The 42,283-nt window shown below is 74.2% G+C and carries 35 protein-coding genes; 21 read left to right on the forward strand and 14 right to left on the reverse strand.

Features of this window, described 5'->3' with window-relative positions:
- Nucleotides 1–171: 171 nt before the first annotated feature.
- Together AB0Q99_RS32890 and AB0Q99_RS32895 are read right to left on the reverse strand one after the other, a co-directional pair.
- Nucleotides 172–768, reverse strand: a complete 597-nt coding sequence (locus tag AB0Q99_RS32890; protein ID WP_363577677.1) for an NAD(P)H-dependent oxidoreductase — start codon at nucleotides 766–768, stop codon at nucleotides 172–174.
- Nucleotides 769–954: 186 nt separating this feature from the next.
- Nucleotides 955–1,392: a MerR family transcriptional regulator gene (locus tag AB0Q99_RS32895; RefSeq protein WP_363577733.1), complete on the reverse strand. Its 438-nt coding sequence runs from the start codon at nucleotides 1,390–1,392 to the stop codon at nucleotides 955–957.
- Between the two features lie 223 nt (nucleotides 1,393–1,615).
- Between AB0Q99_RS32895 and AB0Q99_RS32900 the strand changes: the two genes are divergently transcribed.
- The 3 genes from AB0Q99_RS32900 (at nucleotide 1,616) to AB0Q99_RS32910 (ending at nucleotide 3,904) form a co-directional block, all read left to right on the forward strand.
- Nucleotides 1,616–2,110 carry a peptidylprolyl isomerase gene (locus tag AB0Q99_RS32900; protein WP_363577679.1) on the forward strand — a complete coding sequence of 165 codons (495 nt, stop codon included), beginning with the start codon at nucleotides 1,616–1,618 and terminating at the stop codon, nucleotides 2,108–2,110.
- 175 nt (nucleotides 2,111–2,285) lie between these two features.
- Nucleotides 2,286–3,077, forward strand: coding sequence for an arylamine N-acetyltransferase (locus AB0Q99_RS32905; RefSeq protein ID WP_363577681.1), 792 nt, complete (start codon nucleotides 2,286–2,288; stop codon nucleotides 3,075–3,077).
- 176 nt (nucleotides 3,078–3,253) lie between these two features.
- Nucleotides 3,254–3,904 (forward strand): hypothetical protein, encoded by a 651-nt coding sequence (locus AB0Q99_RS32910; RefSeq protein WP_363577683.1) that lies wholly within the window; start codon nucleotides 3,254–3,256, stop codon nucleotides 3,902–3,904.
- Between the two features lie 156 nt (nucleotides 3,905–4,060).
- On the opposite strand, the gene AB0Q99_RS32915 is transcribed toward AB0Q99_RS32910, so the two are convergent.
- A complete protein-coding gene (locus tag AB0Q99_RS32915; RefSeq protein ID WP_363577685.1) occupies nucleotides 4,061–5,386 on the reverse strand; it encodes an LCP family protein in 1,326 nt (441 codons plus the stop codon).
- Nucleotides 5,387–5,858: 472 nt separating this feature from the next.
- Here AB0Q99_RS32915 and ssuE point away from each other — a divergent pair, with 472 nt between their 5' ends.
- The 5 genes from ssuE (at nucleotide 5,859) to AB0Q99_RS32940 (ending at nucleotide 13,637) form a co-directional block, all read left to right on the forward strand.
- Entirely contained in the window at nucleotides 5,859–6,416 is a 558-nt protein-coding gene (gene ssuE / locus AB0Q99_RS32920; RefSeq protein WP_363577687.1) for an NADPH-dependent FMN reductase, read from the forward strand.
- A gap of 373 nt (nucleotides 6,417–6,789) precedes the next feature.
- Complete coding sequence (locus tag AB0Q99_RS32925) at nucleotides 6,790–7,557, forward strand: ABC transporter ATP-binding protein (protein WP_363577735.1); 768 nt, start codon at nucleotides 6,790–6,792, stop codon at nucleotides 7,555–7,557.
- A gap of 17 nt (nucleotides 7,558–7,574) precedes the next feature.
- Complete coding sequence (locus AB0Q99_RS32930; protein WP_363577689.1) at nucleotides 7,575–10,145, forward strand: FtsX-like permease family protein; 2,571 nt, start codon at nucleotides 7,575–7,577, stop codon at nucleotides 10,143–10,145.
- 209 nt (nucleotides 10,146–10,354) lie between these two features.
- Complete coding sequence (locus AB0Q99_RS32935) at nucleotides 10,355–12,403, forward strand: hypothetical protein (RefSeq protein ID WP_363577691.1); 2,049 nt, start codon at nucleotides 10,355–10,357, stop codon at nucleotides 12,401–12,403.
- Between the two features lie 193 nt (nucleotides 12,404–12,596).
- Nucleotides 12,597–13,637 carry a glycosyltransferase family 2 protein gene (locus tag AB0Q99_RS32940; RefSeq protein ID WP_363577693.1) on the forward strand — a complete coding sequence of 347 codons (1,041 nt, stop codon included), beginning with the start codon at nucleotides 12,597–12,599 and terminating at the stop codon, nucleotides 13,635–13,637.
- Between the two features lie 99 nt (nucleotides 13,638–13,736).
- On the opposite strand, the gene AB0Q99_RS32945 is transcribed toward AB0Q99_RS32940, so the two are convergent.
- From AB0Q99_RS32945 to AB0Q99_RS32955, 3 genes are all read right to left on the reverse strand, one after another.
- On the reverse strand, nucleotides 13,737–15,335 hold the full coding sequence (locus tag AB0Q99_RS32945) for an LCP family protein (RefSeq protein ID WP_363577695.1): 1,599 nt from the start codon (nucleotides 15,333–15,335) through the stop codon (nucleotides 13,737–13,739).
- 214 nt (nucleotides 15,336–15,549) lie between these two features.
- A complete protein-coding gene (locus AB0Q99_RS32950) occupies nucleotides 15,550–16,737 on the reverse strand; it encodes an LCP family protein (RefSeq protein ID WP_363577697.1) in 1,188 nt (395 codons plus the stop codon).
- A gap of 172 nt (nucleotides 16,738–16,909) precedes the next feature.
- A complete protein-coding gene (locus AB0Q99_RS32955; protein WP_363577699.1) occupies nucleotides 16,910–17,701 on the reverse strand; it encodes a TIGR03089 family protein in 792 nt (263 codons plus the stop codon).
- A gap of 104 nt (nucleotides 17,702–17,805) precedes the next feature.
- Here AB0Q99_RS32955 and AB0Q99_RS32960 point away from each other — a divergent pair, with 104 nt between their 5' ends.
- Together AB0Q99_RS32960 and AB0Q99_RS32965 are read left to right on the forward strand one after the other, a co-directional pair.
- The gene (locus tag AB0Q99_RS32960; RefSeq protein ID WP_363577701.1) at nucleotides 17,806–18,930 is read left to right on the forward strand and encodes a peptidoglycan recognition protein; all 1,125 of its coding nucleotides are present in this window, start codon (nucleotides 17,806–17,808) and stop codon (nucleotides 18,928–18,930) included.
- Between the two features lie 149 nt (nucleotides 18,931–19,079).
- On the forward strand, nucleotides 19,080–19,982 hold the full coding sequence (locus AB0Q99_RS32965) for a DNA-3-methyladenine glycosylase 2 family protein (protein ID WP_363577737.1): 903 nt from the start codon (nucleotides 19,080–19,082) through the stop codon (nucleotides 19,980–19,982).
- Between the two features lie 48 nt (nucleotides 19,983–20,030).
- Here the strand turns inward: AB0Q99_RS32965 and AB0Q99_RS32970 are convergent, their stop codons facing one another.
- The 3 genes from AB0Q99_RS32970 to AB0Q99_RS32980 are packed head-to-tail and all read right to left on the reverse strand — an operon-like array spanning nucleotide 20,031 to nucleotide 22,950.
- Entirely contained in the window at nucleotides 20,031–21,326 is a 1,296-nt protein-coding gene (locus tag AB0Q99_RS32970; RefSeq protein ID WP_363577702.1) for a coenzyme F420-0:L-glutamate ligase, read from the reverse strand.
- Nucleotides 21,323–22,282: a 2-phospho-L-lactate transferase gene (gene cofD, locus AB0Q99_RS32975; protein WP_363577704.1), complete on the reverse strand. Its 960-nt coding sequence runs from the start codon at nucleotides 22,280–22,282 to the stop codon at nucleotides 21,323–21,325. Before cofD ends, AB0Q99_RS32970 begins: the two co-directional genes overlap by 4 nt.
- Before the next feature lie 41 nt (nucleotides 22,283–22,323).
- Nucleotides 22,324–22,950: a cysteine dioxygenase family protein gene (locus AB0Q99_RS32980; protein ID WP_363577739.1), complete on the reverse strand. Its 627-nt coding sequence runs from the start codon at nucleotides 22,948–22,950 to the stop codon at nucleotides 22,324–22,326.
- 710 nt (nucleotides 22,951–23,660) lie between these two features.
- Between AB0Q99_RS32980 and AB0Q99_RS32985 the strand changes: the two genes are divergently transcribed.
- The 3 genes from AB0Q99_RS32985 (at nucleotide 23,661) to AB0Q99_RS32995 (ending at nucleotide 29,893) form a co-directional block, all read left to right on the forward strand.
- A complete protein-coding gene (locus AB0Q99_RS32985) occupies nucleotides 23,661–23,933 on the forward strand; it encodes a WhiB family transcriptional regulator (protein ID WP_030062195.1) in 273 nt (90 codons plus the stop codon).
- Between the two features lie 332 nt (nucleotides 23,934–24,265).
- Entirely contained in the window at nucleotides 24,266–28,126 is a 3,861-nt protein-coding gene (locus AB0Q99_RS32990) for a glycosyltransferase (RefSeq protein WP_363577706.1), read from the forward strand.
- A gap of 6 nt (nucleotides 28,127–28,132) precedes the next feature.
- Nucleotides 28,133–29,893, forward strand: a complete 1,761-nt coding sequence (locus AB0Q99_RS32995) for a DUF5719 family protein (protein WP_363577708.1) — start codon at nucleotides 28,133–28,135, stop codon at nucleotides 29,891–29,893.
- Between the two features lie 116 nt (nucleotides 29,894–30,009).
- Here AB0Q99_RS32995 and AB0Q99_RS33000 read toward each other — a convergent pair whose 3' ends face one another.
- Nucleotides 30,010–30,462, reverse strand: coding sequence for a metallopeptidase family protein (locus AB0Q99_RS33000; RefSeq protein ID WP_363577710.1), 453 nt, complete (start codon nucleotides 30,460–30,462; stop codon nucleotides 30,010–30,012).
- A gap of 163 nt (nucleotides 30,463–30,625) precedes the next feature.
- On the opposite strand from AB0Q99_RS33000, the gene AB0Q99_RS33005 reads away from it, so the two are divergent.
- The 6 genes from AB0Q99_RS33005 (at nucleotide 30,626) to ahcY (ending at nucleotide 37,049) form a co-directional block, all read left to right on the forward strand.
- Nucleotides 30,626–30,991: a DUF3499 domain-containing protein gene (locus AB0Q99_RS33005; RefSeq protein ID WP_363577712.1), complete on the forward strand. Its 366-nt coding sequence runs from the start codon at nucleotides 30,626–30,628 to the stop codon at nucleotides 30,989–30,991.
- 132 nt (nucleotides 30,992–31,123) lie between these two features.
- Nucleotides 31,124–32,509 (forward strand): phosphomannomutase/phosphoglucomutase, encoded by a 1,386-nt coding sequence (locus AB0Q99_RS33010; RefSeq protein ID WP_363577714.1) that lies wholly within the window; start codon nucleotides 31,124–31,126, stop codon nucleotides 32,507–32,509.
- Nucleotides 32,510–32,727: 218 nt separating this feature from the next.
- Nucleotides 32,728–32,910 (forward strand): Trm112 family protein, encoded by a 183-nt coding sequence (locus AB0Q99_RS33015; protein ID WP_097237660.1) that lies wholly within the window; start codon nucleotides 32,728–32,730, stop codon nucleotides 32,908–32,910.
- Between the two features lie 59 nt (nucleotides 32,911–32,969).
- Nucleotides 32,970–34,220: an SIS domain-containing protein gene (locus AB0Q99_RS33020; protein ID WP_363577716.1), complete on the forward strand. Its 1,251-nt coding sequence runs from the start codon at nucleotides 32,970–32,972 to the stop codon at nucleotides 34,218–34,220.
- A gap of 80 nt (nucleotides 34,221–34,300) precedes the next feature.
- Nucleotides 34,301–35,278 (forward strand): cation diffusion facilitator family transporter, encoded by a 978-nt coding sequence (locus AB0Q99_RS33025; protein WP_363577718.1) that lies wholly within the window; start codon nucleotides 34,301–34,303, stop codon nucleotides 35,276–35,278.
- 322 nt (nucleotides 35,279–35,600) lie between these two features.
- On the forward strand, nucleotides 35,601–37,049 hold the full coding sequence (ahcY, locus tag AB0Q99_RS33030; RefSeq protein ID WP_363577720.1) for an adenosylhomocysteinase: 1,449 nt from the start codon (nucleotides 35,601–35,603) through the stop codon (nucleotides 37,047–37,049).
- 72 nt (nucleotides 37,050–37,121) lie between these two features.
- Here ahcY and AB0Q99_RS33035 read toward each other — a convergent pair whose 3' ends face one another.
- On the reverse strand, nucleotides 37,122–38,207 hold the full coding sequence (locus AB0Q99_RS33035; protein ID WP_363577722.1) for a hypothetical protein: 1,086 nt from the start codon (nucleotides 38,205–38,207) through the stop codon (nucleotides 37,122–37,124).
- Entirely contained in the window at nucleotides 38,204–38,716 is a 513-nt protein-coding gene (locus tag AB0Q99_RS33040) for a SigE family RNA polymerase sigma factor (protein ID WP_363577724.1), read from the reverse strand. The genes AB0Q99_RS33035 and AB0Q99_RS33040 overlap by 4 nt, the downstream gene beginning before the upstream one ends.
- 110 nt (nucleotides 38,717–38,826) lie before the next feature.
- Between AB0Q99_RS33040 and AB0Q99_RS33045 the strand changes: the two genes are divergently transcribed.
- Nucleotides 38,827–39,477 carry a hypothetical protein gene (locus AB0Q99_RS33045; protein ID WP_363577726.1) on the forward strand — a complete coding sequence of 217 codons (651 nt, stop codon included), beginning with the start codon at nucleotides 38,827–38,829 and terminating at the stop codon, nucleotides 39,475–39,477.
- Nucleotides 39,478–39,574: 97 nt separating this feature from the next.
- On the opposite strand, the gene AB0Q99_RS33050 is transcribed toward AB0Q99_RS33045, so the two are convergent.
- Nucleotides 39,575–40,561 carry an RDD family protein gene (locus AB0Q99_RS33050; RefSeq protein ID WP_363577728.1) on the reverse strand — a complete coding sequence of 329 codons (987 nt, stop codon included), beginning with the start codon at nucleotides 40,559–40,561 and terminating at the stop codon, nucleotides 39,575–39,577.
- A gap of 304 nt (nucleotides 40,562–40,865) precedes the next feature.
- Here AB0Q99_RS33050 and AB0Q99_RS33055 point away from each other — a divergent pair, with 304 nt between their 5' ends.
- Entirely contained in the window at nucleotides 40,866–41,870 is a 1,005-nt protein-coding gene (locus tag AB0Q99_RS33055) for a stage II sporulation protein M (RefSeq protein ID WP_363577730.1), read from the forward strand.
- Between the two features lie 167 nt (nucleotides 41,871–42,037).
- Here the strand turns inward: AB0Q99_RS33055 and AB0Q99_RS33060 are convergent.
- Nucleotides 42,038–42,283, reverse strand: a 246-nt coding sequence (locus tag AB0Q99_RS33060) for a hypothetical protein (protein ID WP_363577732.1), incomplete at its 5' end; no start/stop codon positions are given.

A 42,283-nucleotide genomic window follows, 5' to 3' on the forward strand; every position in this document is an offset into this window, starting at 1 on the left:
GGGACGCGAAGATCACGCAGATCTACGAGGGGACCAACCAGGTCCAGCGGATCGTGATGGCCCGCAACCTCCCGTAACCCCGCCCGACCTGTACGACCCGGCCTGACCCGCACCGGCCCGCACCGGCCCGCACCGGCCCGCACCGGCCCGTACCGGCCCGTACCGGCCTCGTCAGCCGAGCAACGCCGCCGCCTGCTCCCGCGCCTGCCGCAGCCAGTCGGTGCGCAGGGCGGCGGGCGAGTCGGTGACGGTGCGGAACACCGTGCGCCGTACGTCGGTGACGCCGACGTACGGCAGCACGCAGGCCGCCCAGATCCGTTCCAGCGGATCGCCGAACTCGTCGTGTTCGCGGGCCTCGGGCGTGTCCGAGGTATTCAGCACCAGGGCCCGCCCGGCCCGCAGCAGCCCGGTCGGTTCGCCGTCGGCGCTACCGAGCTTGTACGCGACGCCGGGGGCCAGCACCCGCTGCACCCAGCCGACCAGGACGGCGGGCGGCATGCCCCACCAGTTGGGGTGGATCAGCACGAGCGCGTCCAGAGTGGCCAACTCAGCTTGGTGGCGGGCGAGTTGGTGGTCGGTGGGGCACTCCGCCGGGTCCACCGTGCCGGTCTCCTCGGCGCTCAGCAGCGGCGGGAAGCCCTCCGCGTAGAGGTCGTGGGTCCGTACCTCGCAGCCGCGTTCCCGGAGTTCGTCCACCACGGCCCGGTACAGCGCGTGGTTGAAGCTGCCCGGCCGCGGATGTGCCAGGTAGACCCCGATCGTGATCATCGTCCGTTCCCCTCACACTGGTTGGCGATGGTGATGCTGCGGCCCGTGGCGGCGGTGGGGCCCCGGACCGTGACCGACGACGCGGTCGCCCGCGAGCACGCCGACGAGGTCCGGGGCGCGATGGACACCGTGCCGACGGGACGGGCCGGCCGCTCTTCCTCGGCCCGGCCCGTGTCGAGCGCCCGGCTAGGCGACCTCGGCGGACGGCTTTCTGGAGGACGGGTTCCCGGCGGACTGCTCGCTGGTGGACTGCTCTCCGGAGGACGGTTCTCCGGAGGCGGTCGCGATCACCTCGTCCAGCACCTCGCGCGAGCGCAGCAGGTCGTTGATCGTCCGGTCGATCCGCGCCCGCTCGGCGGTGAGCTCCTCGACCAGCAGCGGGGTGGCTGTCTCGCTCGGACCGCCGTCGGAGTCCCGCATGCAGGGGAGGATCTTGTAGATGGTGCGGCTGTGCAGCCCGGCCGCGAACAGCTCCTGGATGTGCACCACCCGGTCGACGGCGGCCTCCGAGTACTCCCGGTGGCCGCCGTCGGTGCGGCGGGCGGCCAGGAGGCCCTGCTGCTCGTAGTAGCGCAGCGAGCGTTCGCTCACGCCCGTCCGCCGGGCGAGTTCGCCGATCCGCATGCCGTCCACCCCGTCATCCGATCCGAGCCTCGAAGAGCCTTGCCGTGAAAGGGCCGTGCCTCGAAGGGCCGCGCCGCGATGGGACGTGAACCTGACACCGATGTTAGCTTCTCCGGTTCGGGCCTGGCTACGGACACGGACAACCCGGATAACACGGCGGTCCCGGCCCGTTCCTTGCCGGGGGTACCGCGCGGGAGACGGCCGCTCGTGCCATGATCCCTGCATGAGTTCCAACGTTTTCTTCGACATCACCATCAACGACGAGCCGGCCGGCCGCATCGTCTTCAAGCTGTTCGACGAGGTCGTCCCGAAGACGGCCCAGAACTTCCGCGAGCTGGCCACCGGCCAGAACGGCTACGGCTACGAGGGCTCCGGCTTCCACCGCGTGATCCCGTCCTTCATGCTGCAGGGCGGTGACTTCACCAACCACAACGGCACCGGCGGCAAGAGCATCTACGGCGCGAAGTTCGCGGACGAGAACTTCGAGCTGAAGCACGACCGCCCGGGCCTGCTGTCGATGGCCAACGCCGGCCGCAACACCAACGGCTCGCAGTTCTTCATCACCACCATCGTGACCGACTGGCTGGACGGCAAGCACGTCGTCTTCGGCGAGGTCGTCGAGGGCATGGACCTGGTGAAGAAGATCGAGTCGCTCGGCTCGCCGAGCGGTCGCACCTCGGCCTCGATCAAGATCGCCAAGTCCGGCGAGGTCAAGTAGTCGCCGCTGCCCCTGGCACGCGTGCCGCCCCGGAGTGGGACGTCGGATCCGCCGACCTCCCACTCCGGGGCGGTGGCGTTCGCGGCCCGCACCCGGGCGGCGCCCGGCCCCGGACGCCGGTCCTAAGCCGAAGGACCGATTGGCCGGGCGCCCCCGGCCCGGCTGGAATGGGCGAATGGATCACGACAAGGCGTACGAGGAGCTGGCACCCACCACACGGACGGCGTACCTGACGCGGATCGGCGTGCCGGACCCGGGGGAGCCGTCGGCGCGGGAGCTGGCCCGGCTGCAGGAGGCCCACCTCCGAGCCGTCCCCTTCGAGAACCTGAGCATCCACCTCGGCGAGCCGGTCGTCCTGGACGCGGCGGCCCTGGTGGCCAAGCTGGTGGACCGGCGGCGCGGCGGGTTCTGCTACGAACTGAACGGCGCCTTCGCCGAGTTGCTGCGCTCCCTGGGCTACCGGGTGAGCCTGCTGGCCGGCCGGGTCTTCAGCGGGGAGCACCCCGGCACGCCGTTCGACCACATGGCGATCCGGGTCGACCTGGACGAACCCTGGCTGGCCGACGTCGGCTTCGGCTGGTTCAGCCGGCTCCCGCTGCGCCTCGACGAGCGCGGTCCGCAGTCCGACCCGCACGGCACCTTCACCGTCGTCCCGCACGGCGCCCACGGCGAGCTGGACGTCCGGATGAACGGAGCCCCGCAGTACCGCCTGGACCCGCAGCCGTACGCGCTCGCGGACTTCGTCCCGACCTGCTGGTGGCGGAGCACCTCGCCGGACTCGCACTTCACCCGTACGACCGCCTGCTCCGGGCTCGCCGAGGACGGCGGCCGGACGACGATCAGCGGCACCCGGCTCATCCGCACCGCGCCCGACGGCACCCGCTCCGAGCGGCAGCTCACCGAGGCCGAGACGCTGACGGCCTACCGCGAGCACTTCGGCATCGTGCTCGACCGGCTGCCCGGCTGAGACCGGACGGGCGTGCGGTCGGGGCGGGGGAGGGCAGGGTATCCGGGTGCGCGACCGCCCGGGGGCTGAACCGCGCAATCGGGCCGGCCGTCGCCGCCGTCGACCTACGCTCTCCTCCTCCTCGGAAGCGGGCCGAGCCGCGACCGAACTCGACTTTCCGGCAAGGTGGTTCACCGATGATCGAGCAGATCGCCGATGACGGCGAGGTGACGTACGAGCAGGTGACGGTGGTCTCCCTGACCTCCTGCGAACCGGCCTCCGGCCAACCGGACTCCCGAGAACAGGCCTTCGGTGAACCGGCCTTCGGCGAACCGGCCGCCTCCCTCACGCCGGTCGGCCCGGCGCGGTTCGCGGTCCGGGTCGTCCGCGAGGGCATGACCGTCAAGCGGGTGGCGGGCTACTGGGTGCGCTGGGACGAGCGCCCGGACGAGGAGGAGATCCGCCACCACTCGCGCTGGATCGCCGACGAGGAGTACGTCCGGCCGGGCACCGGCAGCCTGGACGGCACGCTCGCCGTGACGGTCGCCGCGTACTGGTCGGACGGGGCGCGCGGCTTCTCCCGCCGCCCGAGCACGGAGACCGCGGTGATCTTCCGGCCCGGCGAGACCGAGCACCGACTGGTGCTGGAGCAGGCCGCGCCGCACCGCCCGGCGGCCCTGTCGGTGCAGCTGGCGAACGCCCGCTGGCTGGGCGGCGACGGGCAGCCGATCCACTACGGCTACGCGGGCGCGACCGAGGACGCGGGCGGCGAGGGGGAGTGGCTGGTCCGCTTCCCGGAGTGCGGCACGGGCCTGCTGCCGTACGCCGGTCAGACCGAGGCGGGATAGCCCGGACCCGGTGGAACGCGACCGCCTCCCGGACCGGGTGGCCCAGGAGGCGGTGGCGACGGCGGTGCCGGCGGTGGTGGACCGGGGCGGCGGCGGGCGGCGTCCGCTCACTCCGCAGCCGCAGCCGCAATCGCAGCCGTCACCCGACAGCCGCCGCTACTTGATGTCCGGCACCGCGGTGTCGTTCTTGAAGGCGTCGAAGACCTGCTTGGACTTGTTGGCGTCCCACAGCACGGCGGACTCGCCGGTCTTGGTCCGGTAGTCCGGGTTGCCGATCGGCACGGTCAGGCTCTTGCCGCTGCCGCCGTTGACGTCCTTCATGGCGAGGAAGAGCGAGCCGAGGTCGGTCAGCCCGCAGTCGTCGTCGACGATCAGGGTGCCGAGCGCCGAGTCGACCAGCGGGTAGAAGGTGAACGGGTCGAGCAGGTTGCCCGGGGAGGCGGCCTGGTGGGCGAGGGCGCCGAGGAACTTCTGCTGGTTGCGCATCCGGCCGAGGTCCTGGTCGGCCATCTGGTGGCGCTGGCGGACGAAGGCCAGGGCCTGCTTGCCGGTGAGGGTCTGGTCGCCGGCCTGGAGGTCGAGGCCGGAGTCCTTGTCCTTGACCGGCTGGTCGATCTTCATCTCCACGCCGCCGATCGAGTCGACGATGCCCACGAAGCCGGCGAAGCCGATCTCGGCGTAGTGGTCGATCCGGATGCCGGTGTTCTGCTCGACGGTCTGGACGAGCAGGCGTCCGCCGCCGGAGCCGAAGGCCGAGTTGATCTTCGCGGTGGTGCCCTTGACCGACTTGCCGTTGCTGCCGGCGTGCTCGGGGATCGGCACCCAGGAGTCGCGCGGGATGCTCATCAGGGTGTTCCCGTTCTCCCCGATGTGCAGGATCATCATCGAGTCGCTGCGCTTGCCCTCGGTGTCGTGCCCGGTGTGCAGGTCGTCCTGTTCGGAGTCGGTGAGGCCCTGGCGGCTGTCGGAGCCGACGATCAGCCAGTTGGTGCCCTTGCCCGCGGCCGGGCGGCCCGGGTAGTCGGCGAGCACGTTCTCGTGGTTGAGCTTGGAGTCCGCCCAGAACCAGGTCGAGACGGCGGTCAGCATGACGGCGATCAGCAGGCCGAACACCGACCACTTGACGATCCGCCGCCGCGGCCAGCGTCCGGCGGCCTGCGCACCGGCCGGCCGGGCACTGCCGGGGCCGCCGGGCCCGCCCGGACCACCGGAGCCGCCGGGGCCGCCGGGCCCACCCGGTCCACCCGGACGCCCGAGACCGGCCGGGCCGCCGGGCCGGACGCCCGGCGTGCCGGCCCCCTGCTGCGGGACGCCGCCGAGCCGCGACGGCTCCGGCTGCCCGGGCTGTGCCGGTGCGGACTGCCCCGGGCCGCGTGGGTTCAACGAGGCCGGCAGCGGCGGCTCGGCCGCCGCGCCGCCGCCTCCGTTGCCGCCGTACGGGTTCCCGCCGCCCCCCGGGCGGCCCTCCTGCCAGGTGTTCATGCCGTCGAGGATGCCCGACCCCGGTGGGGCTGACTCCCCCCGGGGGGCCTGCCAGGCCTCTTGTAGCCGTTTTGATGCACGTACCGGATCGTTCCGCCGAAAGGTCCGCGGCAAGGCCTGCGGCAAGGTCCGCGGCGGCCCCCGCGGCGACGTCCGCCGCGACCCCTGCCGCCCGGGCCCGCCGCAACGCCCGGACACCCGGCGTTCCAGAGGCTGAAACGTTTCTTGACCGGCCCGAACACGGCGTGTTTGCATTCCGGACATGGATCAGCGTTGGGCACTCACGCGTCGGCGGTACGTCGACCTGCGGCGCGGTGTGGCCTGTTCGCTCTGTCGCGGCTGACGCGCGCCCGTCGAATCCCGCACGTCCACCGACGTAGCGCCCCCGGTACCGGACCCCACTCCGGTGACCCCACCGCAGCGCCTCCCCCCGCTGCGCAGCGCCGCCCCGCTTCCAGCCAGAGGTGAACCCATGGCCGTCGTCCTGTCCGTTTCCGGCTCCCCGTCCGCCACCTCCCGCACCACCCGCCTGCTGCGCCACGTCGACGCGCGCCTGGCGGACCGCGGCCACCACGTCGTCCCCTTCGAGGCCCGCAGCCTGCCCGCGCACGCGCTGCTGTCGGGCGACTTCGACCACCCCGAGATCGTCGCCGTCACCGAGCTGTTCGCCCGCGCCGACGGCGTCGTCATCGGCACCCCCGTCTACAAGGCCGCCTACTCGGGCCTGCTGAAGGCCCTGCTCGACGTGCTCCCGCAGTACGCGCTCGCGGGCAAGACCGTCCTGCCGCTGGCCACCGGCGGCTCGCCCGCGCACGTCCTCGCGGTGGACTACGCGCTGCGCCCGGTGCTCAGCTCGATGGGCGCCGGCCACATCACCCAGGGCTGGTTCGTCCTCGACCGCCACGTCACCGCCCGCGAGGACGGGACGACCCTGCTGGAGCGCGAGACCGAGGGCCTGCTCGCCCCGGTCGTCGAGGGCTTCGCCACGGCCCTGGAGCGGCAGCCCGCTCCGGCGCTGTCCGGCTGCTGACCGGCGTTCACCGGCCGCTGACCGGCCCGGGCGACCAGCACCGCGGCCCGTACGGGGCGTCCCCGAGACGGGCCGCGGCGACCCCTAGGGGGAGGTGCCCCGCACCCCGCAGAACCTTGGTTGAGCCGCTTCATTCCGTCGGATGACGAGCCGTCCGCCGTCCGCTCCTAACGTGGTTCACACATCCCCACCACGCAGGAAACGGCCCGATCCGGCCGGGTCCGGCAGCCCGGTCCACCGGGAGGGTGGGGGTGACTCCCGGTCGAGGACTACCGCCAGCACCATGTCGCCAGGCGGGCGGACCCGTGAGGCTGGGGCAAACGGGTGAGCGCATCTTCCATAGGAGACTCCAGTGACGACGGCAGCAGCAGCCGTGTACGACCCCCAGCTTCCCGGCGGAGCCTCCGCCGTCGCCGCTTCGGCCCGTCAGGTCACCAAGGCGTACGGCTCGGGCGAGACCAAGGTCACCGCGCTCGACGCGGTCGACGTCGACATCCAGCGCGGCCGGTTCACCGCGATCATGGGCCCCTCGGGCTCCGGCAAGTCCACCCTGATGCACTGCCTGGCCGGGCTCGACACGGTCAGCAGCGGACGGATCTGGATCGGCGACACCGAGATCACCGGCCTGAAGGACAAACAGCTGACCAGACTGCGCCGGGACAAGATCGGCTTCATCTTCCAGGCGTTCAACCTGCTGCCGACCCTGAACGCGCTGGAGAACATCACGCTGCCGATGGACATCGCCGGCCGCAAGCCCGACCAGGCCTGGCTGGACCAGGTGGTGGAGACCGTCGGCCTGGCCGGCCGGCTCAAGCACCGCCCGACCCAGCTCTCCGGCGGCCAGCAGCAGCGCGTCGCGGTGGCCCGGGCGCTGGCCGCCCGCCCCGAGATCATCTTCGGCGACGAGCCCACCGGGAACCTGGACTCCCGGGCCGGCGCCGAGGTGCTGACCTTCCTGCGCCGCTCGGTGGACGAACTGGGCCAGACCATGGTGATGGTCACCCACGACCCGGTCGCCGCCGGCTACGCGGACCGCGTGCTCTTCCTCGCCGACGGCGTGCTCGTCGACGAGATGCACGCGCCCACCGCCGACTCCGTCCTCGAACGCATGCGCCGTTTCGACGGCAAGCGCACCAGCTGAGCGGCGGGACGACGACCATGCTGCTCAAGACCTCACTGCGGAGCTTCTTCGCCCACAAGGGCCGGATGGCGCTCTCGCTCATCGCCGTCGTGCTGTCGGTGGCCTTCGTCTCCGGCACCCTGGTGTTCTCCGACACCGCCACCAGCACCTTCGACAAACTGTTCGCCGCGACCGCCTCCGACGTCTCCGTCCAGCCGCCCAAGCCGGCCGAGGACGACGAGCAGCAGGCCGCCGTCAAGCCGCCGACCGTCCCGGTCGCGCTGGCCGAGCAGATCGCCGCGGTGCCCGGCGTGAAGAAGGCCGTCGGCCAGGTCATGGTCGGGAACGCGATCCTGATCGACCCGGCCACCAACAAGCTGGTCGGCCCGACCAGCGGCGCGCCCACCCTGGTCGGCAACTGGACCGACACCCCGCGCAACCCGCTCACCGTCACCTCCGGCCACGTACCGCAGAACTCCGGCGAGCTGGTGCTGGACGCGGACACCGCGAAGAAGGCCAAGCTCGGCCTCGGCGCCAGGATCCGGGTCGAGAACGCCGGCGGCAAGCACGACTTCACCATCGCCGGCATCGCCACCTTCACCGCCACCAACCCGGGCGCGGCGCTCGCCTTCCTGGACACCCCGACCGCCCAGCAGCTGCTGCTCGGCGAGCCGGCCTACACCTCCGTCGAGGCCTTCGGCGACGGCACCCGCAGCAACGACCGGCTCAAGGCCGACGCGGTGGCCAAGGTCGGCGGCGGCTACCAGGTCAAGACCGCGGCCGAGCAGAAGGAGGAGAGCACCAAGCAGATCGGCAGCGGGCTCGACTTCATGAAGTACGCGATGCTCGGCTTCGCCTTCGTCTCGGCGATCGTCGGCGGGTTCCTGATCATCAACACCTTCTCGATGCTGGTCGCCCAGCGCACCCGGGAGATCGGTCTGCTGCGCGCCGTCGGCGGCAGCCGCCGGCAGGTCAACCGCTCGGTGCTGGTCGAGGCGCTGATCCTGGGCGTGCTCGGCTCGACCCTCGGTGTCGCGGCCGGCTTGGGGGTCGCGCTCGGCCTGATCAAGCTGATGAACGCGATCGGCATGGACCTCAAGGCGGCCGACCTGCAGATCGGGCCGGACGTGTTCATCGCCGGCTACGCGCTCGGCATCGTGGTCACCCTGGTCGCGGCCTGGTTCCCGGCCCGCCGGGCGAGCCGGATCTCGCCGATGGCCGCCCTGCGCGACCACGGCACCCCGGCCGAGGGCCGCGCCAACCTGGTCCGTTCGGTCGTCGGCCTGCTGATGACGGCGGTCGGCGGCGGCGCGCTGGTGCTCGGCGCGCGGTCGGAGAAGGCGGCCACCGGCGGCCAGTACCTGGGCCTGGGCGTGGTGCTCACCCTGGTCGGCTTCGTGGTGCTCGGCCCGCTGCTGGCCTCGGCCATCGTCCGGGTGCTCGGCGCGGTGCTGCCGGCCCTGTTCGGCCCGTCCGGCAAGCTCGCCCAGCGCAACGCGATGCGCAACCCGCGCCGGACCGGCGCCACCGCCGCCGCGCTGATGATCGGCCTGGCACTGGTGATCGCCTCCTCGGTGTTCAGCTCCTCGGCGGTCACCTCGGCGAGCGCGCAGATCGACAAGTCGGTGGGCGTCGACTACATCATCTCGGGCGGCCGCGCCGAGGTCACCCAGGAGATGCTGGACATCGTGCGCCGGACCCCGGGGATCGACCACGTCACCACCCAGAAGGGCTTCCAGGCCGCCAAGGTCCAGCTGCCCGACGGGCAGAAGGCGAAGACCGGCCTGGACGCGGTGCCGCCCGCCTTCTTCGGCACCGACTTCCGGCCGACCGTCAAGTCCGGTGCGGTGGAGTCGATCGGGCGCGGCTCGCTGGGCATCGGCGAGGCCTTCGCCAAGGACCACGGCCTCAAGGTCGGCGACCAGGTGACCGTCGACTACGGCCGGGGCCGCACCCAGGTGCTGCCGGTCGGCGTGGTCTTCGCCAAGGGCGAGCTGTTCGGCAACGGCTCCTTCGTGGACATGGACACCATGGCCAAGGTGGTGCCGGCCGCCGAACAGCCGCCGGTGGACACGTTCTTCGCCAAGGCCGCCTCCGGCACCGACGTCGCCAAGACGCTGACCGCCCTGCAGGACGGGCTCAAGGAGTACCCGCAGCTGACCGTCAAGGACCAGGCCGGGTACAAGGAACTGGTGCAGTCCCAGATCAACACCCTGCTCTACCTGATCTACGGGCTGGTCGCCCTGTCGATCACGGTCGCGGTGCTCGGCGTGGTCAACACCCTGGCGCTGTCGGTGGTCGAGCGGACCCGGGAGATCGGCCTGCTGCGGGCGATCGGGCTCTCCCGCCGTCAGCTGCGCCGGATGATCCGGTTGGAGTCGGTGGTGATCGCGGTGTTCGGTGCCGTCCTCGGCACCGGGCTGGGCCTCGCCTGGGGCGTCACCGTGCAGGGCGTCCTGCGGGACCAGGGCCTCGCGACGCTCTCCATCCCCACCACCACGATCGCGATCACCCTGGTCTCCTCGGTGGTGATCGGCCTGGTCGCCGCCCTCGTCCCGGCCTTCCGGGCCGGACGGATGAACGTCCTCGCCGCCATCGCGACGGACTGATCCGGCGCCGGGGGGCGTCGGACCGGGGCCTGCGAACAGAGGCCGGGGAAGCAGGGGCCGGGTGCACACCGCACCCGGCCCCGCCGCGTGCGGCTCCGCCCCCGCGCCGCGTGCGGTCCGTCGGCGGCTGCCGGGCCCCTGCCGCGGGCGCTGTCCCGCCGCCGCCCCTGACGCGCGTTCAGCCTCCGAACGGCTGAGATGATCGTCCGATGTTCCCCTCGGACGCCCCGCCGCTGCCCAGCGCCGCGCCCCTCACCGTCGCGGCCGCCGTCCGCTGGCGCACCGCCCGGACGGCCTGGCGGCTGGACGGGCGCTGGCTCGCGCTGCTGCCGGTCGCGTTCGCGGTGCTGGCCACCGCCGTGGAACCCAGCGCCGCCCGGTGCAACGCCCAGGGCATCTGCCGGGACACCTGGGGCTCGGCGCTGGCCGGCTGGTCGGTACTGGCCGAGGTGGTCCTGCTGGCCACCAGGATCCGGATCCGGGTGCTGGTCCCGCCCGTCGTCCTGGCCCTGCTCTGGTACCTCCCCGACGGCCTGCTCACCCCGCTCGCCCGCTGGTCGGCGGTGCTGCTCCACGTGCTGCTCACCGCCGTCCTGCTGGGCGCCGAGGCCGGCCGCCGCCGCGCCCGCCGGCAGCTGGACGAGCTGATGGCCCCGCCCGTCCCCTTCCCGTGGACGGCCGCCGGCGCGCCCACGCCCGTCCACCCCGGCGGCTCGCCGGTCCGGCGCGACGGCCCGCCCGCGCTGAGCCGTGTCCTCGGCATCCTGCTGCTCGTCGTCGCCGCGGCCTTCCCGCTGTACGGGCTCTGGGCGCAGGCCCGGACGGAGGCCGCCGCCGAGCAGGCCGTCCGGGTGACCGGCACCGCGGGCACGACCGACCGGGACGGCGTGCTGACCGTCCGCTTCCCGCCGCCCGGCGGCGGCCCCGACCGCACCGCCGCCCTGGACGTCTGGTGGCGGCGGCGGCCGCAGCCCGGCGAGCCCGTCCCGCTGCTGGTGGACGGCGACTCCGTCCGCGCCCTCGGCGACGACTACGACCTCTCCGGCCAGCTGAGCGCCGGCGGCCTGATCGCCCTGCCCGGCCTGGTGCTGCTCGGCTCGGCCGCCGTCGCCACCGCGCGCCGCGCCCGCCCGGCCTTCGCCGGCTCGGCCCCCGCGCTCGCCGTCCGGGTCCGCGCCGACGCCCGCGGCGACCTGCTGGTCCTGCCGCTGGACGGCCCGCCGGACGGTCCCGGGCTCTGGCGCCTGGTCGAGCGCGACCGGTACCGCTGGGCCCACCGAGGCGCCCCGGACGGGGAGGGCCCGGCCTGGGTGTCCGAGTTCGAGTCGACTGACGACGAGGACGCCGACTACCCCGACCCGCCGGTCGGCCCCGACCCGGACTACGGGGACGACGGGGACGAGGACGTCGACGAGGACGACGAGTTCGACGAGGACCCGGTCGACCGCGCCACCCCCGCCGAGGCCGCCGCCTGGCTGGCCCGCGCCGGCCGCAGCGTGCCCGCCGTGCTGTACCGCGGCCCCGACGGCCCCGACCACCAACTCCTCGTCCGCCCCGGCCTGTTGGACCACGACCCGAACTGGGTGGCGGCGGTGGTCGCCCCCGCCGCACGGGCCCCGCGGTTCAGCCGCCGCACCGAGCGCTACCGCGAGCGCGAACTCGCCGTCGCCGCGTTGACCGCCGAGACGGTGGCCGCCGCCCCCGCGGCCGGGCCGGACAGCGAGCCGGTGCCCGCCCGCCGCTGGGAGATGCCGGCACCGCTGCGGGCGGCGGCCGGGCCGGTGGCGGCGCTGCTGGTCGCCACCGCCGTGGTGCTGCTCGACGACGACGGCTGGTGGGAGAACCTGGTGCGGCCGCTCTGGATCGGCTCGACGGCGATCCTCGCCTGCGCCCAGACGCTGTCCTGGCAGATGGTGGCCGACCGCGACGGCCTGCGGGTGGCCACCGCGCTGCGCACCCGCAGCTTCCGGTGGGCGGAGATCAGCGCGGCGGCGGTGCACCGCGACCTGCTCACCATCCGGCTGCGCGGCGGCCGGGAGTTCTCCTTCGCCAGCCGCCCGGCGGTCTGGCTGGCCGGCCACTTCGGCGACCGGTACGACCCGGTGGCGCTGGCCCGGACGGTGGCCACCGCCGCGCACCGGCCCGACCTGCGGCCCGACCGCGCCCTGCCGGACCGGCTGGGCGGTCCGCAGCACCTGGTGAACCGGCTCTCGCTGGCCGGCTACGCGATGTTCACGGTGGTCCACTACCTGCTCTGAATCCGCACCGGCCCCCCACCGGACCGGCACCGGATCCCCACCGGCCCCGCACCGGACCCGTCCGGTCCGGGCCCGCGTCGACGGCGGAGCACGGTGTTCTTGATCACAGTGCCGGTGCCGGGCCGCGAGGTGCGCGCGGCGGCCCCGACCGGGACGAGACGAGGACGCGTCCGCACCGGTACGGTGGGCCCCGATGAACACCAAGGCTGCTGAGGAGCTGCCGGCTGTCTCCGTGATCATGCCGGTGCTCAACGAGGAACGTCACCTGCGCACGGCCGTCCGGCGCATCCTGGACCAGGAGTACCCGGGGCCGATGGAGGTGGTGATCGCCCTCGGTCCCTCCCGTGACCGCACCGACGAGATCGCCGCCGAGCTGGTCGCCGAGGACCCGCGGGTGCGGACGGTGGCGAACCCCACCGGCCGGACGCCCGCCGGGCTGAACGCCGCGATCCGGGGCTCCCGCCACCCGATAGTGGTGCGCGTGGACGGCCACGGCCTGCTCACCCCCGGCTACATCGCGACCGCGGTCCGGCTGCTGGGCGAGATGGAGGCCGCGAACGTCGGCGGCATCATGCACGCCGAGGGCGAGACCGAGTGGGAGAACGCGGTCGCCGCCGCGATGACCTCCAAGCTCGGCGTCGGCAACGCCGCCTTCCACACCGGAGGCCTGGCCGGCCCGGCGGACACCGTCTACCTCGGGGTGTTCCGGCGCGAGGTGCTGGAGAAGCTCGGCGGGTACAACGAGGAGTTCATCCGCGCCCAGGACTGGGAGCTGAACTACCGGATCCGCCAGGACGGCGGCCTGGTCTGGTTCACCCCGCAGCTCAAGGTGACGTACCGGCCGCGGCCCTCGGTGCGGGCACTGGCCAAGCAGTACAAGGACTACGGCCGCTGGCGCCGGGTCGTCACCCGCTACCACCGCGGCTCGGTCAACCTGCGCTACCTCGCCCCGCCGGCCGCGCTGCTGGCGGTCACCCTCGGGGTGGTGCTCGGCGCCGCCGTCCACCCGGCCTTCCTCGCGGTGCCCGGCGCCTACCTGCTGGGCATCGTCGGCGGTGCCGTGACCGAGGGCCGCGGGCTGTCCGCCAAGGCCAGGGCGATGCTGCCGGTGGCGTTCGCGACCATGCACCTCAGCTGGGGCTTCGGCTTCCTCACCTCGCCGCGGTCGCTGGCCCGCCGGGTGATCGCCAGCGTCGGCCCGTCCGCGGAGGACGTGCTCTCCAAGACCGGCTGACGCCCCGTCGCGCCCGCCGTCGTCGGTGCGCACGGGGCCCTCGGGCCGTTCCCGTTCCCGCTCCCGTTCCCGCTCCAGGAACCGGGCTCGGGAGCGGACCTATTTGGCGCAGAGGTCGGTGTCGTCCGCCTGCACCCGCTGGAGGTCCTCGGGCGCCTCGGTCGGCACCCCCGCCGCCGTGCCGGGCGCGGTCAGGGCGTCCTTGCCGAGCACCAGCTGCAGCCCGGCCTTCGGGTCCGTCCTCGGGTCCGCCTTCGCGGCCGGCCGGACGGCGTCGGCGGGCAGTCCGAGGGCGGCGGCCAGGGCACCGGCCGCGGCCTCCTGGCCGGGCTGGTAGGTCACCGTGCTGCTCGCGGCGACCGGGGCGTCGCTGCCGACGGCGGCCTTGGCGAAGCCCTTCGTCCGGAGCTTGTCGACGGTCGGACCGGACTGCCCGCGCTTGCCGCTGCCGTTGCGGACCGTCACCTGGACGTCCGTGGTGTCCACCGCCGGGGCGGTGGCGGCCGGCGTCGTCGGTGCGCCCGGGGTGGCGCCGTCGGGGGCGGGCGGGGTGGCGGTCCCGGTCAGCGAGCGGTCGCCGGCGATCATCGCGAACACCTGCTGGGCGTCCGGCTGCTTGAGGATCACCCGGTCCTTGTCCTTGGGGTCGTCCAGGACGGGCACGGTGGCGAAGGTGATGTTCTTGGTGTCCACCTTGCTGATGTCCAGCGCGAGGTTCTTGAGCTTGTCGACGCTGCCGATGCCGTCGTCCACGGTGAGTGCCTTGGTGGCGGCGTCCGCGAGCTTGTACAGCTTGGTCGGGCTGGTCAGGGTGTCGTCGCCCTTGATCTTGCGGATCATCGAGCTGATGAACTGCTGCTGCAACGGGATCCGGCTGAGGTCGCCGCCCATGCCGACGGCGTGCCGGGTGCGGACGAAGGCCAGCGCCTCCTCGCCCTGGACGACGTGCCGCCCCTTGGTCATCTTGAGGTGGGAGCCGGAGTCGTTGATGTCCTTGGCCGCGCAGACCTCGACCCCGCCGACGGCGGTGGAGAGCGTCTTCACCGCCTCGAAGTTGACCTGCACGAAGTGGTCGACCCGGATCCCGGTGTTCTTCTCGACGGTCTTCCAGGTGCAGCCGGCGTCGCGCCCGCCCTGGCCGAGGCTGTTGTTGAACATGTCCCGTGCCGTGCCCGGGATCGTCTTCCCCCGGGCGCTCCGGCACTCCGGGATCGGCACCATCAGGTCGCGCGGGAGGCTGACCACCGTCGCGTTGGAGCGGTCCTTGGAGAGGTGGAACAGCAGGGTGGTGTCGGCGTGCCCGGTGCTGCCCGCGTCGCCGTACTCCCGCCCGAGGCCCTCCCGGCTGTCGGTGCCGATCACCAGGATGTTCAGCGCCTCGCCGGCGGCCTTGGGGCGTTCGGCCTCGTCGCCCAGCTGGACCTTGACCGAGGTCAGGTTGCTGTTGAAGTGCTGGTACAGGTAGTACGCCCCGCCGCAGCCCGCGGCCATCACCAGGGCGCCGGTCCCGGCCGTCCACTTGAGGGCCCGTCGGCGCCGCTGCCGCTTGGCGATCGCGGCGGCCCGCCGGCGGCTGTCCCGGCGGCCCTCCCCGGCCGGCGCCTCGGGCGGTTCGGCGGCCCGGCGACGGCGCTGCCGGGGGACACCGGGCGCCGGGTCCACGCGGTACCGGCCGGTTTCCGGTTGCTCCTCGTGCACGGGGGTTCCCTACCTTCGACCGGTCACGGCTACGGCCCGCCCGTCCTGGTGGGCCGATCCGGACACAGTAGACGAGCCGGGTGAAGGAAACGTTCCGGGTGTGATCCTCATCATGGTTGAACAAAGCGGAGGTAAATTCCGTTCGCCGTCTTACCTGTTCCGGACGCACCCGCGCCGACCTGCGGCTTCGTGCGGCCCGGTTCCGCGGGCCCGCTCAGTGCTGCGAGCAGGCGTCCAGGTCGGCGGTGCGCCCCTCGAAGGTGGGCGAGGCACCCGCCGAGGGCGAAGCCGTCGCCGAAGCCGTCGCCGAAGCCGAAGCCGAAGCCGAAGCCGTGGCAGTCGCGATCGCGGCCTCGGTGGAGCCCGCGCTCGGACCCGCCCCCGCGCTCACGCCCGCGCCCGGCGCCGCCGCCGACCCGGGCGGCCGGACGGAGACCGGCCGGTCGTCCCGCAGCGCCGCGAACAGTTGGCCGGTCTGCGGCTGCACGAACTCGTCCCGGTCCGAGTCGTAGCGGTACGGGCGGCGCGGAGCGGTCAGGAACACCACGTTCGGGGTGGGGATGCCGCGCAGGTCCTGGGTGAGGTCGTACAGCGCGCCGAGCGAGGACAGCCCGCCGTCCGCCCGGACCGAGGAGGTCGCCGCGTCCAGCACGGGCCACAGCCGGGCCGGGTTCAGCAGCACCCCCTGCGACTCCACCTTGCGGATCAGCGCCGCCAGGAACTGCTGCTGACGGCCCATCCGCTGGGTGTCGCTGCCGTCCCCCAGGCTCTCCCGGGCCCGGACGTAGCCGAGCGCCTGCTCGCCGTGCAGGGTCTGCCGGCCGGCGGACAGGTCGAGCCTGGCGTCCTTGTCGTGGATCGGCTGCGGCACGCACACGTCGACCCCGCCGATCGCGTCCACGATGGTCTTGAAGCCGCTGAAGTCGACGATCACGTAGTGGTCGATCCGGATCCCGCTCAGCTGCTCGACGGTGCGGATCGAGCAGGCCGGGCCGCCGGTCTCGAAGGCCCAGTTGAACTGCATCAGCCCGGGCTTGCTGCGGGTGCCGTCCGGCTTCTCGCAGGCGGGCACGGTGACCATGACGTCGCGCGGGACGGAGACCGCCGTCGCACGCTTCCGGTCGGCGGCCAGGTGCAGCAGGATCGTGGTGTCCGAGCGCTGGGTGCCCGGCTCGCCGCCGTACGAGCCGTTCGCGCCGGAGCGGTCGTCGCTGCCGATCAGCAGGATGTTCTCGGCGCCCCGCGCGCCGGCGGTGCGGCTCGGCCGCTCGGCCTCCAGCTTGGCGAGCAGCCGGTCGGTGGCCGAGTCGGTCCGGATGTTGCCGTCCAGCTTGCGGTAGGCGACGTAGAGCAGGACCCCGGTGGCGACCAGTAGGAACGCGACGACGCCGGCGGTGACCATCAGCCACCGTCGGCGTCTGCGTCTGCGCGGGGGTCCGGCCCCGCCCGGGACGGCGTCCGCGGGGGGACCGTCCGCAGGGGGGCCGTCCGTCGGGGGAGTGGCGGTCGGGGGGTGCTCGGTGTCGTCCTCGGCCATGGCAGGGATCCCTACCCGCCCGGCCCGGGCCCGGGGGTCACCCGAGGCGCAGTGTCACCCGTTCGGATTCGATCCGCTTCTCCCACTGCTCGGCGCCCAGCGTCTGCGAGTTGCGGCACAGCACCACCGAGGCGCCGGCCGCCAGCGGTGCCAGCAGGCCGGCCTCCAGGCCCGCCCAGTCGTCGAAGGAGAGGGTGGACAGCACCCGGTCGCCGGGCTTCACCCCGAGGCGGACCGCGCCTTCCCGGGCCAGCGCGACGGTCTGCTCGCCCGTCAGCTTCAGCGGCAGCCCGTCCACCAGGGTCTCCAGTGCCTGCCCGTCCGGGGCGACGGGCGAGTACGGCGCGAAGCGGTCGCCCTGGCCGGGCACCTCGGCGGCGTAGTCGAGGAAGCCGTCCGGGCGCTGCGGGAAGCGGCCGCCGAGCGGACGCAGGGCGAGCGCCACCCGCTCGCCCTGGCAGGCCTGGGCGGCCGTCAGCCCGTCCGGGCCGCTGACCACCAGGTCGGTGGCGGCCGGGTCGCCGCCCGGCACCGCCGCCACCCCGACCGACCAGCAGGCGAGCAGCCAGACGGCGCTCTGCCAGTGGGCGGGCAGCAACAGCGCCGCCCGGTCGCCCGGGCCGGCGTTCAGCTCGTCCTGGAGGAGGTTGGCGGTCTTGGCCACCCAGTTGTCGAAGGTCCGGGCGGACAGCTCCACCCGTTCGCCGGTGGCATCGTCGTAGAAGGTCACCAGCGGGGCCGCGGGATCGACCGAAGGAGTGCCGCCGCGCAGGTATGCGTGCAGCAGCTCGACGGGGGTGCGGGCATCGGCAGCGAAAGGCGCAGTCATGGTGCGCCCCAGCCTACGGCCTTCGAGTGGGCGGCCGGGAGGGGCGGCCGAACGGGCGCGGGGCGGCGTGGCGCGCGCCCCGGTTTACGGCGACGATCCGATTCATGCGCCTCTCCCTGCCGGCCACCCTGCTCGCCGGCTGCACCGCGGCCCTGCTCCTCCAGCCCGCTGCCCCCGCCGCCGCCGATCCGTCGGGCCCACAGCGCCACGACTTCGCCGGCGGTGGCTCGACCACCTCGCTCCCGCTCCCCGCCGGTCACGGCCTCGCCCCGCGCGGCACCCGGCCGTTCGAACTCCTCGGAGTCGGCTGGGACGGCCCGTCGGACGCGCTCGCCGGCGCCGAGGTCCGGGTCCGGACCCGGGACGCGGACACCGGACGCTGGAGTGACTGGCGCCGACTGGAGGCCGACGGCGAGGACGGCCCCGACCACGCGCCGCACGGCGCCACCGCACCCCTGTGGACCGGCCGCAGCGACGGCGTCGCGGTCGACGTCCGGCCCGGCCCGGCCGGGCCGCCGCCCGGACTGCGGCTCGACCTGGTCGACCCCGGCCCGGGCGCCGCCGCACCGGCCGTCCGCGCCCTGCCCGCCGAGCCGCCCGGACCGGCCGACGGCCACCGGGCCCGGCGGCCGGCCATCGTCACCCGGGCGGGCTGGGGCGCCGACGAGTCACTGCGCGAGCCGGGCTCCGTCTACACCGGTCCGGTGCGGGTGGTCTTCGTCCACCACACCGCGACCGCCACCGACTACGCCTGCTCGGACGCGCCCCGGGTGATCAGGTCGATCCACCGGTACCACGTCAGGACCAGCGGCTGGCGGGACATCGGCTACAACTTCCTGGTCGACCGCTGCGGCACGGTCTACGAGGGCCGGGCCGGCGGCGTCGACCGGCCCGTCCACGGCGCCCACACCCTCGGCTTCAACACCGACTCGGCCGGCGTCGCCGCGATCGGCACCTACGTCGGCGACCAGCCGCCCCAGCCCCTGCTCGACGGCCTCGCCGCCGTCGCCGCCTGGAAGCTCGGCCTCGGCGGCCGGGCCGCCGACGGCCGCACCACGCTCACGTCCGGCACCGACGCCGGCCGCTACCCCCGGGGCACCGCCGTCGACTTCGACGCCGTCTCCGGCCACCGTGACGCCTTCGCCACGGAGTGCCCGGGCAACGCCCTGTACGCCCGGCTCCCCGCCCTGCGCGCGGCGGCGGTCCGCCTCCGGCCCCCGGCCTCCTGAGGCCCACGCCCCGCGCCCGCGCACCCCGGGTCCCGGCCCCGGAGGACGGCTCCGGCAGCCGCGTATCGTTCATATCCCCACGGGTGACGACGGCGGCGGAGGAGGCGACGGCAGTGGCGGGCGGGACGGACGGTACGGCCGGCGGCTCGGTGCGGCGCTGGCGGCCGGGCTTCCCGCTGGACGCGGCCCGGACCCTGCTGCCGCTGCGCCGCGGCCCGGCGGACCCGGCGTACCGGACCGCGGGGGACGGCGCCGTCTGGCGCGCCTCCCGCACCCCCGGGGGCGTCGGCACCCTGCGGGTGCTGTCGCGCCCCGCCGCGGGCGAGATCGAGGCGACCGCCTGGGGCCCGGGCGCGGACTGGCTGCTCGACCGCCTGCCCGCGCTCCTGGGCGCGGAGGACGAGCCGGAGGCGCTGGTGCTGCCGCCCGGTCCGCTGCGGGACGCCCAGCGCCGTACCGCCGGGGTACGGCTGACCCGGACCGGCCTGGTGCTGGAGTCGCTGGTCCCGGCGATCCTGGAGCAGAAGGTCACCACCGACGAGGCGTACCGCGCCTGGCGCACCCTGCTGCGGGACTTCGGCACCCCGGCGCCGGGCCCGGCCGAGGGCATGCGGGTGGCGCCGTCGGCCCGGGAGTGGGCGCTGATACCGAGCTGGGAGTGGCACCGGGCCGGCGTGGACCCGAAGCGGTCCGCGACCGTGATGCGGGCCGTCCGGCTGGCGCCGCGCCTGGAGGAGGCGTCGGCGATGGGCCACGAGGAGGCGTTCGCCCGCCTCACCGCCGTCCCGGGCATCGGCGTCTGGACGGCGGCCGAGACCCTGCAGCGCAGCAACGGCGACCCGGACGCGGTCTCGGTCGGCGACTTCCACCTGCCCGACCTGGTCGGCTGGGCGCTGGCCGGCCGGCCCCGCAGCGACGACGCCCAGATGCTCCTCCTGCTGGAGCCCTACCGGCCGCACCGTCACCGGGTCTGCCGCCTCCTGATGGCCACCGGTGCCCGCGCCCCGCGCTACGGCCCCCGCCTCAACCCCAACGACCACCGCCGCCGCTGACCGGCCGCCCCGTTCGTCGCGGGGCGGCGGCCACCGAGCCTGCGGCCGCTACCGGACCTCGATGAAGGCGGCGGCGTCGCGTTTCGGGCGTTCGCGCGGGGCTTCGGCGGGGCGGCCGACGGCGACGGCGCCCATCGGGTCCCAGCCGGCCGGCAGGTCCAGGGCGGCGCGCACGGTGTCGCGGCAGAACATGGTGGACGAGACCCACGCGGAGCCGTAGCCCTCGCCGGTGAGGGCGACGAGCAGGTTCTGCACGGCGGCGCCGGCCGCGACGGTGAACATCTCCCGTTCGGCGGCGGCGCGCCGGGCGTCGGGGTAGTCGTGCGCGCCGTCCGTCACCAGGCAGGGCACCACCAGGTACGGCGCGTCGCGCAGGACGTCGCCGCGGGCGGTGCGGCGGGCGATCTTCGCCTCGTCCCAGCCGTCGAGTTCGCGCAGGTCGCGCTGCCAGGCGGCGAGCATCGCGTCGAGCAGCCGGGTGCGGGTGTCGGGCGACTCCAGCAGCACGAACCGCCACGGCGTGGTGTGGTGCGGGGCGGGCGCGGTGACGGCGGCCGCGACGGCGCGGCGGACGGCGGCCGGGTCGACCGGCTCGGCGGTGAAGGAGCGGACGGTGCGCCGCAGGGTGACGGCCTGCCGCAGGGCCTCGGAGGTGCCGAGCCGGAACATGTCGTCCGCGGCGGGCCGGACCAGCGGCCGGGTGCCCTCGCCGTCCTCGGCGGTGACCAGCCGGCCCAGGCCGCGCACCACCGCCACCGGGACGTCGGTCGCCTTGCCCTTCACCAGGTCGGCGGCGGCGGCGAGTTCGTCGGCGGTCGCGGTGACGGTGAGCACCAGCTCGTTGCCGTGGCTGTCGGTGCGCCCGCGGTGGTCGTCCAGCACGGACAGCCCGGCGGCGCCGATCGCGACGTCGGTGAGCCCGGTGCGCCAGGGCCGCCCGAAGGTGTCGGTGACGACGACGGCCAGGCGGCGGCCGGTGAGCCGCTGCAGCCGGGCCCGCAGCGCGCGGGCCGAGGCGTCCGGGTCCTCGGGCAGCAGCAGCACGGTGCCGGGCGCCGTGTTGGAGGCGTCGACCCCGGCGGCGGCCATGACGAAGCCGTTGCGGTTCTCGACGATCCGGGCCGGTCCGCGCCGGGCGACGACCCGGACGGTCTCGGCGTCGATCGCGGCCTCGCGGTCGGCGGCCCGCAGCAGCCGGCCCTCGGCCTTGCTGACGATCTTCGAGGTGACCAGCAGGATGTCGCCGTCCAGGTACGTGCCGGCCTTGGCGATGAGCGCGGCGAGGTCGGCCCCGGCCTCGACCTCCGGGATCCCCTCGACCCCCAGGATCTCCAGCGCGGTCACCCGCGGACCTGCTCCGCCAGCGCCAGCGCCGCCCGCGCCATCTCGGCGGTGGCCTCGACGTCGGTCATCAGCAGCGGGACGGCCCGGCAGGCGATCCCGGCGGCCTCGACCGCGGCCACCGACGCCTCGTCAGCGGTGTCGACCAGCCAGCCGTCGATCAGCGCGGAGCCGTAGTCCAGCGCGACGGCCTCCGCGGTCGCCTCGACGCCGACGGCGGCGAGCACCTTGTCGGCCATGCCCCGCACCGGCGCCCCGCCGATGATCGGGGAGAGCCCGACGACCGGGGCCGGGGCGGCGGCGACGGCCTCCCGGATGCCGGGGACGGCGAGGATGGTGCCGATCGAGACGACCGGGTTGGAGGGCGGGAAGAGGATGACGTCGGCCCCGGCGATCGCCTCCAGCACGCCGGGCGCGGGCTTGGCGGTGTCGGCGCCGACCGGGATGATCGCCTCGGCGGTGACGGCGGCGTGCAGCCTGACCCAGTACTCCTGGAAGTGGATCGCCCGGGTGCCCTGCTCGTCGGTGATCCGCACGTGCGTCTCGACCCGGTCGTCGCTCATCGGCAGCAGCCGCACGCCGGGCTTCCAGCGCACGCACAGGGCCTCGGTCACCTGGCTGAGGCTGTACCCGGCGGTGAGCATCTGGCTGCGGACGAGGTGGGTGGCGAAGTCGCGGTCGCCGAGCCCGAACCACTCCGGGCCGACGCCGTACTCCTTCATCTCGGCCTTGATCGACCAGGTCTCGTCGGTCCGGCCCCAGCCCTGCTCCTCGTGGATGCCGCCGCCGAGGGTGTACATCACGGTGTCGAGGTCGGGACAGACCTTGAGTCCGTAGAGGTGGATGTCGTCGCCGGTGTTGCCGATGACGGTGATCTCGTCCTGCGGTCCGACCGCCGCGCGGAGTCCGCGCAGGAAGCGTGCTCCGCCGATTCCGCCTGCCAGTGCCACGATGCGCATGGGCTCATCCTGCCACGGTCCGACCGTCCGTCAGCGTGCCCTCAGTGCCGCTCGGACCGCGCCCGCGGCTGCTCCGCGGGCTGCTCGTCGTACTGCTCGCCGTACTGCTCCGCGGGCTGCTGGGCGTGCCGCTCGGGGACGGCGTGGCCGCCGTACTGGTTCATCTCGGTGAGGCCCGGGGTGTAGAGGTGGATGGAGACGGCGGGTTCGAGCGCGCCGTTGACCACCTCGTGCAGGTAGCCGGCGGAGAAGACCCTCCCCCAGCCTCCGGCCGGGGGGACCCCCATCCCGCCGGGCCGCAGGACGCGGGAGGACTCGCCGGCGTGCGTGAGGGAGCGTTCGATGAGTTCGCCCCGGACGACGGTCATCACGCCGGAGGAGTCGCCGTGGTCGTGGAAGCCGCTGCTCTGGCCGGGCAGCCAGCTGAGCAGCCAGACCTCGTAGCCCGGGCCGGTCTCCAGCCGGGCGTACCAGCGGGTCAGCGCGTCGTAGCGGACCAGCGGCTCCCAGCGGGCGCGGTCGGCGGCGATCTCGCGGACCAGCCGCGCGTACTCGGCGACGGTGGTGGGGTGGGCCGGCAGGTCGGTGCGGGCCAGGTGCGGGAAGGCGAGCGGGTCGCCGGCGATGGAGACGTCGCTGAGCCCGTCCGCCCAGCGCTGCCCGTCCACCGGACGGGGGGAGCGGGCGGCGGCGGGGCCGAGCCGGGTGAGCTTGTTGCGGTCGCGGTTCCGCCTGCGGACGCGGATCATGCGCACGGGAGTCGTCCTCGGAAGTGTCGGCTGGTTCGTCGGGATCAGCCGGATCCGGGATGTCCTGGGGCGGGAATCGCGGGCGGCCTCTGTGTTTCCTGGGGGCGGCGCGCGGTGGGACGCGGGCGCCTAGATACAGCAGGAACAGAGGCGACAACAAGAGTTCACGGCACGGCGGAGCGTGGAACCGCTCCGGGGGCTGGTGAACTCTGACATAGGGGAAAGGACACCGCATGCGCGGTGTCCGTGTCAAACCGGAGGGTGCGGCATTCGAGGGGGTTAGGTCCGGATCTTGCCCCGATGGGGTGATTCGTCACTCTCTATGTTTCGATGGGAAGATCGCCGGGAAGGCAGGCCGATGACCGGCCTGTGGTGGTGACCGAGCGTCACCTGGCCCATGGCTGCGGACGGTTCGGCGCTGCTCAGGGCCTTGTGGCGGAAGGTCCGTTGTGTCCGAATATGTACACTATTTGTAACGGCTTGGTGCCGGGGAGTGAATCCTGGCCCCAATACCAGAGCTCGGCTTGACTGGGCCAGAGTGACGCAACTGTAATTTCACTCGTGTCGTCAGCCGCACGAGGCAACGGCAACCACGGGGACGCCAAGTAGGGGCAGAGGAGGCGCGCCACATGAGCGAGCTCTTTGAGCTGTTGATCGGGGACGGCATCGCGGAGGACGAGGAGGAACTCGGTTGGCAGGAGCGCGCACTCTGCGCCCAGACCGACCCCGAGTCCTTCTTCCCCGAGAAGGGCGGCTCGACCCGCGAGGCCAAGAAGGTCTGCCTCGCCTGCGAGGTCCGCTCGGAGTGCCTGGAGTACGCCCTCGCCAATGACGAGCGCTTCGGCATCTGGGGCGGCCTCTCCGAGCGCGAGCGCCGTCGGCTCAAGAAGAGCGCGGTCTGACGGATCGGCCCCCGGCCCCCGCTGACCCTTCGACAACGACGGACAACCGCACAGCCGTACGGGCGCCTCACCGCGATGGTGGGGCGCTTTCGTGTTCCCGGCCCGCTCCCGCCGCCTCCCCGACCGGCTGCTCCACCGGCTCCGCGACCGGTTCCCCGAACAGCTCCCCGAACAGCTCCCCGAACAGCTCCCCGAACGGCTCCCCACCAGCTCCTTCACCGTCCCCGCACCGGCACCCCGGACGAAGCGTCCACCCGGAGCCGTTAGTGTGGTGCGCCATCCGGTTGCCGTTCACCGGCTGTGTCCACCGAGAACTGGGGCCCGCGCACTCGATGACCGTCTACAGCCACCAGAGCGGCTTCACCGCTTCCCGGCCGCCCGCCTACCCGCGCCACCTGGTCACCGCGGTGATCGTCTCGCACGACGGCGCCCGCTGGCTCCCGCAGGCGCTGGCGGGCCTGCTTGGCCAGGACCGCCAGGTCCAGCGCGTCCTCGCGGTCGACACCGGCTCCACCGACACCTCCCCGCAGCTGCTCGCCGACACCCTCGCCGAGTGGCTCCCCGAGAGCGGCCCGCTGATCCTCGGCCGCCGGGCCGGCTTCGGCACCGCCGTCGCCGAGGCGGTCTTCAACAGCCCGCCGCTGCGCCCCGAGGACCTGCCCTACCGGCTCGACCCCTCCGGCTACGACCCGGTCACCGGCGGCTGGGACGACTTCGGCGACCCGCTCGCCCAGGAGGACGACCTCGGCCGTGGCGGCCCGCGCGAGACCCAGCCGGTCGAGTGGCTCTGGCTGCTGCACGACGACTGCGAGCCGCAGACCGACGCGCTGCGCCGCCTGCTCCAGGTCGCCGACTCCACCCCCAGCGCCGCCGTGGTCGGCCCCAAGCTGCGCAGCTGGTACGACCGCCGCCAGCTGCTGGAGGTCGGCGTCACCATCGCCCGCTCCGGCCGCCGCTGGACCGGCCTCGACCGCCGCGAGCAGGACCAGGGCCAGCACGACCAGGTCCGCCCGGTGCTCGCCGTCTCCAGCGCCGGCATGCTGGTGCGCCGGGACGTCTTCGAGGAGCTCGGCGGCTTCGACAAGGCCCTCCCGCTGATGCGGGACGACACCGACTTCTGCTGGCGGGTCAACGCCGCCGGCCACCGCGTCGTGATCGCCCCCGACGCCGTGCTGCGGCACGCCGAGGCCGCCGGCCGCGAACGCCGTGCCATCGACTGCGCCTCCTCCCACCCGCACCGGGTGGACAAGGCCGGCGCCGTCTACACCCTGCTCGCCAACTGCCGGGGCGTGCTCTTCCCCTACGTCCTGCTGCGGCTGGTGCTCGGCACCCTGCTGCGGGCCGTCACCAACCTGCTCGGCAAGGACCCGCGCCAGGCCGTCGACGAGCTCGCCGGCCTCGGCCACGAACTCGTCCGCTTCCCCAGACTGCTGGCCGCGCGCAAACAGCGCGCCCGGACCAGGGCGGCGGACGCCCTGGACGACCGCACGCTCTTCCCGGCGCCCGGCGCCACCACCCGTCTGGCCGTCGAGGGCGTCGTCGGCTCGCTCGGGATAGGGGGCGGCGACGACACCGGCAGCCGGCACGGCTCGGCCGAGGCCGGTGGCGACGACGACTCCGAGGACCTGGTCGTCGAGCAGTTCGCGCTGATCAAGAAGCTCGCCCGGCGCCCGGCGCCGGTGCTGTTCGCGGCCCTGCTGGTGTTCGCCCTGATCGCCTGCCGCGGCCTGTTCGGCACCGGCGAGCTCTTCGGCGGCGCCCTGCTGCCCGCCTCCGACGGCGCGGGCGGCCTCTGGGCGATGTACGCGGACGCCTGGCACCCGATCGGCACCGGCTCCACCGCCGCCGCACCGCCGTACCTCGGTGTGCTCGCGGTGCTCTCCTGGCTGCTGTTCGACAACGCCGACCTCGCGCTCACCCTGCTCGTCGTGCTCACCGTCCCGCTGGCCGCGGTCAGCGCCTACCTGGTCTCCCGGCCACTGCTGGACTCCAAGCTGGTCCGCGCCTGGGCCAGCGCCACCTACGCGCTGCTGCCCGCCGCGACCGGCGCGCTCGCCCAGGGCCGGATCGGCACCGCCGTCCTCGCCGTGCTGCTGCCGCCGCTGGCCCGCGCCGCCGCGATCGCGGCCGGCCTCGGCATCCGGGACGAGAGCGCCGCCAAGGGCGCCCGCCCGGGCTGGCGGCCGGTCTGGATGGCCGTCCTGCTGCTCACCCTGGCCACCGCCTTCGTCCCGCTGACCTGGGCGCTCGCCGTTCCGCTGTGCCTCGCGATGCTGGTCGTCGCGGTGCTGCGCGGCGGTGCCTTCGGCTCCGGCGGTACGGCGCTGCGGCTGCTCGGCCTGCGCGTCCTGGTGATCCTCGCGGTCCCGGTCGCCGTGCTGGCCCCGTGGTCGCTCAAGGTGTTGTCGCACCCGCAGTCGCTGCTGCTGGAGGCCGGGCTGCCCGGCCTGCACGGCACCGGCGCGAGCGCGGCCGGGCTGCTGCTGGTCAACCCGGGTGGCGCGGGCGTGCCGCCGATCTGGCTCTCCGCGGGCGTCGTCCTCTCCGCGCTCGCGGCGCTGCTGCGCGCCGACCGCCGCCGCGCGGTGCTCGCCGCCTGGGGCGCGGCCGGTGCGGGCCTGGTCTTCTCGGTCGTGGTGGCGGGCGCCTCCGTCACCCCGGCCTCCGGCGGACCGGCGGTGCCCGCCTGGGCCGGCCCGGCCACCCTGATCGCCGGGATCGCCCTGCTGGCCGCGGCCGCGATCGGCGCCGACGGCGCCAACGCCCGCGTCGCCGGGATCGCCTTCGGCTGGCGCCAGCCGGTGGCCGCCCTGGTGGTGGCCGCCGCGGTGCTGGCCCCGCTGGGCACCGGCCTGTGGTGGGCGCTGACCGGCGCCGGCAAGCCGCTGCACCGGGCCGAGATCGGCCAGGTGCCCGCCTTCATCGCCGAGGAGGCCGGCACCACCGACCGGTCCCGCACGCTCGTCGTCACCGGCGAGAAGGGCGGCGGCGCCGTCCGCTACACCGTGGTGCGCGGCGCCGGTCTGACGCTCGGCCAGGCCGAGTCCACCGTCGACCCGGCGACCGGCACCCAGGACGGCCTGAACCGGATGGTCGGCAGCCTGCTGGCCGGCTCCGGCGCCGACCAGGCCAACGCCCTGGCCGGTTACGGCATCGCCTACGTGCTGGTCGAGCAGCCGGTGATCGACGTCTTCAGGGACGTCCTGGACACCACGCCCGGCCTGGTCAAGACCAACCAGGACAACGGCACCGCGCTCTGGCAGGTCAACGGCGCCCCCGCGGTCCGCGCGGTGATCACCAGCCCGGGCGCCAACCCGGTGGTCGTCCCGTCCGGGGCCCGCGACCTCGCCACCACCGTCCCGGCAGGTCCGGACGGTCGGGTGCTGCGGCTCGCCGAGCTCGCCGCCCCCGAGTGGAAGGCCACCGTGAACGGCGCCGCGCTGGAGCCCACCACGGTCGACGGCTGGGCGCAGGGCTTCAAGCTCCCGGCCGGCGGCGGCAAGCTGGCCGTCACCCGGGAGGACGGCTTCGCCCACACCGGCTGGATCTGGGCCCAGGTGCTGCTCGGCCTGACCATCCTGGTGCTGGCCCTGCCCGGCCGCCGCAACCACAACGACGACGACCTGCCCGAGGAGGTGGTGGCCGCCGCCGCGCTGGCCGCCGCCGCCCAGGCGCAGGCCCCCGCCCCCGGCAGCCGCCGGGCCCGCCGGATGGCCGAGCGCGGCGAGGGCGAGCCCGGCGCCGACGAGACCGGGGTGTACGAGGGCCGGCCGGGCGCCGTCCCGGCGCAGCCGGCCGGCGAACCGGTGACGGAGGCGGTCCAGGCGGCCGCCGCCGTCCAGGAGGCCGAGCCGTACACCGACCCGTACCAGACGTACCAGCAGGCCGACCCGTACAGCTACGACCAGTACGCGGCCCAGCAGCCGGTGGCCGCGCCGTACGGCGGCCAGGGGTACGAGAGCCGGGGCTACGACGGTCAGGGGTACGACGGCCGGCAGCCGCAGGCCTACCCCCAGCAGGGCTACGAGCAGCCGTACCCGTCGGAGCAGCAGCCGTACGGCTACGACGCGTACCAGCAGCCCGAGCACCAGCAGCCCTGGCTGCCGGGGCAGCCGCAGACCGAGCCCTACTACGACCCGAACGACCCCAACGGGACCGGCCGGTACCCGCACCAGCCCGGATCGGGGAGCTGACCCGCGATGAAGAAGCCCGCATTCAGGAAGAAGTCCGGCGCCGACGAGGCCTCCGAGCCCGCCGGGACCGCCTTCGCGCCGGAGCCGGCCGAGTCGGCCGACGCGGCCGAGCCGACCGGGAAGGGCCCGGCCGCCGGGCCCGGCCGGTTCGCCGGGAAGGCCGGCGGGACCAGGACCACGCCGTCCCTGCTCGCCGCCGCCGTGGTGCTCGCGGCGGTGTTCGGGATCGCCCAGGTGCGCCCGCCGGCCGCCCCGGCCACGGCGGACGCGGGAGCGGCCCCGACCACCGCGCAGGTCGAGCGGACCGGCGCGGTCTGCCCGCAGCCGCTGCAGAGCCTGACCGGCTCGACCACGCTCTCCGCCTACACCCCGCCCGGGACGGGCTCCGCCACCGGCGGCACCGGCTGGCTCTCCGACGCGTCCGCGCCCGCCGTGCCCGCCGCCCAGCCGTCCGGCACCCCCTCGGCCGCGGCCACCCCGACGGCCACCGCGCCCGCCACCCCTGCCCCGACCGGCTCGGGCGCCCCGACCGCCCAGGCCCAGGACAAGAACGCCGCGCCCGCGGACGCCCGGCTGACCCTGGCCAAGGCCGGCACCCCGGCCACCGGCCCGGCGGCCAACGGGGACACCGCGCCCGGCACCGGCGCGGTCGCCACCGGCGCCCTCGCCCCCGGTTTCACCGTCACCCAGACCACCGTGGTCACCGAGCAGCGCGGCCTCGGCCTGTCCGGCCTCACCTGCACCCCGGCCGGCACCGGCTTCTGGTTCGCCGGGGCCAGTACGGCCGGCGACCGGGTCGACTACCTGAGCCTGGTCAACACCGAGTCCTCCGCCGCCGTGGTCGACATCAAGCTGTACGGCGACAAGGGCCTGATCGAGAACGACGCCGCCAACGGCCTGACCGTCGCCCCCGGCAGCTCCCAGGCCGTCCTGCTGTCGACCCTCACCAAGGGCGCCGTCACCGACCTCGCCGTGCACGTGGTGGTCCGCTCCGGCCGGCTCGGCGCCGCGCTGCACGCCGCCGACGGCAACAAGGGCGCCGACTGGATCCCCGCCTCGGCCGCCCCGGCCGACACCCAGGTGTTGCCCGGTCTGCCCGCGGACACCACCTCCGCCCGCCTGGTGGTCTGGGCGCCGCCGGAGGACGACGCGGACCTGAAGATCCAGCTCTCCGGCAAGAACGGCTGGTTCACCCCGGCCGGCAACGAGTCGATCCACGTCAAGGCGGGCATGGTGGCCGCCGTCGACCTCGGCAAGGTCACCCGGGACGAGGTCGCCGGCCTGCGGGTGTCGCCCAGCGACCCCAAGCACCCCACCCCGGTCGTGGCCGGGCTGCGGGTCGACCGGGCGGCGGCCAACGGCAAGTCCGACGCGGCCTGGCTCACCGGCAGCAACCCGGTCGGCGCCCGCGCCACCGTCGCCGACAACCGGGCCGGCGGTTCCACGCTCTACCTGACCTCCGCCGGCGACGCCGCCACCGTCCGGGTCACCGCCTCGGCCGGCAGCGGCGGCGGCACCCCGGCCACCAAGGAGGTCCAGATCCCGGCCGGCGGCACGGTCGCCCTCCCGGCACCCGAGCCCGCCGGGCTGAACGGCGTCTTCGCGCTCACCGTGGAGACCGTCTCCGGCGGCCCGGTGGTCGCCGCCCGGATGCTCTCCATCCCCACCAAGGACGTGCCGATGTTCACCGTCCAGGCGCTGCGCGACGACCACAGCACCGTCAAGGTCCCGCAGGCCGCCCAGGACCCGGGCGTCGTCCTGCGCTGACCGTGCTGACGGCGCCGACCGCGCCTGGCACGCCGAAGGGGCGGCACCTCCCGGGTGCCGCCCCCGACCGGCTTGCCTCCGGCGGCCGACCCGGCCCCCTGCTCGGTCCTCGTCGCTCAGTCCTCGTCGTAGCGCGGGTCGATGGCGTCCGGCGAGAGCCCCAGCAGCTCGGCGACCTGCTCGATCAGGATCTCGTGCACCAGCGCCGCGCGGTCCTCCCGGGTCTTCGCCCGGATCTCCACCGGCCGCCGGTACACCACGATCTGGCTCTTGCGCCCCTGCCGGCCCGGCGACACCCGCCCCAGCGGCACGCCGTCCTCGACGTCGGCGCCGTCCGGCTCGTGCAGCGGCACCTCCTGGACGGCGAACTCCACCTCGATCAGCTGCGGCCAACGCCGCTCCAGCCGCTCCACCGACTCGCGCACGTAGTCGTCGAACAGTTCGGAGCGGGTGAGCGAGATCGGCACCTGTGGCGGCGCCAGCGGGCCGCGCAGCCCCCTGCCGTGCCGGTCGCGGTGCCGGGGGCGGCGCGCTGGGCCTGTCGATGACTGCGGTGCGGAGCTGTCCATATCACTGCCGAGAGTAGTCCTTGGACGGTCGGAAGTGGACCACTCCGACGGGGAATCACCCGGGGCGGCCGGTACGCGGCCCCGGCGCTCGGAGGCGACACGGCACACCCTCCGGGCAGGCGGTCTTCGCTCCCCGGCGGGGAGTGCGGTACCGTCCACCCTCGTGAGCTCTGTACGTCGTTGTTCGCGGACCGCGTGCGGCCGGCCGGCCGTCGCGACGCTGACGTACGTCTACGCGGATTCGACCGCCGTCCTGGGCCCGCTCGCCACCTACGCCGAGCCGCACTGCTACGACCTGTGCGCCGAGCACGCCGAGCGCCTCACCGCCCCGCGCGGCTGGGAGGTCGTCCGGCTCGCCGCCGAGGCCGGGCCGCTGCGCCGCAGCAGCGACGACCTGGAGGCCCTCGCCAACGCCGTGCGCGAGGCCGCCCGCCCGCAGACCCCCCGTCAGGGCCGCCCGTCCGAGGGCGATTCCACCGAGGGCAGCCGCCGCGGCCACCTCCGGGTGCTGCGCTCGCCCGACAACTGACGCCTCTCCCGGCACGGGGCGTTCGTCCGGCCCGGGTACGCTGCCGGTCTACCGCCACCGCGCCCGTCGACCGGGCGGGCGGTGGCCCGACACATCCCGACCGACCAGTACAGAGACCAGGGTGGAGCCGCAGTGCGCGACCTCAAGCAGCTCGTGAAGGCGTACGACGTCCGAGGCGTCGTCCCGGACCAGTGGGACGAGAGCCTGTCCCGGGCCTTCGGTGCCGCGTTCGTCCAGGTCACCGGCGCGTCCGCGATCGTGGTCGGCCACGACATGCGCCCCTCCTCCCCGTCGCTCAGCCTGGCCTTCGCCGAGGGTGCCGCGGCCTACGGCGCCGACGTGGTGCAGATCGGGCTCTGCTCGACCGACCAGCTCTACTACGCCAGCGGCAAGCTCGACCTGCCCGGCGCGATGTTCACCGCGAGCCACAACCCGGCCCAGTACAACGGCATCAAGCTGTGCCGGGCCGGCGCCGCCCCGGTCGGCCAGGACACCGGCCTGGCCGAGATCCGCGAGCTGGTCGAGTCCTGGACCGCCGAGGACGACACCGTCACGATCCCGGCCAAGGACGTGAAGCCCGGCGCGCTCTCCGCGCAGGAGACCCTGCGCGGCTACGCCGACCACCTGCTGGGCCTGGTCGACCTCACCGCGATCCGCCCGCTCAAGGTCGCGGTGGACGCCGGCAACGGCATGGGCGGCCACACCGTGCCGACCGTCTTCGACGGCCTGCCGATCGAGCTCGTCCCGATGTACTTCGAGCTGGACGGCACCTTCCCCAACCACGAGGCCAACCCGCTCGACCCGAAGAACCTGGTCGACCTGCAGGCCAAGGTCCGCGAGGTCGGCGCCGACGTGGGCCTGGCCTTCGACGGCGACGCCGACCGCTGCTTCGTGGTGGACGAGCGCGGCGAACCGGTCTCCCCGTCCGCGATCACCGCGCTGGTCGCCGCCCGCGAGATCGCCCGGGCCCAGGCCGCCGGCGAGGCCGAGCCGACGATCATCCACAACCTGATCACCTCCTGGACTGTCCCCGAGGTGGTCCGCGAGCTGGGCGCCAAGCCCGTGCGCACCCGGGTCGGCCACTCCTTCATCAAGCAGGAGATGGCCGTCACCGACGCCGTCTTCGGCGGCGAGCACTCCGCCCACTACTACTTCCGCGACTTCTGGCGCGCCGACACCGGCATGCTGGCCGCGCTGCACGTGCTGGCCGCGCTCGGCGGGCAGCCGGGCACGCTGTCCGAGCTCACCGCCGAGTACGACCGCTACGCGGCCTCCGGCGAGATCAACAGCACCGTCGCCGACCAGGCCGCCAGCACCGCCGCCGTCCGCGCCGCCTACGCGGGCCTGGAGGGCACCACCGTGGACGAGCTGGACGGCCTGACCGTGGCCGGCCAGGACTGGTGGTTCAACCTGCGCGCCTCCAACACCGAGCCGCTGCTGCGCCTGAACGTCGAGGCCAAGGACCCGGCGAGGATGGCCGAGCTGCGCGACGGCGTGCTCGCCGTCGTCCGCGGCTGAGCTCTGCCGCTGAGTGCCGCGGCCGCTGAGTGTCGCGGCTTCGGTCCGGCGCTGAGCTCCGCGGCTGAGCTCGGCGGCCCGAGTTCCGCGGCCGGGCTCCGCGGCCGGGCTCCGCGACCGGGTGAAGCGCGCCTGACCCGAGGCGCTCGTGCCCCGGCCGGTAGGGTTGCCTATCGGCCGGGGCACCTCCGTGCCACCACCGAACTATGGAGAGCCCCATGAAGCTCGAATCCTTCCTGCTGGAGATCCTGGTCTGCCCGCAGTGCCGGGCCGCGCTCGCCGAGGGCGGCACCGAGGAGCAGCCCGAGCTGGTCTGCACCGGCGCGGACTGCGGCCTCGCGTACCCCGTCCGCGACGGCATTCCGGTCCTCCTGGTGGACGAGGCCCGCCGCCCGGCCTGATCCTTGGGGCGAAGCCCCACCCCGCCAGCCGCCCAGGACCGCACCCGGAGGCCAGCCGCATGCTCGACGACACCCTGCTCGACGACCCGGCCGCCCTGCAGCGTGCCGATCAGGACCGCGCCCTGCTGGCCCTGGCCGGTGCCGGTGCCCGGGTCCGCACCGCGCTGCGGCAGGCCGACGCGGCCGGCCTCGACCGGCTGCGCCCGGACGGCCGACCGCGCGCCGTCCTGGTCGCCGGGCACGGCAGCGTGCTGACCGCGGCCGGGATGCTGACCGCGCTGGCCGGCACCGCGAGCCTGGTCGTCCCGCTGCCGCCGGCCGAGGTGACCGCCCCGCGCGCCGACCGGTCCGGCGCCCGACCCGCCTTCACCGCCGGGCTCGGCTGGCAACTGCCCGGCTGGGCCGGCCCGCTCGACCTGCTGGTGATCAGCTCCGCCGACGGCGGTGAGCAGGGCCTGGTCGCCCTCGCCGAGCAGGCCTACGCGCGCGGCTGCGCGATCGTCGTCACCGCCCCGGCGGGCAGTCCGCTGGCCGGGGCCGCCCTGCAGGTGCGCGCGCTGCCGCTGCCGTACGTCACCTCGGTGCTGCCCGAGGACGGCCGGCCCGCCGCCGCGGCCGCCGAGCCGGACCTGCCGCCCGAGGACCCGGCCGCGCTCTGGTCCCACCTCGCCCCGCTGCTGGCGCTGGCCCAGAAGATCGGCCTCACCCAGCTGCCGTACGACGTGCTGCCCGGCGTCGCCGACCTGCTGGACGCCACCGCCGTGCGCTGCCGCCCCGACGCCGCCGCGTACACCAACCCGGCGAAGGGCCTGGCCGCGCGGCTGGCCGGGACGGTTCCGCTGCTGTGGGCCGAGGGCCCGATCGCCGGGGCCGCCGCCGCCCGCTTCGCCGCCCAGCTGGCCGACCGGGCCGGCCGGCCCGCGCTGGCCGGGGAGCTGCCGCAGGTGCTCACCGCCCACCGCGGCATGTTCACCGGGCAGCTGGGGGCGGGCGCGGACCCGGACGACTTCTTCCGCGACCGGGTCGAGGAGCCGGACCCGCTGCACCTGCAGGTCCTGCTGCTGCGGCACGTCCCGGGCCCGGCCGGCGGATCGCCGGACGAGCAGGACGGCCCGGTCGAGGTGTCGGAGGAGGACGCGGGGCCGCGCAGCTTCGGCGTGACCCGGGCGCACCGGCTCGCCGCCGCGCACGACGTCCGGCTGACCGAGTACGCGAGCGCCCGGTCGGACGGGCTGCACGCCCTGGTCGACCTGGTCGCGCTGACCGACTTCGCCGCCGTCTACCTGGGCCTCGCCGCCGCACAGTCCTGAGACGGTCGACCGGGCCGGGTCGCGCGGCCGGTACGGTAAGCGATCGACGACGCCGACCGACCCGTGAGGACTTTCCAGGCATGAGCACCGAAGGCGGCACCAAGGCACTGGTGGCGGCGCTGTCCGCGAACCTGGCGATCGCGGCGGCCAAGTTCGCCGCCTTCGGCTTCACCGGTTCGTCCTCGATGCTGGCCGAGGGCGTGCACTCGGTGGCCGACTCCGGCAACCAGGTGCTGCTGCTGATCGGCGGCAAGCGGGCGCGCCGGGAGGCGGACGAGGAGCACCCGTTCGGGTACGGCCGCGAGCGCTACATCTACGCCTTCCTGGTGGCCATCGTGCTGTTCAGCGTCGGCGGCCTGTTCGCGATCTACGAGGGCTGGCACAAGGTCAACCACCCCGAGCCGCTGGACTCCTGGATCTGGGCGGTCGGCGTGCTGGTCTTCGCCATCGCGATGGAGGGCTGGTCCTTCCTGACCGCGATGCGGGAGTCGGCGAAGGTCAAGGGCGGCCGGAGCTGGGTGCAGTTCATCCGCACCGCCAAGGCGCCGGAGCTGCCGGTCGTGCTGCTGGAGGACACCGGCGCGCTGATCGGCCTGCTGCTCGCGCTGTTCGGCGTCTCGCTCACCGTGATCACCGGAGACGGCGTCTGGGACGGCATCGGCACCCTGTGCATCGGCGTCCTGCTGGTGGTGATCGCCGTGGTGCTCGCCATGGAGACCAAGTCGCTGCTGCTCGGCGAGTCCGCCGACAAGGACGCGGTGCGGCGGATCCGCGAGGCGCTGGTGGACGGCCGCTCCGTCACCCGGGTGATCCACATGCGGACCATGCACCTCGGTCCGGAGGAACTGCTGGTCGCCGCCAAGATCGGCGTCAACGCGCAGGACAGCGCGGCCCGGGTGGCGGAGGCGATCGACGCGGCGGAGGAGCGGGTCCGGGCCGCCGTCCCGATCGCGCGGGCGATCTACCTGGAGCCCGACGTCTACAGCGCCGAGAAGGCCGCGGCGGGCGCGGACCCGGCGGCCACGCCCGGCGGACCGGGCCCGGAGGCCGCGCACTGACGGCCTGGGGCGGGGCTGGAGCCCCGGTCGTGGCCGGGGCCGAAATCGGCCATCGGCAGACGGCCGACAGGGCCGTCGGTGTAGATTCGTCACCAGAGCCAGAACGTCGCTGCTGATGGCGGTCGATCGGTGGCCCGTGCCCGTGGGGTGTGCGCCGGTCGAGGGAGAGAGGTCCTCCGACGGTTTGTGCTGCGCACCAGGGCACCGGTCCGCCACCGCGGGATTCCGGTCGCCCAGGCGTGGCGTGCACCCGTACGTCCTGCCGCGCGCGACACACGCCCGGACCTTTGGCCCCACCCCCCCATCAGCGAGGAGCAGACGCATGTCGACCGACATCACCGGTGACTTCAAGGTCGCCGACCTTTCCCTGGCGCCGTTCGGCCGCAAGGAGATCCAGCTGGCCGAGCACGAGATGCCCGGCCTGATGTCCATCCGCGCCGAGTACGCCGAGTCGCAGCCGCTGGCCGGCGCCCGGATCACCGGCTCGCTGCACATGACGATCCAGACCGCCGTGCTGATCGAGACCCTGACGGCGCTCGGTGCCGAGGTCCGCTGGTGCTCCTGCAACATCTTCTCCACCCAGGACCACGCGGCCGCCGCCATCGCCGTCGGCCCGGAGGGCACCCCGGAGAACCCGCAGGGCGTGCCGGTCTTCGCCTGGAAGGGCGAGACCCTGGAGGAGTACTGGTGGTGCACCGAGCAGGCCCTGACCTGGCCTGACGGCAAGACCCCGAACATGATCCTGGACGACGGCGGCGACGCCACCCTGCTGATCCACAAGGGTGTCGAGTTCGAGAAGGCCGGTGCCGCGCCGGACCCGTCCACCGCGGACAACGACGAGTTCCGGATCATCCTGGAGCTGCTCAACCGCACCCTGAAGGACACCCCGAACAAGTGGACCGAGGTCGCCGCCACCATCAAGGGCGTGACCGAGGAGACCACCACCGGTGTCCACCGCCTGTACGAGATGCACCGTGACGGCCAGCTGCTGTTCCCGGCCATCAACGTCAACGACTCGGTCACCAAGTCGAAGTTCGACAACAAGTACGGCTGCCGCCACTCGCTCATCGACGGCATCAACCGCGCCACCGACGTCCTGATCGGCGGCAAGGTCGCGGTCGTCTGCGGCTACGGCGACGTCGGCAAGGGCTGCGCCGAGTCGCTGCGCGGCCAGGGCGCCCGCGTCATCGTCACCGAGATCGACCCGATCTGCGCGCTCCAGGCGGCGATGGACGGCTACCAGGTCGCCACCCTCGAGGACGTCGTCGAGACCGCCGACATCTTCATCACCACCACCGGCAACAAGGACATCATCCTGGCCTCCCACATGGCGCGGATGAAGCACCAGGCCATCGTCGGCAACATCGGCCACTTCGACAACGAGATCGACATGGCCGGCCTGGCGCAGCTGCCGGGTGTCGTGAAGACCGAGGTCAAGCCGCAGGTCCACGAGTGGCGCAAGGAGGACGGCCGCACCATCATCGTCCTCTCCGAGGGCCGCCTGCTGAACCTGGGCAACGCGACCGGCCACCCGTCCTTCGTGATGTCCAACTCCTTCGCCAACCAGACGATCGCCCAGATCGAGCTGTTCACGAAGACCGAGCAGTACCCGATCGGCGTCTACGTGCTGCCGAAGCACCTGGACGAGAAGGTCGCCCGCCTGCACCTCGACGCGCTGGGCGTGAAGCTGACCACCCTGACCCAGGACCAGGCCGACTACATCGGCGTTCCGGTCGAGGGCCCGTACAAGTCGGAGCAGTACCGCTACTGACCCGTCAGTGGCCGTACGCCGGTGGCCGGCACCCCGTCCAGGGGTGCCGGCCACCGGCGCGTCCGGCCGGTGTCAGCGCATGACGTCGGTCGTCCAGGTGCTCGCGTCCACGCCGAGCGCCGTGGTGTGGGCGAGCATCCACGGCAGTCCGCCGAGCCGCTCCAGCGAGGGCGGCAGGTCGGCCCCGGCCCCGACGCACACCTGCACCCCGTTGCCCACGGAGCACAGCGGCGCATTCGGGCCGGTCTGCGGCGACCCGTCCTTGCCGGTCGGTGATGCCGGGGCCCCCGGGGCGGCCGGCTTCACGGTGAACCAGACGTTCCGGCTCTCCGCCTGGAGCATCAGCCACATGCTCCACGCGCCCTTGCCGTCCGAACCCGGACGGCTCAGCTGGACGTTGGTGGCCTCGAAGGCCTCGGGCAGTCCGCTGAACCGGACCGGCAGCGGGACGTCCCACGTGCCGTACCCGACCCCGGCGGCCACGTCGTGCAGGACCTCCCGCGAGATGTCCGCCGGCCGGCCGCCGGAGCCCGAGAGCTCCGCCCAGCCGCCCGAGGGCGTCAGCCACCGCAGGGTGGGCTTGTCGTACGGCGGCGCGTCGGAGACCACCCAGTAGGCGGTCCGGCCGCCGACCGGCTCGGCCGCCTCCGTGCGGACGGTGCTGCCGGGTGGCCCGGTCATCGGGGGCTGGGACCCGGCCGGGAGCTGCGAGAGCCGCAGGCTCGGGGCGTTCTCGCCCCGGCCGCTCGCCAGCGAGTCGACGCCGTGGAAGCCGGTCTGGTAGCTGACGCCGTTCTCGCCGCCGGCCCACTCCGGCAGCCGGCCGAACCGGAGCTCGGGGGTCAGCGGGTCGGCCCCGGTCCGGTCCGGTGCTGCGGTCGGGGTGGGGGTGACCGTCGGGGCCGCGGTGGTGGCCACCGCGGGCACGGCCGGTCGTAGGGGTGCGGCGGTGCCGTTGCCCGGGAGCAGGAGCGTGCCGCCGGTCACCACCGCGGCCGTCGCGGCCGCGACGGCGCCGGTCACGGCCAGCTTGCGACGGCGCAGCCGGGCCGCGCCCTCGGCCATGGACCGGCCGGCGTCGAAGCCCGCCGGCGGCGCCGGTTCGTCGGCCAGGTCCGTCATTCGGGTGGCCAGGTCGTGGGGATCGGCAGTAGTCATGACATCCTCTCGGCGACGGCGGGACGGGCGGTGAGGCTGCCGCGCAGGGCGTCCAGCGCGCGAGAGCTCTGGCTCTTGACGTTGCCGGAAGAACACCCCAGGGCCTCGGCGGCCTGCTCGATGGACAGGTCGCAGTAGTAGCGGAGCACCACCGTGGCCCGCTGGCGGGGCGGGAGGGCGGAGAGGGCCCGGCGCAGGTCGAGCGAGGCGTCCAGGTCGACGCCGCCCGCCACCGTGTCCGGCTCGGCCCCCGCACGGACGGTGCGCCGCCACCACGGGGAGCGCTGCTCGGCCAGGAAGGTGTTCACCAGGATCCGCCGGGCGTAGCCGTCCCGGTTCTCCACCCGCGCCATCCTCGCCCAGTTCACGTACAGCTTGGTGATCGTCTCCTGCACCAGGTCGTCGGCCCGGTGCCAGTCCCCGCACAGCAGATACGCGACCTTCCGCAGCCAGCCGCTCCTGGAGGCCACGTACTCCGTGAACTCCTCGTCGCGCGTTTGCTTCGCCATCCGCACCCCCTCTCGTCGCTGCGGCGGCACCGGTCCGGCGCCGTCCACACCCCTAATGCGCGGGCGACCGGAGAAGGTTGCACGCGAGACGCACACGTAGGCTTCCGGGCATGCCCAATGGCCGTTACTCGCTCCACGACACGCACGACCACGTCCTGCTCGGCGAGGAGCGCTTCAGCTGCGCCCCCGGGGCGGCCGGGTGGCGGTACGTCTCCAAGACCTACGCACCGGACGGCCGGGTGATCGGCAGCGTCGACCTCACGCTGGACTCGCGGGCCCGGCCGCTGCGGATGGAGCTGCGGGCCGGAGGCTGGCAGGTGCGCGGCGGGGCCGTGGACGGCGTGGCCTGGGTCCGGACCGACGCGGCCGACCCCCGTGGCGAACACGCGGTGGAGGGGCACGACCGGGCGCACGCCTTCACCGGCGGCTCGCCGGGCTTCCTGGTCGCCACCGCCCGGCTGCTGCGGCTGCGGCAAGGGGCGAGCGCGCGGGTGCGGCTGGTGGCGTTCACCGAGCCGGTGCTGGCGCCGCGCACCCTCGACCAGGGGTGGCTGCTGGAGGGCGTCGACACGCACGAGACGGACTCGGGGCCGCTGCTGGTCGAGCGCTACCAGGTCGCGGACCTGGAGACGGGGGAGCAGCAGGTCGTGCACCTGGCGGGGGACGTGGTGCTGGCGGCGGGCGGGATCGAGCTGGAGGAGCTGGAGTCGCCGCCGAACGCCTGGCGGGTGGGGGACGACATCGGGGACGCCGAGGAGTAGTCGGGGACGACGAGGAGTAGTGGGTGGGCGGCCTTCGCGGGTGCCGGGGTATCGGGGTGCTCGGGGTGCTCGGTGCCGGGTGGTGGGGCGGCGGAGGTCAGGACGGCGGGGCGAAGCCGGTGCCGGCGGCGGGCTTGTCGAAGGACGGGGTCGGCGGAGTGGTCGGCAGCGGCGGGGCGGTCGGCACGGGGGCGTCCGGTGCGGGCGCGGTCGGGACGCCGAGGACCCGGAGGGGTCGGCCGTCGGCCGTGGTGGGCACCGGACCGGAGGCCGGGCGGGGTGCGGGCACCTGCACGGGGACCGGCCCGGCCGCCCGCAGCCGCTCCTGGGCGCGCAGCCACTCCCGTCGCTGGCGCTCGGTGAGCACCGCGCCCAGGTACGCCGCCGGGTGCAGTCCCGGGGGCATCGGGTGGCCGATCCGGGCGGACAGGTCCGAGGCCAGCCCGGCGGTCATCCGGTCCATCACCACTGGATCCAACTGCCCCACCCTGCCGAGCAGTTGGCGGATAGCGAGCCAGAGCGGCTCCGGCACTGCGGAGAAGTCCATCGCGACCAGCTCGCGGCCCATCGTCTGCAGCAGGTGCGGGTGCACCGGCGGCAGCGGGGTGGCGGAGCCGCCCGCACCCGGGGTGCGCTCGCGGACGACGACCGTCCCGGCGAAGACGTCGCCGAGCCGCTTGCCCTCCGAGTTCACCGCCGAGGTGATCACGGCGGCGGAGCCGGTCAGCACGATCAGCTCGAAGAATCCGACCAACCCGCGCACCAGCGAATGCCGGAAGCGCACCGGGCCGCCGTCGACGCGCACCACCCGAAGGCCGAGCGCGGCCTTGCCGAGCGAGCGTCCGTGGGTGAGGGTCTCGACCATCACCGGGACGCCCACCAGGAAGAACACTGTCAGGCCGATCATGGTGGCCGCCAGGGCCGCACCGTCGAGACCGACCAGGGCGACGCTCAGCAGCAGCGTGACCACCAACAGGGCGGCGAACTCCACGAGCAGGTCGAGCACGATCGCCAGTGCCCGGCTCGGAAGCTTCGCCGTCTGCAGGCCGAGGACGACCGCCTCACCCGTCACCAGGTCGCTCAATACACCTGTCCGTTCACGCTCTTGGAGCCCGTACGGCTCGCCCGGGGGATCCGGAACCGCCAGGGGCGGCAACGCCGGGGGAGGGGAAACGGCCCGGATCGGCCCCCCACGCCGCGCTCTCCGCTGTCTGATCCGCAGCCGCCAACATACGGGGCCCAACGGGCGCACGGGAAGTGAGATCCCGGGGGCCGCGCCGCGGGCCCCTGCTGGCATGCTGGGCCGCACGTGTCCGTACGCACCTGCCGGCCTGTTCGCCCGCCCGCGCACGTACGTCCGCGCCCACCGCCGATCATGGAGCCGCCGAATGGACCTGGACGTCTTCGTCGCCACCCACCAGGGGGAGTGGGCCCGGCTGGACGCCCTCGCCCGTCGGCGCCGGCTCGGCGGCGAGGAGGTGGACGAGCTGGTCACCCTCTACCAGCGCACCACCGGCCACCTCGCCAAGGTCCAGGCCGCCGCGCCCGACCCGGCCCTGCTGAGCCGCCTGACCGGCCTGGTCTCGCGCGCCCGCAGCGCGGTGACCGGCTCCCGCACCAACGGCTGGCAGGACGTCGCCCGCTACTACACGGTGAGCTTCCCGGCCGCGCTCTACCGAGCCCGCCGCTGGTGGGTGCCGGTCGCGATCGTCTCGCTGCTCGCCACCGCGTTGCTCGCGTGGTGGATGGCCACCCACCCGGAGGTCCGCAACAGCCTCATCACCCCCGACCGCCTGCGGGAGCTGACCCGCCCCGGCGGGCAGTACGAGGCGTACTACTCGGACCGGCCGGCCGGCTCCTTCGCGGCACAGGTCTGGACGAACAACGCCTGGATCGCCGTGCAGTGCCTGCTGTACGGGATCGCGCTGGGCATCCCGGTGCTCTACGTGATGTGGACCAACGTGGTGAACCTCGGCATCGGCATCGGGCTGATGGCCTCCGCCGGGCGCCTCGACGTCTTCCTCGGCCTGCTCATCCCGCACGGCCTGCTCGAACTGACCGCGGTCTTCGTGGCCGGCGGCCTCGGCCTGCGCCTCGGCTGGACCGTCATCGACCCCGGTCCGCGCACGCGCGGGGTGGCGCTGGCGGAGCAGGGACGCTCGATCATCGGAATGTCGATGGGCCTCGCGACGGTGCTGGCGGTCTCCGGCGTCCTCGAAGCCTTCGTGACCCCGTCGGGCCTGCCGACCTGGGCGCGGATCGCCATCGGCGTGGCGGCGGAGGTGGCTTTCCTCCTCTACGCCCTGGTGCTGGGCCGAAAGGCCGCCGAAGGCGGCGAGTTCGGCGACCTGGACGCGGCCGACCGGGCGGACCTGCAGCCCGTCGCGGCCTGAGGCGCGGTGATCAACACTCCTCTGACCTGCTAGTCTTCTCTCCTCCCGGCCAAACCATTGACGTGGTGAGGGTGGGCTAGTAGGTTTGAACGGTTGGGACTGACTGGACAACGGTCGGGCCCGGGCGTTAGTGTCTACGACACCGCCGAAATCGAGGCGAGCGCGTTTCACGAAATGCGCGCCCTCTGACGAAGCAAATCCCGCGAACTGAGCGCATCGAGGCTTTGATAAGCTTCGGGACGAAGTTCGCAGGAAATCCCGCCAGCGGGAATCGGATGAAATGAAACTCCGGAAAACGGAGCGGAAAACATCTGGTAGGCTGGAAACACGAACGAAGCAAGCCCGGAGGGTCCGCTGGAAGGCGGTCCGAAGGAAGCGTCCGTTCCTTGAGAACTCAACAGCGTGCCAAAAGT

This window comes from Kitasatospora sp. NPDC086791 (assembly GCF_040685975.1).
Taxonomy (GTDB): domain Bacteria; phylum Actinomycetota; class Actinomycetes; order Streptomycetales; family Streptomycetaceae; genus Kitasatospora.

Coding starts and splice junctions, on each gene's coding strand:
- AB0Q99_RS32930 (WP_363577689.1), top strand. CDS start 7,575: ATGCTGCTCAAGACCTCACTGCGGAGCTTCTTCGCCCACAAGGGCCGG.
- AB0Q99_RS32940 (WP_363577693.1), top strand. CDS start 12,597: ATGAACACCAAGGCTGCTGAGGAGCTGCCGGCTGTCTCCGTGATCATG.
- AB0Q99_RS32905 (WP_363577681.1), top strand. CDS start 2,286: ATGGATCACGACAAGGCGTACGAGGAGCTGGCACCCACCACACGGACG.
- AB0Q99_RS32900 (WP_363577679.1), top strand. CDS start 1,616: ATGAGTTCCAACGTTTTCTTCGACATCACCATCAACGACGAGCCGGCC.
- AB0Q99_RS32955 (WP_363577699.1), bottom strand. CDS start 17,701: ATGACTGCGCCTTTCGCTGCCGATGCCCGCACCCCCGTCGAGCTGCTG.
- AB0Q99_RS32990 (WP_363577706.1), top strand. CDS start 24,266: ATGACCGTCTACAGCCACCAGAGCGGCTTCACCGCTTCCCGGCCGCCC.
- AB0Q99_RS33040 (WP_363577724.1), bottom strand. CDS start 38,716: ATGGCGAAGCAAACGCGCGACGAGGAGTTCACGGAGTACGTGGCCTCC.
- AB0Q99_RS33055 (WP_363577730.1), top strand. CDS start 40,866: ATGGACCTGGACGTCTTCGTCGCCACCCACCAGGGGGAGTGGGCCCGG.
- AB0Q99_RS33035 (WP_363577722.1), bottom strand. CDS start 38,207: ATGACTACTGCCGATCCCCACGACCTGGCCACCCGAATGACGGACCTG.
- AB0Q99_RS32985 (WP_030062195.1), top strand. CDS start 23,661: ATGAGCGAGCTCTTTGAGCTGTTGATCGGGGACGGCATCGCGGAGGAC.
- AB0Q99_RS33025 (WP_363577718.1), top strand. CDS start 34,301: ATGAGCACCGAAGGCGGCACCAAGGCACTGGTGGCGGCGCTGTCCGCG.
- AB0Q99_RS33015 (WP_097237660.1), top strand. CDS start 32,728: ATGAAGCTCGAATCCTTCCTGCTGGAGATCCTGGTCTGCCCGCAGTGC.
- ssuE (WP_363577687.1), top strand. CDS start 5,859: ATGGCCGTCGTCCTGTCCGTTTCCGGCTCCCCGTCCGCCACCTCCCGC.
- AB0Q99_RS33020 (WP_363577716.1), top strand. CDS start 32,970: ATGCTCGACGACACCCTGCTCGACGACCCGGCCGCCCTGCAGCGTGCC.
- AB0Q99_RS33000 (WP_363577710.1), bottom strand. CDS start 30,462: ATGGACAGCTCCGCACCGCAGTCATCGACAGGCCCAGCGCGCCGCCCC.
- AB0Q99_RS32915 (WP_363577685.1), bottom strand. CDS start 5,386: ATGAACACCTGGCAGGAGGGCCGCCCGGGGGGCGGCGGGAACCCGTAC.
- AB0Q99_RS32995 (WP_363577708.1), top strand. CDS start 28,133: ATGAAGAAGCCCGCATTCAGGAAGAAGTCCGGCGCCGACGAGGCCTCC.
- AB0Q99_RS33045 (WP_363577726.1), top strand. CDS start 38,827: ATGCCCAATGGCCGTTACTCGCTCCACGACACGCACGACCACGTCCTG.
- AB0Q99_RS32890 (WP_363577677.1), bottom strand. CDS start 768: ATGATCACGATCGGGGTCTACCTGGCACATCCGCGGCCGGGCAGCTTC.
- AB0Q99_RS32895 (WP_363577733.1), bottom strand. CDS start 1,392: ATGCGGATCGGCGAACTCGCCCGGCGGACGGGCGTGAGCGAACGCTCG.
- AB0Q99_RS32960 (WP_363577701.1), top strand. CDS start 17,806: ATGCGCCTCTCCCTGCCGGCCACCCTGCTCGCCGGCTGCACCGCGGCC.
- AB0Q99_RS32935 (WP_363577691.1), top strand. CDS start 10,355: ATGTTCCCCTCGGACGCCCCGCCGCTGCCCAGCGCCGCGCCCCTCACC.
- AB0Q99_RS32950 (WP_363577697.1), bottom strand. CDS start 16,737: ATGGTCACCGCCGGCGTCGTCGCGTTCCTACTGGTCGCCACCGGGGTC.
- cofD (WP_363577704.1), bottom strand. CDS start 22,282: ATGCGCATCGTGGCACTGGCAGGCGGAATCGGCGGAGCACGCTTCCTG.
- AB0Q99_RS32910 (WP_363577683.1), top strand. CDS start 3,254: ATGATCGAGCAGATCGCCGATGACGGCGAGGTGACGTACGAGCAGGTG.
- ahcY (WP_363577720.1), top strand. CDS start 35,601: ATGTCGACCGACATCACCGGTGACTTCAAGGTCGCCGACCTTTCCCTG.